Genomic DNA, 56254 nt, shown 5'->3' with positions numbered 1-56254 from the left:
ATTCTGAAGAGTAATCCTGATGACCAACCGTCTGGAGCTGTCCGGCATTATTTGCAGGACTCCACTTCGTAAGGTCAGCCCGTCAGGAATTCCTCACTGCCAGTTCGTGCTTGAGCATCGTTCAGTGCAGGAGGAAGCCGGTTTTCACCGGCAGGCATGGTGTCAAATGCCCGTTATTATTAGCGGTCACGAAAACCAGGCCATTACTCACAGTATAACGGTCGGTAGCGCAGTAACCGTTCGAGGGTTCATCTCTTGCCATAAGGCAAAGAACGGCTTGAGCAAAATGGTTCTGCATGCCGAGCAGATTGAATTGATAGATTCTGGAGACTAGCCATATGGCACGTTATTTCCGTCGTCGCAAGTTCTGCCGTTTCACCGCGGAAGGCGTTCAAGAGATCGACTATAAAGATATCGCTACGCTGAAAAACTACATCACCGAAAGCGGTAAGATTGTCCCGAGCCGTATCACCGGTACCCGTGCAAAATACCAGCGTCAGCTGGCTCGCGCTATCAAACGCGCTCGCTACCTGTCCCTGCTGCCGTACACTGATCGTCATCAGTAATCGGTCACGGTCCATTAATACGACTTTGAGAGGATAAGGTAATGCAAGTTATTCTGCTTGATAAAGTAGCAAACCTGGGTAGCCTGGGTGATCAGGTTAACGTTAAAGCGGGCTACGCTCGTAACTTCCTGGTCCCGCAGGGTAAAGCTGTTCCTGCTACCAAGAAAAACGTTGAATTCTTCGAAGCACGTCGTGCTGAACTGGAAGCCAAACTGGCTGACGTTCTGGCAGCAGCTGAAGCTCGTGCTGAGCAGATCAACGCCCTGGAATCCGTAACCATCGCGTCTAAAGCTGGCGACGAAGGTAAACTGTTCGGTTCCATCGGTACTCGCGACATCGCTGACGCTGTTACTGCAGCAGGCGTTAAAGTTGCTAAGAGCGAAGTTCGCCTGCCGAACGGCGTTCTGCGTAACGTTGGCGAGCACGAAGTGAACTTCCAGGTTCACAGCGAAGTATTCGCTAAAGTTATCATCAACGTGGTTGCTGAGTAATCGGCCTCTGACGTTCTGGTAACAACAAACCGCCGGCCTTGTGCCGGCGTTTTGCTTTTTAGCGCCTTTCATTTTGCGGCGGCGTAACGCTTGCTGTCGTCTTCTCTGCTATCGCGCACGCACAAAGCTGCCGTTCGACTGGCGGGTAAACAGCACCTGCTGGCCGTTGCCGGTATCGATAGTGAGCCCGGTGACCACGCCGTTGGCGTTCTGCCGAATCTGCACCGTCTGTCCGCTCTGCAAAGTACTTAGCGGCTTGCCAGCGCCTTCAACCTGCGCCATGGCGTAGACGTCAGTGGCCGGCAGCCCATGATCGCGGAACAGCTGCGCCAGGGTTTTGCCTGACTCGATGCGATAGGTCCGCCACTGCTGCTCAATGCCCGGTGCGGACTGCTGCTGCGAGGATTGATACGGTTGGGAAGCAGGCTGCTGCGTCTGCGCCTGATCTGGCTGCTCGTCCTGAATCGGCTCCGGGGCGACCGGCGCCATCTGATCGGCATCGCTCACGGTCGGCGTATTGGTGATCGGCGGGAGCGGAACGGCCTGATTGCCGCCAGCTTGCGGCTGGGACTGCGACTGAAGATTCAGGTTCGCTTCGCGGCTGTTTGTCGCCGGGCTTTGGCTATCGTCGGAAGGAAGAAGGATACCGATAATGACCAACAGGAAGCCTGCGATGATACCCCGGCGGTGCATCGGGGGCAGCGGGTCCAGGAGGCGAAAATCATCCGGAGCGTGCCAGATTTTCGCCAGAATAGATGTCAGTTCAACGCGCCCGGGCATGGCTTTCCTCCTGCTCCGCATATTTTTATCCTGCCTATGAGTATAGATGGCTAACGTCCTGATGACCGGAACAAAGTAAAGTTAACCTGCTGCCGCCTATTGTTTCTTTTTCGCTGAGATTTGTCATCATCCGCCGACAAAGTTTTACCCATTTCGCTATGGCTGTTATGCTTTCGCACGCTTTTATCTTGATGTTTATCACCCAAAAAGGAACAACGATGGCAACCCCAACTTTTGACACTATCGAAGCGCAGGCAAGTTACGGTATCGGCTTGCAGGTTGGACAACAGCTGAGCGAATCCGGCCTGCAGGGGCTGCTGCCGGAAGCGCTGGTGGCGGGTATCGCCGATGCGCTGGAAGGTAACCAGCCGCAGGTGCCGGTGGAAGCCGTTCACCGCGCGCTGCGTGAAATCCACGAGCGTGCTGACGCTGTGCGTCGCGAGCGTTTTCAGGCCATGGCCGCTGACGGCCAAAAATACCTTGATGAAAACCGCGAGAAAGAGGGTGTGAACAGCACCGAGTCTGGTCTGCAGTTCCGCGTACTGACCCAGGGCGAAGGCCCGATCCCGGCGCGTACTGACCGCGTTCGCGTGCACTACACTGGCAAACTGATCGACGGCACCGTCTTCGACAGCTCCGTTGCTCGCGGTGAACCGGCTGAATTCCCGGTGACCGGCGTGATCGGCGGCTGGATTGAAGCGCTGACTCTGATGCCGGTAGGTTCCAAATGGGAACTGACGATTCCGCACAACCTCGCCTACGGTGAGCGCGGCGCTGGCGCATCGATTCCTCCGTTCAGCACCCTGATCTTCGAAGTTGAACTGCTGGACATTATCTAAACAGCAGCGGCTTCCTCTTCCCCGCGGCAGGGGAAGCCATAAAAATAGCGTAAAATCCTTAAGTTAAAAATTAATTGGAATTATGTTTTGCATTCATCACGTATGGGTGTATTTTTGTGAGCTATTTCGCGTTAGATGAGTGATATAACACTCACTTTAAACATAAAATTAACATTATATCTAAATCATAGTATTCATCCCTCCGATTCTTACCTAATATCGACTAGCCCTTGCTGGGGTTAATGACAGACGACGGGCCATCAGAGCCTGAACAACACAGACAGGTACAACAGGAAGAAATCACATGGTAGATCAGGTTAAAGTCGCTGCTGTCGAGCAGGAGCCGACTGAACAATCGCTACGGCGAAATCTCACAAACCGACATATTCAGCTGATCGCGATTGGCGGAGCGATCGGCACCGGGTTATTTATGGGTTCTGGCAAAACCATCAGCCTTGCCGGACCATCCATTATCTTTGTTTATATGATTATCGGTTTTATGCTGTTTTTCGTGATGCGTGCCATGGGCGAATTACTGCTGTCGAACCTCGAATATAAATCCTTTAGCGACTTCGCGGCCGATCTGCTGGGGCCGTGGGCGGGCTACTTTACCGGCTGGACCTACTGGTTCTGCTGGGTAGTGACCGGGATGGCGGACGTTGTCGCCATCACCGCCTACGCGCAATTCTGGTTTCCCGGACTCTCCGACTGGGTCGCCTCGCTGGCGGTGATCCTGCTGCTGCTGGGCCTGAACCTGGCCACCGTCAAGATGTTTGGCGAAATGGAGTTCTGGTTCGCGATGATCAAAATTGTCGCCATCGTGGCGCTGATCGTGGTCGGCCTGGTAATGGTGATGATGCATTTCAAATCGCCGACCGGGGTCGAAGCCTCTTTCGCCCACCTGTGGAATGACGGCGGCTGGTTCCCGAAAGGGCTGAGCGGCTTCTTCGCCGGCTTCCAGATTGCGGTGTTTGCCTTCGTGGGGATTGAGCTGGTGGGTACCACCGCCGCCGAAACCAAAGACCCGGAAAAGTCCCTGCCGCGGGCGATTAACTCCATCCCGCTGCGTATCATTATGTTCTACGTCTTCGCGCTGATTGTGATTATGTCGGTGACGCCGTGGAGCTCCGTGGTGCCGAGCAAGAGCCCGTTCGTTGAGCTGTTCGTGCTGGTTGGTCTGCCGGCGGCGGCGAGCCTGATCAACTTCGTGGTGCTGACCTCCGCGGCCTCCTCGGCCAACAGCGGCGTGTTCTCTACCAGCCGTATGCTGTTCGGTCTGGCGCAGGATGGTCAGGCGCCGAAGATGTTCGCCAAGCTGTCGAAGCGTGCGGTGCCGGCGAAGGGCTTAACCTTCTCCTGCATGTGTCTGCTGGGCGGGGTGGTGATGCTGATGGTCAACCCGAGCGTGATTGCCGCCTTCACCATGATCACCACGGTGTCGGCGATCCTGTTTATGTTCGTCTGGACCATCATCCTTTGCTCTTACCTGGCGTATCGCAAAAACCGCCCTCAGCTGCATGAGAAGTCGAGCTACAAGATGCCGCTAGGTAAAGTCATGTGCTGGGTGTGCATGGCCTTCTTCGTCTTTGTGCTGGTGCTGTTGACCCTGGAAGACGATACCCGTGAAGCGCTGATGGTCACTCCGCTGTGGTTTGTGCTGCTGGGCGCGGGCTGGCTGTTTGCCGGCAAAAAACGGCTGGCGAAATAAACGAAAATTTTAACGTTGCTTGCAACGGCCCGTCATAAAAAAGGCCACCCAGAGTGGCCAAATAAGACGGACAATGTCGAGGGCGCCCGCGGGCGCCTTTTTCTTTACTTTCCGCCGAGGGCGCGCGGGAACAGCACATTATTTTCCAGGCTGATGTGTTCCATCAGATCGTCGATCATCTCGTTGATACCGTTATACATCGCCTTCCAGGTGGTACAGGCTTCCGGCGGCGGCGTCACGTTGTGGGTGATGTGCTTAATGACTTCCAGCAGTTCACCCGCTTCATCATGCTCGCTTTCCATCACGCTGATCGGCCCCCCGGCCTGGGCGCCCATTCCCTGTTTGATCATCGGGAACAGGATCTGTTCCTCTTTCATCATGTGGCTGGAAAGCTCCTGATGCAGCATGGTCAGGTACTTAGTCAGTCCTTTCGGCACGTTCGGTTTATCGGCATGGACGCGTTCAACCTTGGTGGCCTGCAGGATCAGCTCCGGCAGCTGTTCACGGTGCCGGTCGTGATAGCGAACGATGATATGGTCGATAATCTCCGCGAGGGGCGCCGCGCGCCAGTCGCGGGAGAGAGGCTGCTCGGCCAGTTTCGCCAGCTCGGCTTCAATCACCGCGACATCCAGCGCTTTGCGCGACGCGGCGCGCGCCAGGGTCTGTTTGCCGCCGCAGCAGTAATCCATATCGTATTGACGGAACAGGGCGGAGGCGCGCGGGATGGTCAACGCCAGCTCGCCTAAAGGTTGGTCACGGAAAGCCATAGCAGTTACCTCGTCATCAGGAATATAAGATGTATTTTAAATGCATCTTTTTGGCGAGGGAATACCCCTTAAGGAGGCGAGGCTACTTTTTTTCGTCCGCCAGCGGCTGCAGCATCGGTTTTTCCGGTCTGGCGCGTACGGCAGAGACCACGCCGAGCACCAGCAGCAGGATGCCGCTCAGGGTCAGCAGCGGCGGTAAGCTTTGCCGCAGCAGGAAGGTATACAGCAGTCCGGCCAGGGTTTCGAAGACGATAAGCGGGCCGAGGATCACCGTCGGCAGCCGCTGGCTGGCAATATTCCAGCATAGCGCGCCGACCCATGAGCAGAGCACCGCGATGGCCAGCATCAGCGTAATAAACACCGCCGGACGCGGGCCGAAGGGCAGGGGAAACCCGGCCTGCTGACCGTGCAGCCAGGCGCAGGCGGCGAGATAGCCGGCCAGCGAAACCGGAAGCGTCACCAGCGCCTGAGCGGTAGCCCACATCATTGGCGGTTGATGCGGGTTCTCCCGCAGCCAGCGGGCGTTGCGCAGGGCATACCAGGCCCAGCAGACCACCGATCCCAGCGCCAGCGCAATGCCGGAGCCGTAGCGCCACGGGCTAAAATTCGGCAGCCCCTGACGCAGCTCCGCGACGTTAACGCAGATCAGGCCCACGGCGATGCAGATCAGCGCCGGAAACAGGCGCCGCCACGGCAGCTTCCCGTCGCGCTGGCTGTAGAGCAGATTGGCGAACACCGGCAGTACCACCGGCAGCGTGCCGATAATCATTGTGGAAACCGGCGCCCCGGTGCGCTGAATGGCGCTGGCCAGGCAGACGTAATAGATAAGGTTCCCCATCATTGTCAGGCCCAGCGCGGTCCACCAGTCGTGCCGGCTCAACTGGCGCAGTCGCGCGCGCCCGAGCCACGCCAGCGGCAGAGCGATCAGGCCCAGCGCCAGATAGCGTCCCATCGACTGCAGCATCGCCGGATACTCTGGCACCAGCAAAGGCCCGACGAAAATTAAACCCCACATCAGCCCCGCCAGCAGGGCGTATAACACACCACTAATCATCATTGCATCCGTTGTCATTACCGTTGTCTGCAGTGTAGAAGGGGGCCGGGCAGGAATATTGTATGAGATTGCGCATTAGCGCCTGGCGACCTGCTTCTGATAGCGCACCGGCGTAATGCCGTAACGCTGGGTGAAGGCGCGGGTCAGGTGGGACTGGTCGGTGAGGCCGACGGCTATCGCCACTTCGGCGGCGGGCATGCCGTGGGTGAGGAACGCTTTGGCGCGCCACAGACGGATGGCCATCAGCATCTGATGGGGCGTTACGTGATAGTGGGCTTTAAACTGGCGCTGAAAGTGGTACGGGCTCAGCGCCGCCACCTGCGCCAGCTCGTCGAGGGTGATAGGGCGCATATAGTTATCGTGCAGGTAGTCGCGCACGCGGTCAAAGCGATGCCCGGCCTCACCTTGCGCAGAGGCATGGTGGGCCAGAGGGCGGAAGGCGTCGATGAGGTCGAGCAGCAGTCCCTGCTGGGCCAGCGGATCGTCGCTATGCCACAGGCCATAAATCAGCTGGCCAATCTGTCGGGAACGTAGAGGATCCTCGCGGACCACCTCGCTGAACCACCAGTCTCGCACCCCGGTGATGGCTTCCAGACGGTCCGGCTCCAGATAAATCATCCGGTAGCGCCAGCCGTCGGCGGTTTCCGCTTCGCCGGTGTGCAGCTCGTCGGGATTCATGGTGACAATTGAGTTTGCGGCGGCAATATGCTGACTGCCGCGGTAGCGAAAGCGCTCCGCGCCTTGCTCAATCACGCCGATGCCGAAGGCTTCGTGGGTATGGGGTTCAAAGGCGTAGCGGGATATATGGGCGTGGTAAAGCTCCACCCCGGGCAGCTGTTCGAGATGGCGAAAGCGCGCGCGGTCTTTTTCATCACTAAATTGGAGTGGTACGCCCTGCATGCCTGCCTCCCGACGGTTATCCCTTCAATATGAGAGAGGAACCGCCGGGACGCAACCGCAAAAGCTGAGAGGGGCGGTTACAGAATGCCTTTTACTCTCTCGGCAAGGGAGGTGGTTGGACGGCCGATCAGCGTACTCAGGGTGCGGCTGTCGTCAAACAGTCCGTCTTTCGACGCGCCGACGTCGGAATCCGCCAGCATATCGGCAAGCCCGGCCGGCAGGCCGACGCTTTTCAGCGCGGCGGCGAAATCGGCTTCGCTGAGGTTCTGGTAGACCACGTTTTTCCCGCTTTGCTTGCTCAGCTCGGCAGCCAGGTCGCTCAGCGTCCAGGCGTTATCACCCGCCAGTTCGTAAATTTTGCCTTCATGACCCTCACTGGCGATAACGCGGGCGGCAGCGGTGGCATAATCCGCGCGGGTGGCGGAGGCGATTTTACCCTCGCCGGCGGCGCCGATAAACACGCCATGCTCCAGCGCCGGCGGCGCGCTGGCCAGATAGTTTTCGGTATACCAGCCGTTACGCAGCAGGGCGTAAGCGATACCAGAGTCGGCCAGCATCTGCTCGGTTTCGATATGCTCTGTGGCCAGACCCAGCGGCGAAGTGTCGGCATGCAGCAGGCTGGTATACGCGATGAATTTCACTCCGGCGGCTTTGGCGGCGTTAATGACGTTGCGGTGCTGTACAGCACGCTGGCCGACTTCGCTGGAGGAGATTAACAGCAGTTTATCCACGCCCTGCAGCGCGGCGGTCAGCGCCGCTTCGTCGCTGTAGTCGGCCTGGCGGACAACCACGCCCTGCTGGCTGAGCGCCTGGGCTTTGGCCGGGTTGCGGACAATCGCCACAATCTGGCTGGCAGGGACGGTGTTAAGCAGGTCTTGCAGAACGTAGTGACCAAGCTGGCCGGTGGCACCGGTAAGAGCGATCATGGGTCTTCTCCTTCGTGTTTATTGGCAGTTGTGGTAAGCTACCACCTTAACTAACTTTTAGTAAGTACGTACAAAAAGGTAAGTGTGAAATGGCCGAACCGACGCTGAGCGAGAAACTGCGCACCGGCAATTTGTTTGCGGAACAGTGCCCGTCGCGCGATGTGCTTAAACATGTCACCAGCCGCTGGGGCGTGTTGATTCTGGTGGCGCTGCGCGAGGGAACCCACCGTTTCAGCGATCTGCGCCGTAAGATGGGCGGGGTCAGCGAAAAGATGCTGGCGCAGTCGCTGCAGGCGCTGGAGCAGGATGGTTTTATCGACCGCGTCTCTTATCCGGTGGTGCCCCCGCACGTTGAATATAGCCTGACGCCGCTCGGCCTGCAGGTGAGCGAGAAGGTGGCTGCCCTGGCGGACTGGATCGAGGTTAATCTGCCCTCGGTGCTGGCTAACCACGGGGAGTGAAAATGTATCACTCCCTGTAGCCCCGGTAAGCGCAACGCCACCGGGGAACAGGCATTACTTGCTCAAATCCAGCTGATAAATGGCGAAGCCGATATCATCGGTGGCCACCTGGCGCATTGGATACTGCGCTTTCTCTTTGATAAACGCCGCGGCTTTATCGCCAGGCGAGGTCTCAAAACGAATATCCAACGGCGTGTTGCTGTGGATCGGCGCCAGACGCCAGTTGTTATCCGCCGCCGGATGGATCGCGCCTTCCTTCTTCGATTGCGCGCCAATCCACGCCGCCAGCACCGAACGGTTTTCATCCGGTGAGGCGAAGGCGATATGGCTCTCACCGGTGCCGGCGAATTTGCCGCCGTAAGCGCGATAGTTATTGGTCGCGACCAGGAAAGTAGCCTGCGGATCAACCGGTTTTCCATTGAAGGTCAGGTGCTTAATACGCTCTGCCTGCGGATGGATCATCTGACATTCGCCGTCGTAGCGGGCCGGCTGAGTGACGTCGATCTGGTAGTTCACCCCGTCAATGACGTCGAAGTTGTAGGTGCGGAAGCCGTCCCAGTTGATCAGCGACTGCGGCTTGCTGCTGGCGGGATCGATCTGGTTAAACTGTCCGGCAGAGCATTCCAGCCACTCCTTAACCTCTTTCCCGCTGACCTTCATCACCACCAGGGTGTTGGGGTAGAGATAGAGGTCGGCGGCATTGCGGAAGGTGAGCTGGCCTTTCTCCACTTCGACAAAGCTCGCCGGATCGTTTTTACGCCCGCCGACTTTAAACGGCGCGGCGGCGGAGAGCACCGGCAGCTTCGCCAGATCCGGGTCGCCCTGAATATAGTGTTCGACGTAGGCTTTCTGCGCCATGTTGACCACCTGCACCGTCGGGTCGTCCTGCACCAGCGCCAGATAGCTGTACATGTTGTCGGCGGACTTGCCGATCGGCTTGCTGACGAATTCGCGAGTGGCGTCATGATCGGCTTTCAGCACCGCCACCAGCTTGCCATCTTCGGCCGCCAGTGATTTCTTCGCCACCGCGTCATAGATTGGCCGCGCTTCCGCTTTACTCTGAGTTACCTGCCATTTACCGCTGTCGTTATTTAGCACCAGATCGACCACCCCGAGATGATCGCCCCACATTCCCGGCATCACCGCCGGTACGCCGTTCAGCGTCCCTTTGGCGATATCCGCGCCTTTGATGTTGGCGAAGTCTTTACCCGGGAACACCGCGTGGGCATGGCCGAACATAATGGCGTCCACGCCGGGCACCTGGCTTAAGTAGTAAACCGAATTCTCGGCCATCGCCTGATACGGGTCGGCGGAGAGGCCGGAGTGAGCGACCACTACAACCACATCAGCCCCTTTCGCCCGCATCTCCGGGATATATTTGCGCGCGGTTTCGGTAATGTCATTGACCGTCACTTTGCCGTTAAGATTGGCTTTATCCCAGGTCATGATCTGCGGCGGCACAAAGCCGATATAGCCGATGCGCAGGGTGTGGATTTGACCGTCGCTGTCCACGACCCGGGTATCCTGGATCAGGTACGGCGTAAACATCGGTTTTCCGGTTTTGGCATCGATGATATTGGCGTTCACGTAGGGGAACTTCGCCCCGGCCAGCGCCTTGTGCAGGAAGTCGAGACCGTAATTGAACTCATGGTTGCCCAGATTGCCGACGGCGTAATTCAGGGTGTTCATCGCCTTATACACCGGATGTACATCGCCCTCTTTGAGCCCTTTTGCCGCCATATAGTCGCCTAACGGGCTCCCCTGGATCACATCCCCGTTATCCACCAGCACGCTGTTTTTAACTTCTGCCCGCGCCTGTTCGATCAGGCTGGCGGTACGCACCAGGCCGAATTTCTCCGTGGCGGCATCTTTGTAATAGTCGAAGTCCATCATATTGCTGTGCAGATCGGTGGTTTCCATGATCCGCAGGTCGACCGTCGCGGCGTTGACGCTGGCGGCGATCAGCGTGGCCAGGAGCGTTGCGCTAAACTTAATCATCAGAGGCGTCCTTTTTTATGAGCGATAGCACAGAAGAAAATGTATTTATATTCTGTTGCTTACAGAAATGTGAATCTTGCCAGAAAAGCGGGCAGAGAAACCGCCATCGTTATCACAGATAGCGGAACTCGCGGTGATGCGATATAAATAAAACAACGAGTTAACGCCACTGTAACCAGACGAGGTGGAGAATGTTAGAACAAGTATGTCAGCTTGCACGGAATGCGGGCGATGCCATCATGGAAGTCTACGATGGAAACCAGCCGATCAACGTCGCCAGCAAGAAAGATGATTCTCCGGTCACGGCGGCGGATATCGCAGCGCATAAAGTCATTGTCAGCGGCCTGCAGGCGCTGGATCCGGATACCCCGATCCTCTCCGAGGAGGACCCGCCGTCCTGGGAAGTGCGCCAGCACTGGCAGCGCTACTGGTTGGTCGACCCGCTGGACGGCACCAAAGAGTTTATTAAGCGTAACGGCGAATTCACCGTCAATATCGCGCTGATTGAAAACGGCAAGCCGACGCTGGGCGTTGTCTATGCGCCGGTGATGAAGGTGATGTACAGCGCGCAAAATGGCAAAGCCTGGAAAGAAGAGTGCGGCGTACGCAAGCAGATCCAGGTCCGCGATGCCCGTCCGCCGCTGGTGGTGATTAGCCGCTCCCATAGCAACGATCCGGAGCTGCAGGAGTATCTTGAGCAACTTGGCGAACACCAGACCACCTCAATCGGTTCGTCGCTGAAATTCTGCCTGGTGGCGGAAGGTCAGGCCCAGCTCTATCCGCGCTTCGGGCCGACCAGCACCTGGGACACCGCCGCCGGCCATGCGGTCGCGGTGGCCGCCGGGGCGCATGTTCACGACTGGCAGGGGAAAACCCTCGACTACACGCCGCGTGAATCCTTCCTTAACCCCGGCTTCCGGGTCTCTATTTATTAAGCAATTTATGCAGCAGGTCGATCACCTGCTGCACCTCTTGTTGGGTGAGGGCGCCGTCTTTAGCCCACTGCACACGCCCGTTCTTATCCAGCACCACGATCGCTGAGCTCTTCTCGTCCAGCTGCCAGGCTTTCCGCACCAGGCCATTGCTGTCGACGATAAATTGCGACCATGGGAAGAGCTTTTTATTACTTTCAATGCTGTTACGTACAAACATCCCGGTGCCCGGGATGGCGTCGTCAGTGTTTACAATGGTGGTGGTCTGATAGCGATCGTGCGGGAAGCCCGCCGCTTTAATCGCCTCGATCAGGTTGGCATTCTTCTCTTTTGCTGACGAGCGTCCGGCGATGTGCTGGACCACGCGCACTTTTCCCGCCAGCTGGGCGCTATTCCAGTTTTTATAGCTAAACTTATCCTTATCCAGAATAAGCTCTCCCCGATCCGCGACGCCAACGGGCGCCACGCGCTGGCCGTCGACGAAGTTATGCGCTGTGGCCAGCAGCGGGAGAAGCAGTAACGAGGCGGCCAGTATGCTACGTAGGGTCATGCGCAATCCTTAATCATTTTTATGCAGGTGATCCGACCACTTGGTCTCGTTTAATCATAAGTGCGATTGACGGTGATTACCCGCAATGAGGATGCCAGTTTGCGTGTTGACGCACAAATTAGTCGTAAAACGGCGACTTATACTTACTTCATCGTATGTCTGAAACGAAAATTCTGAATTATTGTCATCAAAGGGTAAATAAACTTATACATACTGGGTCCCTCTGAGATTCTGGACTATAGTTTTAGGGCATTAAAATTTGCGCTCCCAAGACGTGGGCTAACTGTGGCACCACAAGAGCGTAACCCTGGCAGGAGAGAAGAATGAAAATTTTCCAACGCTACAATCCGCTGCAAGTGGCGAAGTACGTGAAGATCCTGTTTCGTGGACGGTTGTACATCAAGGACGTTGGCGCATTTGAATTTGATAAGGGCAAAATCCTTATCCCGAAGGTCAAGGACAAGCTGCATCTGTCAGTGATGTCCGAAGTCAATCGTCAGGTGTTGCGTCTGCAAACTGAGATGGCATAGCCTGGCACGTAGCAGTACGTAGTAGGTAAAAGACGGCTCCCGATGGGAGCCGTTGATGTTTTTAGCCCTTCATTTCCGCATAGCGTTTGCGATATTCGCCCGGTGGGATGCCGTTATGTTTACGAAACAAGCGGGTGAAATAGACCGGATCGCTGTAGCCCACCGATAAAGCAATTTTGTTAAGTGGGAGCGAAGTGCTCTGAATAAGCCACCTGGCGCGGTTGATGCGCTGCGTTTCCCGCCACGCATAGACCGTTTGCCCCAGTTCATTTTTGAAAAGGTGCGCCAGACGTGAAGGGGAGATAAACACCATCGCCGCCAGAGTCTCGATTTTTACCTCCTGTGCAATGTGGGCGTTAAGATAGTCGCAGATGGCGTTAATCCGAGGGTCGTGGGCATGGCGGTTGCTAATGGGTTGCTGTTGAAAACAGCGGAGAATTAATCTCTCCAGCGCGTTCATTGCCAGCGCTTCTGACAGCGGTACGGACGCAGAGTGGTGGCGTATCACTTCGTAGAACAGATCGCGCAGTTGCTGGAGCTGGTCGGGATCGTTAATGGTTGTTTTGCCGATACCGTGGGTGGTTTGGTCCCACTTCAGCCAGTCTATCCAGTAGGGGCGGGGGATAAAGTAGATCCACAGATGGTCCCAGTACTCGCTGTGTTCGTCCCTGCCGTAATGATGGGGCACGCCGGGAGGAAACAGCAACAGATCGTTTTCCCGGCACAGCAGGAAGCCATCGCCCGCTTTCGCCCGCGCCTGGCCGCGCAGGGTCAGATTAATGATGTAACCTTTCATCCCCTGCGGGCGATTAATGTAGTAGTCCAGCGTGGAGCCGCGGGTAATCGGCGTGAAGCCTGCGACGACCCAGGCATTGAAGGTAAAGGTCTTCATCAATGGCGAGAAATTGAGTAGCTCATTGATATCCAGTTCCATTCTCTCTTCCACCTGAGCGCCGCCGCGTCGTTAGCTTTCGATGATAGTAAATTCCCAGGCCCTGAGGCGCAACGGCTGGCCGACGTATACTGTCTCCCCGCTCAGCAGCGCGGTACCCAGGGTCTCGCTGACAACATCCATCGCCTCGCCGGAGTAATTGAACAGGAAGTGGATATTATTTCCGGCGCGGTTACGCATCTTTTTAACCACTAACGGATAGCGATAGGCGGAAGTTCGCGAGTTCAGCGTGAGATCCGCCGTCAGGACATCAAACAGCTGGCTAATCAGGCCCTTCTGCGGCAGAAAGCCAACGTACAGGGCGCGACCCTGACCGTAATCCGCCTCCGTTGCGGCGGCGTATTCGCCCCATGCCGGGTGCTGATAGCGCAGCAGGGTGCGGGTCCCGTCATCGGGCGTCAGCAATTCTATCCACAGCTCAGCCTGATTGTCATTGCGGCAATCAATCTCTGCGCAGCAAGAGCTTACCGTCGTCTCTTCCGGCAGGGTGAACTGGCTGTAGCTGACGCCGCAGCTCTGGCGCAAAACCCCCGGCTGCGCGCTGCTGCGCACCTTGACGTTTTCATCGCTAAAGCCTGATTTAAAGCCGATCAGCGCTCTGCCGCCCCGGGCGATATAGTCGTTAATCCGCGTTAGCAGGCCCTCATCGGCGGCGTACAGACCAGGAACGATCAGCACCCGGTAGCGCGAGGTTTCCTCGTTCACATCGTGGATGATGTCGAGGCTGATATTGTGGTCATACAGCGCATCGTGGAAGCGGCGGAAGATATCGTTATAAATGTTGCCCCTGGCGTCGCCGGGAAGGAAGTGATTGAGAGCGTCCATCGCCTCATTACTTATTAGCAACGCGACGTCATTTTCGGCCTTCAGCTCCGCCAGCTGCGGGGACAGGCGGGCGAAATCGGCGCCGATGGTGGTAGCTTCCTGCCAGGTTGGGTTGCGCGAGAAGTCGTGGCTGAGCAGCCCCTTCCAGTAGGTTTCAAAGGCGTTATGAATCGAATGCCAGTGCCAGTAGGAGACCATGGCGGCGCCGGAGGCGATATGGCTGAATGCCTGCAGGCGTAGCTGGCCCGGGAAGGGGGTCCACTGGGCGAAGCCCTGAGCCTGGGTTTCCAGCACGAAGTAGTTCTGGCCCGGCTTAAGCGAGCGGGTGATGGCGCCGCCAAAGGCGATTTCCCGTCCGGTCAGGTGTGCCTGACTCGGGTGATAGATATCGACGCCGGCGATATCCAGCGCCTGCGCCGCCGCAAAATGGTCGACCCGCGGCTGCACGCCGTAAGAGTAACCGCGCCATTCGAAATCGAAGTTGTGGGTGACGAACTGGTGCGGCTGGGCGTATTCCCGAACGATGGCCGCCTGCCAGGCCAGATACTCGGTGACCTGCTGACGCTGATAGCGGGAGAAGGCGCAGGCGAGGCTGGCGTTGATGGTGTTTTCCACCGGCGGAAAATCCTGCCAGCGGTCAATGCGGTTGCTCCAGTAATCCAGGCCGAAATCGTGATTCAGCTGCCGGAGGTCAGGATATTTCTCCTGCAGGCTGCGCACGAAGCCCTCCTGCATATAGCGGCCAATATTGTCGTAATGCTTGGTTTCGTTATCCAGTTGCCAGCCGATAATCGCCGGATGGTGTTGCACATGGGCCATCAGCGTGCGGATAATTTTTTCGGCATAGCGGCGAAAGGTCGGGTTGACGATATCCATGATCTGCCGCGGACCATATTTTTGCTGCCCCGCGACGGTGGTGACCAGAATATCGGGATGTTTCGCCGCCAGCCAGGCCGGGACCGCGTAGGTGGGCGTCCCTACGATGACCGCAATGCCGGCCTCATGCATCGCCTCCAGCACCCGGTCGATATGGTAGAAATTATACTGGCCCTCTTCAGGCTCCAGCGTACTCCAGGTGGACTCGGCAATACGCACCACGTTAATGCCGGTTTCGCGCATTAAGGCGATATCCTTAGCCAGCCGATCTTCCGGCATATATTCATCGTAATACGCCACGCCATAAAATAAATGAGACATACACACTACCTCCTGACATTAATTCGCGGGCACCGGTTGTGAAGAGAAGACACGTGCTTTATCCAGCGTAATAAAAGAAATAAGCGTGAAGCACAGAGCGATACCGCCGAGTACGATATAGCTACTGGTAAAGCCCATGCTCTGGTACATATGGCCGATACCGGTCGAGAGAAAAATAGAGCTAAAGCTTTTCGAAAATTGGAAGCCAATTAAGTAAACGGTCGCTGACAGCAGAGGATTAAAGTTAGCCGTAATATATTTTAACGCCGCGACAAGTAGCACTGAGCTTTCAAAACCGTGGAGGAGTTTAATCAGACTGATGGAGACGGGGCCAATAGCCCACGCGGAGCCGATAATACGCAAGCTCATAATCAGCCCGCAGTATAACAGCGCATTTTTAGGGCCGATTTTATTCACAAACCATGGCGCAAAGAACATCACGATGGCATCAAGGAAAATTTGACCCGTGGTTAAATAACCGAAGACTTCTGCACCCCGGGCTTTACTCTCAAAGAAATGGCTGTAATAGATAGCGAACTGCTGGTCATAGGTTTCATAGACCGCCCCGACGCCAATGACATAGAGGGCGAAGAACCAGAATTTTTTAATTTTTAACAGCGAGACGGCATCGCGGAGGGTAACCGGCGAGGCTTTGCCAGGCAGCAATCCCTGCTGAGGGTGGGCGCTGATCTGCATTTTCCAGACAATGACCAGCAGGCAGACGCCTGCGCCGCTGGCCAACCAGAAAATCATATTCTGATCAATGCCGTAGAGTTTTCCTGCCGCAAAGGTGCCGATTGCGGCGCCGATGCCGCCGAACATCCGCGCCCGGCCAAATTCGAAACCGGAGGCGCGGCTGACTTTATCAATGTAGGCTTCGCAAACCCCGCAGCCTGCGCCGTAGGCCATGCCAATATAAAGGCCGCCAGCCAGCGCGCCGAGGAACACATTTATTTTTAACAGGGGAGCAAAGACATAAATCCAGTAAGGGGCGAATAACGTGATAATAATCGCCAGCATCCACATCAGATTCTTACGATACACCAGTTTATCGGAGATGAAGCCGAATAATGGCTGAACGCAGACGGCGACAATGGCGGTGAAAGAATAAACCAGGCCGACGTCTGTGTAGTTAATACCGATGGTTTCCGTCAACCACAGGGATAAATAAGGGTAGCAGCATCCCCAACCTATAAAGAAGAACAGGAAAAACAGACAGCTGATAAAGTAATTTTTATTTGACGTTATCATGGTAACCCTCGCTTCCTTTATTCAGGAATATGATCGTGTTGATGCGAGCAACGTTACCTTTTTGCGCGTCGGGGAGTCATGAACGTTTCGCTATCGAGCAGGAGTAATCTGCTATCGGCAGAGGGGCGTGAGCCGCTTCACATTCGAGCCATAAAAAAAGGGCGGATGGTCATCCGCCCTTAGGAGAGAGAAAAGATTACGCTCAGGCGTTCTGGCTTTCCGCCGTTTCCGCCTGCTTCGGCACCAGCACCGTTGGCTTGTTATCGATACGGGTCACCAGCAGCTGGTCGATACGGTAGTTATCGATATCCACGACCTCAAACTTATAGCCGGAGAACTTCACCGCGTCGGTGCGTTTGGGGATTTTACGCAGCATAAACATCATAAAGCCGCCGATGGTCTCGTAATTCCCGGACTGCGGGAACTCGTCGATATCCAGCACGCGCATCACGTCATCAATCGGCGTACCGCCATCGATCAGCCACGAGTTTTCATCGCGGGCGACAATCTGCTCTTCCAGCCCCTGGCCGACGAGGTCGCCCATCAGGGTGGTCATTACGTCGTTGAGAGTGATGATCCCGACCACCAGCGCGTATTCATTCATGATCACCGCGAAGTCTTCCCCGGCGGTTTTGAAGCTTTCCAGCGCTTCCGACAGGGTCAGGGTGTCCGGCACGATCAACGTGTTGCGGATCTGTACGCCGCCGGTCAGCACCAGGCTCTGGTTCGCCAGCACGCGGTTCAGCAGATCTTTTGAATCGACGTAACCGATAATGTGGTCGATATCTTCATTACAGACGAGGAACTTCGAGTGCGGATGTTCGGCCACTTTATTCTTCAGGCTCTGCTCGTCTTCGTGCAAATCAAACCAAATGACGCTTTCACGCGGGGTCATGGAGGAAGGAACGGTGCGGGACTCCAGCTCGAACACGTTCTCAATTAGCTCATGCTCCTGCTTGCGCAGCACCCCGGCCAGCGCGCCGGCCTCGACCACGGCATAGATATCATCGGAAGTGATATCGTCTTTCCGCACCATCGGCAGTTTGAAGATGCGGAAGATCATGTTGGCCATGCCGTTAAACAACCACACCAGCGGGCGGAAGACTAACAGGCAGAAGCGCATCGGGTTGATGATGCGCAGGGCCACTGTTTCGGGCGCAATCATACCGATGCGTTTCGGAGTCAGGTCAGCAAACAGGATGAACAAGCTGGTGACCAGGGTAAAAGAGATGATGAAGCTCAGCTGCTCGGAGAGCTCCGGCGACAAATACCCGCTGAGCAGGCTATGAAACGCCGGTGAGAAAGCCGCGTCGCCCACAATACCGCCAAGAATGGCGACGGCGTTGAGGCCAATCTGCACGACGGTAAAGAAGGTGCCCGGGTTCTCCTGCATCTTCAGCACCCGCTGTGCGTTGACGTTGCCTTCATCGGCCAGCAGTTTCAGTTTGATTTTACGTGAGGCGGCCAGTGAAATTTCCGATATCGAAAAAAACGCACTGACGGCTATCAGACAGAGTATTACTAAAATACTGTTTAACATATCTTTTCTGACCGTTGAGGCCAGATCCTCGGAAGGGAAGTTGATCGAACTATAAGGAAGCTACTTGAACACCCGCCCACAGACGCAGGCGGGCAATTTCAGAGGCTAGTATAGCGTAACAGTCAGCAAAATCGCCAGAGCATTGATTAATCATTGTTAATTACACGGTTATCTCACCACTAGAGGTCGTAGTAAAAGCGTACTTATGCGGACAGGGCGCACCTGGTTATTTTCACCGGAAAACGAGGTGCGGCCAGAGGAAAGTGCCGCCCGGCCGCGGTAATAACGGGCGCGGAGTGGATCACAAAAATACATACGCCAGAATAAAAACCGGGGGAAATGTGTGATGAGAATAGCATTGGTATTTTTAGCGGCTTGACCACCTCACTTCAGTAATAGAATGATAACCGCGTTTGAAAACGATACCGCGAACGATTTCACATTCATTTTTAAAATATTTAAATACCGTCATATTATTTTCCGTTTCATTTAAAAATGATTAATTTTAGGGATAAAATATGCATAAGAAAATAGCTTTGATAGTATGTGTCGCCCTGGGGATACCCGCCGCTGGTCACGCGCTGACTTTCGATGTCAGAGGAGGATATCGGGCGGGAAGTCACTCTTATGAATCTCGCTATAAGGTGAGTCAGGGGTGGCAGAATGGCTGGTGGGCGAGTATGGAGATGGATAATAAAAACAACAAAAATAACCACCAGGGAAAAAATGGCACAGATAAAACGGATGCGTCCCACTCCTTTGGCGACAGTACAGTCGATTATAATGAAATCGAGGTTAACTATAGCTGGCCATTCGCGGAAAAATGGGCCTTGCAGCCAGGCGGTATCTATCACTGGAGCAGTAAAGGCACCCAGCTACGGCCTTATTTTCGTATTAACTATAAAGCGACTCCCGATCTCACCTTTGGACTACGTTATCGCTATGACTACAACACTTACGAAACGGTTAATAGCGTCGGCGAGTCACATCGCGACAGCGTCAACCGCCTGGATTTATATGTTAATTATAAATTTAATGCCCAATGGAGTGCCCTGTATCAAGGCACGGTCTATCGACATGTCAACGATGACTATAAATATAATAATGATAAATCTTCGGCGACAGAAAACGCCGTAACGCTACGCTATAAATGGAATGACTGGTTTAGTCCCTATATCGAATATGATTACCTTGATAAACAGGGTTACCATGATGGCAAAAATAAAATTTCAGAATCACGATATCGTATCGGTATGACGTTTACGCTATAAAATCTCGCCCTGACGAGCAGGAAACAATATCTGCTGACATTTGCTGGAACCATATTGAATACGTTCCCGGCCCTGGCACGCCTTCGGGTCGGGAACGTGCGCCGCTTAGCGATAAGGCCGCGTGGAAGCGCGCGGAATCAGGGTGGGTAAAGAGTAGCGTTGGGGGTTTTCCACATGATGACCTAGCAGCAATTCAACGGCATGGCTGGCAAGCTGATCGAGCGGTGTCTTCACGGAGGTCAAAGGGATCGGCAGGCGACTGACTAACGGAATGTCGTTATAGCCTACCAGTGAAACGTCGCGGCCTATCTCCAGCCCGAGTCGGTGTGCAGCCGCCATCACGCCGATCGCCAGGTCATCATTGACGGCGAAAATGGCGCTGGGGCGCGCCGGACTATTCAGGATTTCATAACCGGCGTTTTCACCGGCCACAATGGTAAAGTCGGAATCTCGCCACCATTGCGGATTCACCTCGGCCTGCGCTTCCTGCATGGCACGCAAAAATCCTTTTTGCCGGTTTAAGGTGCTCGATGAAAAATTGGGGCCGGCAATAATACCGATTTCCCGATGACCGAGATCCAGTAAGTGGCGGGTTGCCAGATAGCCTCCCAGTTCGTCATCACCAATAGCGGATGGGCTGATACCGTCGGTACGCAGCGCCAGAACATGGTTGATCTGTTTCTCCCGCAATTGCTGAGGCAGGCGGTCATCCAGGCGACAGGTGGAGAGGATCAGGCCATCGACCCGGCGATCCAGCAAAGATTGTGTGGCGCGCTCTTCCGTGTCTGGATCGTTGCCGCAGGTTGCCACCACCGTGAAATAGCCCTGACGCGCGGCGGCCTGAGAGACCGCTTCATAGAACATCGCCGTGACGGTATCGGTCAATCTCGGGACCAGAACGCCTATCGTGCCCGTATCGCCACGGCGCAAACTGGACGCCACGTAGTCACGTCGGTAGCCCAACTGCTTCGCCGCTTCCCGTATTTTTTCAGCCGAAGGGCTGCGGGACGGGGGGAGACGTTCATCCAGCACGCGCGAAACAGTTGAAACACTCACGCCGGCGGCGCGAGCCACATCCTGCATCGTAATGGTTCTTCCATTGTGCTCTTGAGATGATTGATTTCCCATGACCGATTTCCTGTTTAAATTCAGTTGCGATTGTATTCGTAGTTATTTCTTCCACGCAACTTAAATGGCGTAGAGGAGCGCCAGACGCAATGTGGGAAATAGATCACGTAATGTAACTTGATAAATGTTTAACCCGCCCATTTTTGTGATTCCAATTGCATTTATTAGCGGAGTCCCCTTGATCTTGTGAAGTAAAGGGAAGACATTTCAATTCACTTGCAATCGTTCCTGCAATCGATTTCAAGAAAGAGAGTTTATCATCTTTATCTGTTGAAATTTGTAAGGAGTTAACATGAAAGCACTTGATTTGCGTGGAATTGTTCCAGCACCGGTTACCCCTTTCACCCGCGATGGACGTATCGATCATAAAGCCATCAAACGTTTAGGTTCCTGGCTGGGTAGCGTAAAAGGCGTGAAAGGCTTGGTGGTTCTGGGACATGCCGGGGAGGGCACCTTCCTGACTCAGCAGGAACAGGCTGACGTTATCCGTAGTTTTGTTGACTCAACCGACGGCCGTGTACCGGTCATCGCCGGGATTACTGGCGAAGGGACGGAAGTGGCGGCGCTGGAAGCGCAGCGCGCCGTGGAAGCCGGGGCCTCCGCAGGTCTGCTATATCCTTCACACGGTTGGCTGCGTTTTGGCTACCAAAAAGGGGCGCCTCAGGATCGTTATCGCGTGGTATATGAAGAGAGTGGATTGCCTCTTATTCTTTTCCAGTATCCGGATGTCACTAAAGCCACTTATAACCTTGAAACGATGCTGGATATTTCCGCGCAACCGGGGGTCTTTGCGATGAAAAATGGGGTGCGTAATATGCGCCGCTGGGATACGGAAATTCCGGTTATTCGTCGCGAACGCCCTGATTTACAGATCCTCAGCTGTCATGATGAATACCTGCTGCATACCGCCTTCGATATTGATGGTTTCCTGGTGGGATATGGCAATATTGCCCCTGAACTCCTGCTGGAACTGCTGGAGGCCGGTAAAGCGCAGGATTATGTGAAGGCCAAAGCGGTTCACGACCGTCTGCTGCCGGTTACTAAGGCCGTTTATCACCGCGGCTCGCATATGGAAGGTACCGTGGCGTTGAAACATGCTCTGGTTGAACGTGGCATTCTGGAACACGCTACCGTTCGGTCACCTCTGTTGCCGCTGGAACCGGGCGCAGAAGAAGAGATCAAAGCGGCTATCCGTGCCGCAGGCATTAAAAAAGCGGTTATTTAATTTATTATTTGAATACCAAGCCCGTATTCATTATGAATACGGGTTGGTTTTAATAAGGATAGTCAGGTTTTATTCAGTATATCAGTGTGGCCGTATAATATTTTATAAAGATACTATAATGAGGCTGTCATGAGTAATTTAGAAAAAACATCTACCGCTGTACCCGCACAAATAGAAAGACTTCCCTTCTCTCAATTAATTCGCCGCATCGGTCCGGGGATTGTGCTTACCGGAGTCGTGATTGGCCCCGGCGCTATTACCACCGCGTCGATGTTAGGGGCGGACTATGGCTATTCCCTACTATGGCTGCTGATCCCCATTGCCTTTATGGGGATCACGTTTATGTTGACGACCTATCGTATCTCCATGCTCACCGGGATGCCGTCAATAGAGGCGATACGTCACTATTACGGTAAAGTCGCCGCGGGGTTTGTAGGCGTGGCCACTTTTTTAGCCTGTCTTTTTTTTACCATGGGGAATATCTCGGGTACCGGGGCCGGCATGAACCTTGTTTTCGGCATTGACTGGAAGCTCGGTGCGTTAATTATGATTGCAGTGATGATCTATTGCTATTTCTCTAAAGGCGTTTATTCCAAAGTCGAAAAAGGGATCACTATTTGTATTGTGGCAATGATTATCGCCTTTTATATCACACTGGTGGGAACGGGGGGGCCAGACTGGAAAGCCAGCGGGGAAGGATTAACGCATTGGATCTTTCCTGCGGGGAGTTTAGTCACCGCGCTGGGCTTTATCAGTACCAATGCCTCCCTGACGACCGGGATCTACGGTACTTACCTTGGCAAAGAGAAAAAATGGAAAAAAGATGATCTCTTTAATGGCGTGATGGTGGCGGATACCGTAGCCCATATTATCGGTGTGCTGCTGATCAGTGGGGCTATTATTCTGGTAGGGGCGATTGTGCTTTTTCCTCAAGGAATATCAATCAATACGCCGACGCAGTTGGCTGATTTATTAACGCCAAGCATGGGACGCGCGGCAAAATACATTATGGGGATCGCATTATTGGGCGCGGGTTTCTCATCTTTACTGGGGAATACTCAGCGTGGGGTTGTCCTGCTTAACTCGGGGTTCAATAAATCTACTGCGCTGGAGAGTAAAGCGGTCCAGTGGGGATCCATGGTAGTGCTGGTGATTGCGGGGTTAATCTGTTTTAGCTTCGGCGGATCTCCGGTGCAGTTAATTTACTTAGCGAATGTCGCAACGGCGGTGTCGACGCCTGTCGCGGGTCTGTTTATCTGCCTGCTGCTGTGGCGAAAGGATATTAATAAAGGATATAAGACGCCAAGGTTATTACAAATATGTATGGCGGTCAGCTATCTCTTTTGTTTGTTACTCACTCTCGTCGCCCTGATTAACACCTTACCTAAATTTATGTCCTCTCTTTCTTCCATGTTTTGAGGTGGGGTATGACTAATGCCATCCTGTTAGGCGAAGGCTTCACCCTGATGTTTCTCGGCATGGGCTTTGTGCTGGTGTTCCTGCTGCTGCTCATCTTTGCCATCCGGGGAATGTCCCTCGCCGTCAACCGCCTGTTTCCCGAGCCGCCCGCCGCCCCCGCAGCGGCGCCGGCCGCCGTCGCGCCCGCCGACGATTTCGCCCGCCTGAAGCCGGCGATTGTCGCCGCCATTCACCACCATCGCCGTCTTCACCCTTAATTCACGGAGGAATTCATGACCGTTGCCATTACCGATGTCGTCCTGCGCGACGCCCACCAGTCCCTGTTCGCCACCCGTCTGCGTCTCGACGATATGCTGCCCGTTGCCGCTCAGCTGGACGACGTCGGCTACCGCTCCCTTGAGTGCTGGGGCGGCGCCACCTTTGATGCCTGCATCCGCTTTCTCGGCGAGGACCCGTGGGTCCGCCTGCGCGAGCTGAAAAAGACGATGCCCAAGACCCCGCTGCAGATGCTGCTCCGCGGCCAGAACCTGCTCGGCTACCGCCACTACGCCGACGACGTGGTGGAGCGCTTCGTGGAGCGCGCCGTCAAAAACGGCATGGACGTCTTCCGCGTCTTCGATGCCATGAACGACCCGCGCAACATGCAGGCCGCCCTGCAGGCGGTCCGCCGCCACGGCGCCCACGCCCAGGGTACGCTTTCGTACACCACCAGCCCGGCCCACACCCTGCAGACCTGGCTCGACCTCACCGAACAGCTGCTGGAGACCGGCGTTGACTCCGTCGCCATCAAGGACATGTCCGGCATCCTCACCCCGCATGCCGCCTTTGAGCTGGTCAGTGAAATCAAGAAGCGCTATGACGTCACCCTGCACCTGCACTGCCACGCCACCACCGGGATGGCGGAGATGGCCCTGCTGAAGGCCATTGAAGCCGGGGTCGACGGCGTCGATACCGCCATCTCCTCGATGAGCGCCACCTATGGCCACCCGGCCACCGAGGCGCTGGTCGCCACCCTCGCTGGCACGCCCTACGACACCGGCCTCAATATCCACAGGCTGGAGAGCATCGCGGCCTACTTCCGCGAGGTGCGTAAGAAGTACCACGCCTTCGAAGGCCAGCTGAAGGGCACCGACAGCCGTATCCTCGTCGCCCAGGTGCCGGGCGGGATGCTCACCAACCTCGAAAGCCAGCTGAAGCAGCAGAGCGCCGCCCACCGTCTGGATGAAGTGCTGGCGGAAATCCCCCGCGTGCGCGAGGACCTCGGCTTCATCCCGCTGGTGACCCCGACCTCGCAGATTGTCGGCACCCAGGCGGTGCTCAACGTGCTGGGCGGCGAGCGCTACAAAACCATCGCGAAGGAGACCGCCGGTATCCTGAAGGGCGAGTACGGCCGCACCCCGGCCCCGGTGAACGCCGCCCTGCAGGCGCGGGTGCTCGACGGCGCCGACCCGGTGACCTGCCGCCCGGCCGACCTGCTGAAGCCGGAGCTGGCGCAGCTGGAAGCCGACGTCAGACGCCAGGCGCAGGAGAAGGGCATCACGCTTGCCGAAAACGCCATCGACGACGTGCTCACCGTGGCACTGTTCCCGCAAATCGGCCTGAAGTTCCTCGAAAACCGCCACAACCCGGCGGCCTTTGAGCCGGTACCGCAGGCGGAAGCCGCGCAGCCAGTGGCAAAAGCAGAAAAACCTGCCGCCTCCGGCGTCTACACCGTGGAGGTGGAAGGCAAAGCCTTTGTGGTCAAGGTCAGCGACGGCGGCGACGTCAGCCAGCTGACGGCGGCCACCCCGTCTTCCGCACCGGTTCAGGCTGCCGCCCCGGCCGGCGCCGGCACCCCGGTGACCGCCCCGCTGGCGGGCACCATCTGGAAGGTGCTGGCCAGCGAAGGCCAGACGGTGGCCGCAGGCGAGGTGCTGCTGATTCTGGAAGCCATGAAGATGGAAACCGAAATCCGCGCCGCGCAGGCCGGGACCGTGCGCGGTATCGCGGTGAAAGCCGGCGACGCGGTGGCGGTCGGCGACACCCTGATGACTCTGGCGTAAGGACGAGGAGCGGAAATGGAAAGTCTGAACGCCCTGATTCAGGGCATGGGGCTGATGCACCTCGGCGCCGGCCAGGCCATCATGCTGCTGGTCAGCCTGCTGCTGCTCTGGCTGGCGATTGCGAAGAAGTTCGAGCCGTTACTGCTGCTGCCGATTGGCTTCGGCGGCCTGCTCTCCAATATCCCGGAGGCCGGGCTGGCGCTCACCGCCCTGGAGAGCCTGCTGGCTCACCACGACCCGGCGCAGCTGGCGGTGATTGCCGCGAAGCTCCACTGCGCGCCGGACGTCCACGCCATTAAGGCGGCGCTGGCCCTGGCCCTGCCGTCGGTACAGGGGCAGATGGAGAGCCTCGCGGTGGACATGAGCTACTCCGCCGGGGTGCTGGCCATCTTCTATAAGGTGGCGATTGGCTCGGGCATCGCGCCGCTGGTCATCTTTATGGGCGTCGGGGCGATGACCGATTTCGGCCCGCTGCTGGCTAACCCGCGCACCCTGCTGCTGGGGGCGGCGGCGCAGTTCGGGATCTTCGCCACCGTGCTCGGGGCGCTGACGCTGAACTACTTCGGCATCATCAGCTTCACCCTGCCGCAGGCGGCGGCCATCGGCATCATCGGCGGCGCCGACGGCCCGACGGCGATTTACCTGTCGGGCAAGCTGGCGCCGGAGCTGCTGGGGGCCATCGCGGTGGCGGCCTACTCCTATATGGCGCTGGTGCCGCTGATCCAGCCGCCGATCATGAAGGCGCTGACCACGGATAAGGAGCGGAAGATCCGCATGGTGCAGCTGCGCACGGTGAGTAAGCGGGAGAAGATCCTCTTCCCGGCGGTGCTGTTGCTGCTGGTGGCGCTCCTGCTGCCGGACGCCGCGCCGCTGCTTGGGATGTTCTGCTTCGGCAACCTGATGCGCGAGAGCGGCGTGGTGGAGCGGCTGAGCGATACGGTGCAGAACGCGCTGATCAACATCGTCACCATCTTCCTCGGGCTGTCGGTGGGGGCCAAGCTGGTGGCGGACAAGTTCCTGCAGCCGCAGACGCTGGGGATCCTGGTGCTGGGGGTGATCGCCTTCTGCGTGGGGACCGCCGCCGGGGTGCTGATGGCGAAGCTGATGAACGTGTTCAGCCGGCACAAAATCAACCCGCTAATCGGCTCGGCGGGGGTGTCGGCGGTGCCGATGGCGGCGCGGGTGTCGAACAAGGTGGGTCTGGAAGCGGACGGGCAGAACTTCCTGCTGATGCACGCCATGGGCCCGAACGTGGCGGGGGTGATCGGCTCGGCGATCGCCGCCGGGGTGATGCTCAAGTACGTGCTGGCGATGTAACAGAGGAATAAGACAATGGAAGAAACCGTATTACTGGATATCCAAAGAATACAGACCTCCGAACAGAGCAATATTATTCTCAGGTCGATACGGGCGATTGATTTAGTGAATCACCTGACACCGGCGCTAGGCATCATTGAGAGCCTCAGCGAACAGTACAATGTGCAGAAAATATTAGTGACTTGTCTTTATGCCGGACAGCAGCTTGCCATGGACCGGCGGATAGTATTGCCGCTATTACCCGAGTCGCTCTATTTGTTGGGTGGGGTGGTGATGGCCGCTGGAAAGGCAGTGGAAAAAAGAGAGACTCTTACTCACAACCGCCTGTGCGAAGAGGCGGGAAAGCTGCTTAAAGATGATGCGGCCTGGGAGAGCTTTGATGTGATAAGAAGCATTGCTCTGCCGGTTTACCGCCGGCTGGTTAAAGAGCAGCGTACCCACGTCGCCTCTTTATTACAGGCTCTGCTGCATATCCTTGCCTGGCGTAGTGAAAGCGCATGGGCGCGTGACCAGGCGCAAAGAATGCTCTGGGCAGGGGGCGTATTCGGGCGGGGTGGGATAGATTCGCTGATCGCCTTTGACCACGCGTTGGCAGAAAAAGAGATAACATTCCCGTCTCTGCGTGAGTTGTTAACCGTGACGGCATTTCTGGCCCACTTCCCTGCGGGCCCGGTCTTTTCTGATTAATACGCGCTCGCGGCCAGACGATGCGCGCTTACTGAGGCGGCAGGCAGACGCCAATGCCGCCGATGCCGCAATAGCCGTGCGGATTTTTATACAGATACTGCTGGTGATCGTCCTCGGCATAGTAGAACGGTTTGGCGGTGGCGATCTCGGTGGTGATGTGACGGGTATCGTGCGCGTCGTTCATCGCCGCCTGGAAGCGCGCGAGGCTGGCCTTTGCCGCCTCCGTCTGTTCCGGGGTCAGCGGGTAAATCGCCGAGCGGTACTGGGTGCCGTGGTCGTTACCCTGTCGCATACCCTGCGCCGGGTCGTGATTTTCCCAGAACACCTGCAATAACTGCTCATAGCTAATCACCTGCGGATCATAAACCACGCGTACCGCTTCCGCGTGACCGGTCTGGCCGCTGCATACTTCGCGATAGGTCGGATTGGGCGTATAGCCGCCAGTGTAACCTGCGGCGGTGCTGTAAACCCCCGGCAATTGCCAGAACAGGCGCTCAACTCCCCAGAAGCAGCCCATGGCGAACAGCGCCACTTCCATCCCCGCCGGGACGTTGGTCATCGAGTGGCCGTTAACTGCGTGGAGCGTCGCCACTGGCATGGGGGTATTGCGTCCAGGCAGCGCATCCGCCTGGGCGACAAGATGCGTTTTATCAAATAGACTCACGGTTGGCCTCTCAATACAGAAATCGTCGTTAAGGTTGTAACGAAGCGTGTCTTTTAACACAATAAATACGCGTAATACGTCTAGATTAATACATAAGAATTATTTGGGTTATTGCCACTTTTTCAACCCTATGTTGTTAGGGTTTTGTTAAGCCGTGGAGCGGCGCCAGTGTTTCCTGTAGAGGAAACAGGGATATTCAGGAGAAAATGTGCTAAAAATCCGCCAGTTATGTGTCACCAGCCTTTTGCTGGTCAGCGGGGTCGCCAGCGCAGCGAATGTGCGTTTGCAGGTTGAGGGATTATCCGGGGAGCTGGAGAAAAACGTTCGCGCCCAGCTTTCCACCATCCAGAGCGATGAAGTCACGCCGGATCGTCGCTTTCGCGCGCGCGTCGATGACGCCATTCGCGAAGGTCTGAAAGCGCTGGGTTATTACGAGCCGACGATTGAATTTGATTTGCGTCCGCCGCCGAAAAGGGGACGTCAGGTGCTGATCGCCAAAGTGACCCCGGGAGAACCGGTGCGCATTGGCGGAACCGAGGTGATTCTGCGCGGCGGCGCCCGCACCGATAGCGACTACCTGGCTCTGCTGAAAACGCGCCCGGCCATCGGGACGGTGCTCAACCACGGGGATTACGACGGCTTCAAGAGCTCGCTGACCCGCGTCGCCCTGCGCAAAGGCTACTTTGACAGCGAGTTTCTTAAGAGCCAGCTCGGGGTCTCCCTCGACCGTCATCAGGCGTTCTGGGATATCGATTACGACAGCGGCGAACGCTATCGCTTTGGCCACGTCACTTTCTCTGGCTCGCAAATCCGCGATGAATACCTGCAAAACCTCGTGCCGTTTAAAGAGGGCGACTACTACACCTCGCAGGACCTGGCCGAGCTAAACCGCCGCCTGGCGGCGACCGGCTGGTTCAGTTCGGTGGTGGTGGCGCCTGATTTTGCTAAGTCGCGGAAAACCAAGGTGCTGCCTCTGCAGGGCGTTGTCTCGCCTCGCAAAGAGAACACCGTGGAAACCGGGGTCGGCTATTCCACAGACGTCGGTCCGCGGGTGAAAGCCACGTGGAAAAAACCATGGGTCAACTCGTATGGTCACAGCCTGACCTCCAGCGTCAGCCTCTCCGCCCCGGAGCAGCAGTTCGACTTTACCTATAAAGTCCCACTGCTGAAGAGCCCCCTCGAACAGTATTATCTGATGCAGGGCGGTTTTAAGCGTACCGACCTCAATGATACCCAGGCCGACTCTACCACCCTGGGGGTCTCGCGTTTCTGGGAGATGTCGAGCGGCTGGCAGCGAGCGATTAACCTGCGCTGGAGCCTGGATCACTTTACCCAGGCGAACGTCACCAACACCACCATGCTGATTTATCCTGGGGTCTCGGTGAACCGCACTCGCTCCCGCGGCGGCCTGATGCCTACCTGGGGCGATTCCCAGCGCTACTCGGTGGATTACTCCAACACCATGTGGGGCTCGGACATCAACTTCATCGTGATGCAGGCCCAGGACGTCTGGATCCGTACCCTCTATGACCGCCACCGCTTTGTGGTGCGCGGCAACCTTGGCTGGATCGAAGCGGACAACTTTGACAAGGTGCCGCCAGATCTGCGTTTTTTCGCCGGGGGCGATCGCAGTATTCGCGGCTATAAATACAAATCTATCTCGCCGAAGGACGATGACGACAAGCTGATCGGGGCCTCGAAGCTGGCGACCGGCTCGCTGGAGTATCAGTACAACGTCAGTGGTAAATGGTGGGGCGCCGTGTTTGTCGATAGCGGCGAAGCGGTCAGCGATATTCGCGAGAGCGATTTCAAAACCGGCGCCGGGGTGGGCGTGCGCTGGCAGTCGCCGGTGGGGCCGATCAAGCTGGATATCGCCCGGCCGATCGGCGACAAAGAAGAGCATGGTTTACAGTTTTACATCGGTCTGGGGCCTGAATTATGAGTTTATGGAAGAAGATAAGCCTCGGCGTCTTAATCGTGTTGGTGCTCCTGCTGGGCACCGTCGGGTTCCTGGTGGGGACCACCACCGGCTTGCATCTGGTGTTCAAGGCGGCGGATCGCTGGGTACCGGGGCTGGAAATCGGCAAAGTGACCGGTGGCTGGCGTGATTTAACCCTCGATAATGTTCGCTACGAACAGCCCGGCGTGGCGGTGACCGCCGGTCAGTTTCACCTCAGCGTCAGGTTGCGCTGCCTGTGGGACAGCAGCCTGTGCGTAAACGACATCGCGCTGCGCGATATTTACGTCGCCGTCGATACCAAGAAGATGCCGCCCTCAGCGCCGGTCGAGGAAGAGGACAGCGGGCCGCTGAATCTCTCCACTCCTTATCCGATTACCCTCAGCCGCGTCGCGCTGCATAACGTCAACGTCAAAATCGATGATACCGCGGTCTCCGTACGCGACTTTTCCACCGGCCTGAACTGGCAGGAGAAAAATCTGACCCTGACGCCGACCTCGCTGCAGGGGCTGCTGATCGCCCTGCCTAAGGTGGCGAAAGTGGCGCAGGAGCAGGTGGTTGAGCCGAAAATTGACAACCCGCAGCCGCAGGAAAAACCGCTCGGCGAGACGATGACCGACCTCTTCTCGCAGCCGGTGCTGCCGGCAATGACCGATGTCCATCTGCCGCTGAACCTCAATATTCAGGCGTTCCGCGGCGAGCAGCTGCGCCTGACCGGCGATACCGATATCACCGTGTATAACCTGCTGCTGAAAGTCAGCAGTATCGACGGCCAGATGAAGCTCGACGCCCTTGATATCGACTCCGATCAGGGCAAGGTTAGCGCCTCGGGCAGCGCGCAGCTGCAGGATAACTGGCCGGTGGACATTACCCTCGCCGGAACCCTGAACGTCGACCCGATGAAAGGGGAGAAGGTGCAGCTGAAGGTGGGCGGCGAAGTGCGTAAAACGCTCAAAGTCGGAGTGGACTTAAGCGGGCCGGTCGCGGCCACGCTGCGCGCGGATGCGCAGCTGGCGGAGGCCGGGCTGCCGCTCAATATGGAGCTGAAGAGTAAGCAGCTCGCCTGGCCGTTCAGCGGCGAGAAGCAGTTCCAGGCCGACGATGTCCAGTTGAAGTTCAGCGGCAAAATGACCGACTATGCGCTGGCCTTCTCCACCGCGGTGAAAGGTCAATCGCTGCCGCCGGCGAAAATCGCCCTCAACGCCAAAGGTAATGAACGGCAGATCAATCTCGACAAGCTGACGGTCAACGCCCTGGAAGGGAAAACCGAGCTGAAGGCGCTGCTCGACTGGCAGCAGGCGATCAGCTGGCGCGGCGAGCTGACCCTCGACGGCATCAACACCGCCAAAGAGGTGCCGGACTGGCCGTCGAAGCTTAACGGCCGGATCAAGACCCAGGGCAGCCTGTACGGCGGCAGCTGGCAGATGTCGGTGCCGGAGCTGAAAATTACCGGCAACGTGAAGCAGAACAAAGTGGATGTGGCGGGCTCGCTGCAGGGTAACAGCTATCTGCAGTGGAAAATCCCGGGACTGCATCTGGCGTTAGGCCCGAACAGCGCTGATATCAAAGGCGAGCTGGGGGTGAAGGATCTTAATCTCGACGCCACCATCGATGCGCCGCACCTGGATAATGCGCTGCCGGGGCTCGGCGGGACGGCGAAGGGCTTGGTAAAAGTGCGCGGCACTGTCGATGCGCCGCAGCTGCTGGCCGACATCACCGCCCGGGCGCTGCGCTGGCAGGAGCTGACCATCGCCCAGGTCAACGTCAAAGGGGATGTGAAATCCACCGATCAGATTGGCGGTAACCTGGACGTGCGGGTGGATCGCATCAGCCAGCCGGGGGTCAATATCAGCCTGGTGCAGCTCAATGCCAAAGGTACAGAGAAACAGCATGAGCTGCGGCTACGCGTGCAGGGCGATCCGGTTTCCGGCCAGCTGGCGCTGGCAGGTAGCTTCGATCGTCAGGCCGAACGCTGGAAGGGCTCACTGAGCGATACCCGCTTCCAGACGCCGGTGGGGCCGGTAGCGCTGACGCGCAGCATTGCGCTGGACTATCGCAATCTGGAGCAGAAAATCAGCATCGGGCCACACTGCTGGACCAACCCGAACGCCGAGCTCTGCGTGCCTGAAACCATTGACGCGGGCGCCAGCGGACGGGCGCGGGTGAATCTCAACCGCTTCGATCTGGCGATGCTCAAGCCGTTTATGCCGGAGGCGACCCAGGCCAGCGGCGTGTTTACTGGTAATGCCGATGTGAGCTGGGACACCACCAAAGAGGGACTGCCGCAGGGCAAAGTGACCCTCAGCGGGCGCAACGTCAAGGTGACCCAGGTCGTCAACGACGCGCCGTTGCCGGTGGCGTTCGATACGCTGAACCTCAGCGCCGACCTGCACAACAATCGCGCCGAGCTGGGCTGGCTTATCCGCCTGACCAACAACGGTCAGCTGGATGGGCAGGTGCAGGTCACCGACCCGCAGGGGCGGCGTAACCTCGGCGGCAACGTCAATATCAGCAACTTCTCGCTGGCGATGATCAACCCGATTTTCGCTCGTGGTGAAAAGGCAGAGGGAAGGCTCAACGCCCGTCTGCGTCTGGGCGGCAATGTGAAAAGTCCGCAGCTGTTCGGCCAGATGCAGCTGAGCGGGGTGGATATCGACGGCAACTTTATGCCGTTTGATATGCAGCCGAGCCAGCTGGCGATGAACTTCAACGGCACGCGCTCGACCCTGCAGGGGACGGTGAACACCCGCCAGGGGCAAATCGCCCTCAGCGGTAACGCCGACTGGACGCAGATCGATAACTGGCGGGCGCAAATTGCGGCGAAAGGCAGCCGGGTGCGGATCACGGTGCCGCCGATGGTGCGTCTCGATGTATCGCCGGATGTGGTGTTTACCGCCACGCCAAGCCTGTTCAATCTCGACGGCAAAGTGGATGTGCCCTGGGCGCGGATCGTGGTCAACGAGGTGCCGGAGAGCGCGGTCGGCGTCTCCTCTGATGAAGTGATGCTGGATAAAAACCTCAAGCCGATTAAGCAGCAGAGCGCCAGCATCCCGATCAACAGCAACCTGACCATTCACGTCGGCAACAACGTTCGTCTGGAAGCCTTCGGCCTGAAAGCGCGTCTGACCGGTGATTTGAAAGTGGCGCAGGACAAGCAGGGGCTGGGCCTCAACGGGCAGATTAATATTCCGGACGGCCGTTTCCACGCCTATGGTCAGGACTTGATTGTCCGCAAAGGGGAGCTGCTGTTCTCCGGTCCGCCGGATCAGCCGTTGCTGAATATCGAAGCGATTCGTAACCCGGATGCCACCGAAGACGATGTGATCGCCGGCGTTCGCGTCACCGGCTCCGCCGATCAGCCGAAAGCGGAGATCTTCTCTGATCCGGTTATGTCCCAGCAGGAAGCGCTGTCTTATCTGCTGCGCGGCCAGGGTTTGAGTAGTGGTCAGAGCGATAGCGCCGCGATGACCTCAATGCTTATTGGTATGGGGGTTGCACAAAGTGGTCAGGTTGTGGGTAAAATCGGCGAGACGTTTGGCGTAAGCAACTTGGCGTTGGACACCGAAGGGGTAGGCGATTCTTCCCAGGTGGTGGTCAGCGGCTATGTACTGCCGGGTCTACAGGTAAAATACGGGGTCGGTATCTTCGATTCCCTGGCGACGCTGACTTTACGTTATCGCCTGATGCCTAAGCTATATGTGGAAGCGGTGTCTGGCATCGACCAGGCGCTCGATTTGCTCTATCAGTTTGAGTTTTAGCAATGCGAATATTTGTTTACGGCAGTTTACGACGCAAACAAGGCAACAGCCACTGGATGACCAACGCCCAGTGGCTGGGCGCTCATAGTGTCGACGATTATCAGCTGTACAGCCTGGGCCACTATCCAGGCGCGGTGCCCGGCGAAGGCACAGTACATGGTGAAGTTTATCGTATTGATGCATCGACGCTGGCCGAACTGGATGCGCTGCGCACCAAGGGGGGCGAGTATGCGCGCCACCTGATTCAGACGCCTTACGGCAGCGCATGGATGTATGTCTATCAACGTTCCGTTGAGGGTTGTACGTTGATAGCGAACGGCAACTGGTTGGATCGCGACCAGTATTAACCACGACAGCGCCACCTTCGGGTGGCGTTGTTTTTTCCTGCGCCCACCTTCTTACCAGAGCGGAAGATAATCCTTCACCATCCACTTCACGGAAGCCAGCATCGTCAGCGCGAGCAATAGCTACGGGCGCCAGGATGCAAAGGCTGATTGATCGTCAGGTGGTCAAAAAGCGAGGGGTCGTTAAAATAGCGTTTATCGGTATAAAAGACATGGTCGCCGGCGATAAGACGCAGATACCCCTGTTTTTCACAGGCGGCGGTCGTGAAGCCAGAAAAGTTAAGGGTGAAATAGCGAATGCTTTTCACGGGACACCCTCCATGGTGTTATCGCGGCTATCCGTGCCGCAATCAGGCAGGGGATGACCCTGCCTGAGACAGAATTACTTCTGCTTAGCGCGCTCGAAAGAGGCAACGATTTCGGCTTTCGCCGCTTCCGCGTTGTCCCAACCGTCGACTTTAACCCACTTGCCTTTTTCCAGATCTTTGTAGTGCTCAAAGAAATGAGTGATCTGGGCTTTCAGCAGTTCCGGCAGGTCGTTCACATCGTTGATGTGATCGTATTCTTTGCTCAGCTTGGTGTGCGGTACGGCAACCAGTTTCGCATCTTCACCAGATTCGTCGGTCATCTTCAGAACGCCAACCGGACGGCAGCGGACCACGGAGCCCGGCTGCAGCGGGTACGGAGTCGGGACCAGCACGTCAACCGGGTCGCCGTCCAGGGACAGGGTGTGGTTGATGTAGCCGTAGTTGCACGGATAGAACATTGCCGTGGACATGAAACGGTCAACGAACAGTGCACCGCTCTCTTTGTCGACTTCGTATTTGATAGGATCTGCGTTCGCCGGGATTTCGATCACGACGTAGATGTCTTCCGGCAGATCTTTGCCCGCAGGTACGTTGAGTAAGCTCATGTCTGTTTCCTTTAAAATGTATGGCAAACAAGTGCTCGGTATTATAGCCAACTCACATCGAAAGTCTTCGCTTCTTTTTCCCGATATCGCCGCAGAGTGCTCCGAATTTTTCGCGTAATAATGACATGAAAATCCATAAACATAGCCACATCATGAATAAATTTATGTAACCGTTTTCATTGCATGTGATTGATTTATCATACTGCTTAAAAAAACGTCATAAACCGCAACAGCCGCGCTCCCTGCGAAGCCTTATCGGCTCTCCGCTGGGCAGTAGGGCCATCATTAACATCTCATTTACTTTTTTGAAGTGTGATGTAACGCATTCAGTTACATCACCGATTGTCTATAGTTTGTCCGCAGGTGAGACTTTAACCAACAATAACCCTACGAGGATACCCTTATGTGGAAGCGCTTACTTCTTGTCACAGCAGTTTCCGCAGCTATGTCGTCTATGGCGATAGCTGCCCCGCTAACCGTAGGTTTTTCGCAGGTCGGTTCTGAATCCGGCTGGCGTGCGGCGGAAACCAGCGTCGCGAAAGAGGAGGCCGCCAAGCGCGGTATCACCCTGAAGATCGCTGATGGTCAGCAAAAACAGGAAAACCAGATCAAAGCAGTGCGTTCCTTTATTGCTCAAGGGGTCGACGCGATCTTCATTGCGCCGGTGGTGGCCACCGGCTGGGAACCGGTGCTGAAAGAGGCGAAAGAGGCCAAGATCCCGGTTTTCCTCCTCGACCGTTCCATTGATGTTAAAGATAAAGATCTCTACATGACCACCGTGACCGCCAACAACGTGCTGGAAGGCCAGCTGATTGGCGACTGGCTGGTGAAAACCGTCGACGGTAAGCCGTGTAACGTCGTTGAACTGCAGGGCACCGTTGGGGCCAGCGTGGCCATCGATCGTAAGAAAGGGTTCGCCGACGCGATTGCCAAAGCGTCGAATATCAAAATTATCCGCTCCCAGTCCGGCGACTTCACCCGCAGTAAAGGGAAAGAGGTCATGGAGAGCTTTATCAAAGCTGAGAATAACGGCAAAAACATCTGCATGGTGTTTGCTCATAACGACGATATGGCCATCGGCGCCATCCAGGCCATTAAAGAAGCTGGTCTGAAGCCGGGCAAAGATATTCTGACCGGCTCCATCGACGGCGTGCCGGATATCTATAAAGCGATGATCGCCGGAGAAGCCAACGCCAGCGTCGAGCTGACGCCAAATATGGCCGGCCCGGCGTTCGATGCGCTGGAGAAATATAAAAAAGACGGCACCCTGCCGGAGAAGCTGACCATCACCAAATCGACGCTGTATCTGCCGGATACGGCGAAAGAAGAGTTAGAGAAGAAGAAAAATATGGGCTACTGAGTGGGGAGCCCCTCATTCCATCCCTCTCCCCGGTGGGAGAGGGTAAAAAGCAGCGTTCCAGAAACCCCGGGAAGCCCAGCGCGACCCGGGGTAACCTGACATCATTTGAAGGTGACATCGATTATGAGCGCCGAGGCACACCAGGAGATCCTTCGCACCGAAGGACTTAGTAAATTCTTCCCCGGCGTTAAGGCGCTGGATAACGTCAACTTTAGCCTGCGGCGCGGCGAAATCATGGCCCTGTTGGGCGAAAACGGCGCCGGAAAATCGACGCTGATCAAAGCGCTGACCGGCGTTTACCATGCCGATCGCGGCACTATCTGGCTGGAAGGCCAGGCTATTTCGCCCAAAAATACCGCCCATGCCCAGCAGCTGGGGATCGGCACCGTCTACCAGGAAGTGAACCTGCTGCCTAATATGTCGGTGGCGGATAACCTGTTCATCGGCCGTGAGCCGCGGCGGTTTGGTCTGCTGCGACGTAAAGAGATGGAGGCCAGGGCGACGGCGCTGATGGCCTCCTACGGCTTTTCCCTCGACGTGCGCGAGCCGCTGAACCGCTTTTCGGTGGCGATGCAGCAGATCGTCGCTATCTGTCGGGCCATCGACCTGTCGGCCAAGGTGCTGATCCTCGACGAGCCCACCGCCAGCCTCGATACCCAGGAGGTGGAGATGCTGTTCACCCTGATGCGCCAGCTCAGGGATAACGGCGTCAGCCTGATCTTCGTCACCCATTTTCTCGACCAGGTCTATGCGGTCAGCGACCGCATCACCGTGCTGCGTAACGGCAGCTTCGTCGGCTGCCGTGAGACCCGCGAGCTGCCGCAGATTGAGCTGGTGAAAATGATGCTGGGTCGCGAACTGGACCACAATGCCCTGCAGCGGGCGGGCCGTACCCTGCTGAGCGATAAACCGGTAGCGGCGTTTGAAGGCTACGGTAAAAAAGGAACCATCGCCCCGTTCGACCTGCAGGTCCGCCCGGGCGAAATTGTAGGCCTCGCCGGCCTGCTGGGTTCCGGACGCACGGAAACCGCCGAGGTGATCTTCGGCATTAAAACGGCGGACAGCGGGAAGGCGTGGATCAAAGGCAAACCTCAGACCTTGCGCTCCCCGCATCAGGCGTCCTGCCTCGGGATCGGCTTCTGTCCGGAGGATCGCAAAACCGACGGCATTATCGCCGCTGCCTCGGTGCGGGAAAATATCGTTCTCGCCCTGCAGGCGCAGCGCGGCTGGCTGAGGCCGATCCCCCGCCGGGAGCAGAATGAGATCGCCGAGCGCTTTATTCGCCAGCTGGGGATCCGTACCCCGAGCGCCGAGCAGCCGATCGAGTTTCTCTCCGGCGGCAACCAGCAGAAGGTGCTGCTCTCCCGCTGGCTGCTGACCAAACCGCAGTTCCTGATCCTCGATGAGCCGACCCGCGGCATCGACGTCGGCGCCCATGCGGAAATTATTCGCCTGATTGAAACCCTCTGCGCCGATGGCCTGGCGCTGCTGGTTATCTCTTCTGAACTGGAGGAGCTGGTGGGTTACGCCGATCGGGTCATTATCCTGCGCGATCGCCGACAAGTGGCGGAGATCCCGCTCGCCGAGCTCTCTGTTCCGGCGATCATGAACGCTATTGCGGCATAAGGAGTAACCCATGATGCCTCGATCTCTTTCGCAAACCGGCCCGGAGAAGCGACGCTTCACCTGGCCGAAGGGCACCCCGCAGATTATTGCCCTGCTGCTGGTTCTGCTGGTAGACAGCCTGGTGGCGCCCCATTTTTATCAGGTGGTGCTCCAGGATGGCCGCCTGTTTGGCAGCCCGATCGATATTCTCAACCGCGCCGCGCCGGTGGCGCTGCTGGCGATTGGCATGACGCTGGTGATCGCCACCGGCGGCATCGACCTGTCGGTAGGGGCGGTGATGGCGATTGCCGGCGCGACGGCCGCCTCGATGACCGTCGCCGGGCACAGCCTGCCGGTGGTGCTGTTGGCCGCGCTGGCCGCGGGCGCGCTGGCCGGATTGTGGAACGGCATCCTCGTGGCGGTCCTTAAGATCCAGCCCTTTGTGGCGACGCTGATCCTGATGGTGGCCGGGCGCGGGGTGGCGCAGTTGATCACCGCCGGGCAGATCGTCACCTTTGATTCCCCGGCCCTGGCGTGGCTCGGCAGCGGATCGTTTCTGCTGTTTCCGACGCCGGTGATCGTCGCCGCCGCTACGCTGCTGCTGTTCTGGCTGTTTACCCGTAAAACGGCGCTGGGCATGTTTATTGAGGCGGTAGGGATCAACATCCGCGCGGCGAAAAACGCCGGCGTCAATACCCGCATCGTGGTGATGCTGGCCTATGTCCTGAGCGGCGTCTGCGCGGCGATCGCCGGGATCATCGTGGCGGCGGACATCCGCGGCGCGGATGCCAATAACGCCGGGCTATGGCTTGAGCTGGACGCCATTCTGGCGGTGGTCATCGGCGGCGCCTCGCTGATGGGCGGGCGCTTTAACCTGCTGCTCTCGGTGGTGGGGGCGCTGATTATCCAGGGAATGAACACCGGGATTTTGCTCTCCGGCTTCCCGCCGGAGCTCAACCAGGTGGTGAAAGCGGTGGTGGTGCTGTGCGTACTGATTGTCCAGTCGCCGCGCTTTATCGGTTTACTGAAAGGGGTACGCGGCCATGATAAAACGTAATTTACCATTGATGATCACCCTTGCGGTGTTTGTGCTGGGCTACCTCTACTGCCTGACTCAGTTCCCCGGTTTTGCCTCAACGCGGGTGATCTGCAATATCCTGACGGATAACGCCTTCCTCGGGATCATCGCCGTGGGCATGACCTTCGTGATCCTCTCCGGCGGGATCGATCTGTCGGTGGGGTCGGTGATCGCCTTTACCGGCGTCTTCCTCGCCAAAGCGATTGGCTTTTGGGGAATCTCGCCGCTGGTGGCCTTTCCGCTGGTGCTGGTGATGGGCTGCGCCTTCGGCGCGTTTATGGGGCTGCTGATTGACGCCCTGAAGATCCCGGCCTTTATCATCACCCTCGCCGGCATGTTCTTCCTGCGCGGCGTGAGCTATCTGGTGTCAGAGGAGTCGATTCCGATTAACCACCCAGTGTACGACACCCTGTCCGGGCTGGCATGGACCATTCCCGGCGGCGGTCGTCTCAGCGCCATGGGACTGCTGATGCTGCTGGTGGTGGTGGCCGGTATTTTTGTCGCCCATCGCACCCGCTTTGGCAACCAGGTGTATGCCATCGGCGGCAACGCCATGTCGGCGAATCTGATGGGGATTTCGACTCGCAGCGCCACGATCCGTATCTATATGCTCTCCACCGGACTGGCGACGCTGGCCGGGATCGTCTTTTCCATTTATACCCAGGCGGGCTATGCGCTGGCGGGCGTCGGCGTCGAGCTGGATGCGATTGCCTCGGTGGTGATCGGCGGTACGCTGCTAAGCGGTGGCGTCGGTACCGTGCTGGGAACGCTGTTCGGGGTGGCGATCCAGGGGCTGATTCAGACCTACATCAACTTCGACGGCACCCTCAGCTCATGGTGGACGAAAATCGCCATCGGCATTTTGCTGTTTATCTTTATCGCGCTGCAGCGTGGGCTGACCGTGCTGTGGGAAAATCGGCAGAATGCGGCGGTGACGCGGGTGAGCGGGGCGGGGAGTCGCTAAGAAATGCTCCTCCCGCAGGCGCGGGAGGAGCGGGCAGGGCGCTTAGGCGTCCGGGAACGCTTTAATAAAGTTCTCGACGTCTTCTACCATGTGGTTGTTGCCGACGAAGAAGGAGCGACGCTGATGCAGGCTTTCCGGGATAATATCCAGAATACGCTCTTTACCGTCGCTGGCCTTACCGCCCGCCTGTTCGGCGAGGAAGGCCATCGGGTTGCATTCATACAGTAGGCGCAGCTTGCCTTCCGGGTGGCTGGCGGTGCTCGGATAGAGATAGATGCCGCCTTTCAGCAGGTTGCGGTGGAAGTCCGCCACCAGCGAGCCGATATAGCGAGAGGTATAAGGACGCTGAGTCGCTTTGTCCTCTTCCTGACAGTACTTAATGTACTTCTTCACGCCCTGCGGGAATTTGATGTAGTTGCCTTCGTTGATGGAGTAGGTATTGCCCTTCTCCGGGAAGCGCATACGCTCCTGGCATAGACAGAAGACGCCAAGGGACGGGTCGTAGGTGAAGGCATGAACGCCGCAGCCGGTGGTATACACCAGCATCGTCGACGATCCGTAGACCACATAGCCCGCGGCCACCTGCTTGTTGCCCGGCTGCAGGAAGTCTTCTTCTGTCACCGGCGTGCCGACAGGCGTCACGCGACGGTAGATAGAGAAGATCGTACCGACAGAGACGTTAACGTCGATGTTAGAGGAGCCATCCAGAGGGTCCATCAGCACCACGTATTTGGCGTGTTCACACCCTTCGAAGACGACAATCTCATCTTCTTCTTCAGAGGCGATCCCGGCAACAATATCGCGTGCTCGCAGTGCGGCTTTTAATTTTTCATTAGCGAACAGATCGAGTTTTTGCTGAACCTCGCCCTGAACGTTTTCAGCACCGCTGGCACCCAGGATATCGACCAGACCGGCCTTGTTGATATCGCGGTGGATGATCTTGGCGCCCAACTTTATTGCTGACAACAAAGCAGTCAGCTCACCGGTGGCGTGGGAGAACTCGTGCTGCTTTTCAACAATAAACTCACCTAACGTTTTCATAACTCGTTCCCTGCATTTTTATGTTGAGTAAAACGAACGCAACAATCTTAACAAAGAATCAAAAAAGTGCGCACAGGTGAATCGCGCCAGCAAAATACAGATTCGCCTGAAATGCATTTCGCCAGGGCCCGGGATATGGGTAAAATGTGCCCCGGATAAGAAAAGGAAATGACGAATGCGCATTCATATTTTAGGAATCTGTGGCACGTTTATGGGGGGGCTGGCCATGCTGGCGCGCTCCCTCGGTCATGAGGTAACGGGGTCGGATGCTAACGTCTATCCGCCGATGAGCACCCTGCTGGAAAACCAGGGGATTGATTTAATTCAGGGCTATGACCCCAGCCAGCTGGAGCCCCGGCCGGACCTGGTGATCATCGGTAACGCCATGACTCGCGGCAACCCGTGCGTTGAAGCGGTGCTGGAAAATAATATTCCCTATATGTCCGGCCCGCAGTGGCTACACGACTTCGTGCTGCGCGATCGCTGGGTGCTGGCCGTCGCCGGGACCCACGGCAAAACCACCACTGCCGGCATGGCGACCTGGATCCTTGAAGCCTGCGGCTATAAACCGGGGTTCGTGATTGGCGGCGTTCCGGGCAATTTCGACGTCTCCGCGCGCCTGGGCGACAGCCCGTTCTTCGTCATTGAAGCCGACGAATATGACTGCGCCTTCTTCGACAAGCGCTCCAAGTTTGTTCACTACTGCCCGCGGACGCTGATCCTCAACAACCTTGAGTTCGACCACGCGGACATCTTTGATGACCTGAAGGCGATTCAGAAACAATTCCACCATCTGGTGCGCATCGTGCCGGGCAAAGGCAAAATTATCCTGCCGGAGAACGACATCAACCTGAAGCAGGTGATGGCGATGGGCTGCTGGAGCGAGCAGGAGCTGGTGGGCGAGCAGGGCCACTGGCAGGCGAAAAAACTGAACGCCGACGCCTCGCAGTGGGAAGTCTTACTCGACGGCGAAAAGGTCGGCGAAGTGAAGTGGGCGCTGGTCGGCGAGCATAATATGCATAACGGCCTGATGGCGATTGCCGCGGCGCGTCACGTCGGCGTGCTGCCGGCGGATGCCGCGAACGCGCTGGGCAGCTTTATCAACGCCCGCCGTCGCCTGGAGCTGCGGGGCGAAGCCAACGGCGTCACCGTGTATGACGATTTCGCCCATCATCCGACGGCAATCCTCGCCACGCTGCAGGCGCTGCGCGGTAAAGTAGGCGGTACCGCGCGCATTCTCGCCGTGCTGGAGCCGCGCTCTAACACCATGAAAATGGGCGTCTGCAAGGACGATCTGGCGCCGTCTCTCGGCCGCGCCGATGAAGTGTTCCTCCTGCAGCCGCAGCATATTCCGTGGCAGGTGGCGGAAGTGGCGGAAGCCTGCGTCCAGCCGGCCCACTGGAGCGCCGACGTCGATACCCTGGCGGAGATGGTGGTCAAAACCGCCCACCCGGGCGACCATATCCTGGTGATGAGCAACGGCGGCTTCGGCGGTATTCATCAGAAGCTGCTGGATAAGCTGGCGCAAAAAGCGGCCGCGGCTGAATAAGCGCGTACGCCTCCGGTAACTGCCCTCCGCGTGAGGGCAGTTTTATTTTAGCTACCAGGAATTGTGTGATGCTGACCTGCGAAAGCGTACGTTCTACCGACTCGCCCCATTTCGCCATGCTGGACGCGCTTTACGCGCGCGCCTTTCCGTGGCACGAGCAGCGCGAAAGCGAGGCCAAACGTCAGGCGCTGAGCCACCCGCGCTACGCGCTGGAAGCATGGTTCGATGAAGGCGTCTTTGTCGGCCTCAGCGGCTGCTGGCAGTTTGCCGGCTACGGTTATATCGAACATCTGGCGATCGACGACACGCTGCGCTCCCGCGGCTATGGTAAACAGCTGCTGGCGCAGATCCTGACGCGCGCCCCGCTGACCATTCTGGAAATCGATCCGCTAACCACGGCCATCGCCCATAAACGGCTGCGCTTTTATCAGTCGATGGGGTTCCATGCTAATCCCTGGGCGCATCATCACCCGAGCTATCATCAGGGCATTGCGGATCATGAGCTGCTGGTGCTGAGCTACCCGCAGCCGATCGATGAGCGGCAGTATCAGCAGTTTGCCCGGGATCTCGGGCACGAGGTGATGGGGCGGGAGTAGCCCGGCTCGGCGTACCGCTCCGGGCATTCGACTGGCGGCGCTGTTACTCTTTGGCGATCGGCGTCTCGTTCTCCGCGACTTTGTTATCGCCCTGAATCTTAGCGATTTTCTGCTCAACGGCGGCTACCTGGGCGCTGTCGTGCAGCAGGGTGTAGGTTAGATCAAACTGCGCGCTGGCGCCCGGCTGCAGCTGCTTCACGCGTTTTTGTTCGCGTTCAATGGTGACTGGATAGGCGTAGCTGGTCCCCGGTTCGATACCGGTGACATAGCCCTGCTTGACGGTATCGGTGTTTTTCCATAGCGTCAGGACCGGCAGCTGACGGGTATCAAACTGAATAGAGGCCCCTTTATCGCCCGCTTTGTTGACCACCGCGGCCAGGGTCTGGTGATTTTCATCGGCCAGCGGCTGAATATTAAATACCATCTCGTCAAAATCTTTGGTCGGTCCCTGATAGGTTTGCCAGGTTTTTAACCCACTCTTAGCGTAATCATTGAACGGGCTGATGCTGGAGATCGGGGCGAGGAAACGCGCGCCTTCTTCGAGGATCGGGGTGCCGAAGTTGCTGTGGTAGATGATCTGATAATCATGCGGATAGTCGGCATGGTTGGTTAAGACGTCATGTAAGCTGAAGCTGTTGCTGCCCGGGACGTAGCGCAGTTCGGTCAGGGTCTGCAGATCGGCTTTTTTAAAGGTGCTCTCTTTCACCAGCCCGCGGATGCGGATTTCATACGGCGCGCTGTCGGCCACCTCCACCTCCACCAGAGAGGCCGGAGTGTTGCCCGCCTTGCCGTGTAGGGTATAAATTTGCCCGTCCGCGGTCACCGGATGGCCGGTCCATTCATAGCCGCAGCGGACCATCATCTCGTTGAATCCTTCCAGCCAGCCGAGGCCATTGCGGCTTTCCAGGTTGATAAACGCCGGGTTGACGACCTCTTTAACCGGCGAATCCCAGCCCATCCGGCTGCCGAAACCCTCAATACGCAGTAAGTTCATGCCGCGTGTCGGGCTCAAGGTAATGGTCAGGCCGTCTTTACTGTGAATGGTAAGGATTTTGCTGCCTTCCTGCTTACCGCCGTGCAGGACTTTCTGCTCAATGCTGAACGCATGATCTTTCACCTTCAGCTGATCGCTGTTGATCTGCCAGTTTCCTTTATCCATCCCCTCTTCAGCGTTCGTCAGCACCCATGTTTTTGCCGCGGCCGAGCCGGAAACCAGCAGGGCGATCGTCGTCAGAACCAATGTCTTTTTCATTTTTATCCCCTTTTTGCTGAATCGATTGTGTCATTGACGTGTGAAATCTACCGGCATGGGGGTGATTAAAATGTGAAGCGCCTCACCTGGTGAGAAAGTGGCCGTTTTTATGATGTTAAATGAGATGAAAGTCGTATTATTTTGCTGAGTAATACGTATTTATCACCAGGATATGTGATCTATATTGTTTTTAGCTTTAACGATTCAGCTTGATAAGTCAGGCTATAAACAAACGCATCGTTGTGCGGATGAGGGGACTCAGGCGATGCGACGGGAATCCCCCTGCTGGCGCAAGCCTTAGAGCTGGGGTGAAGGTAGGCCGGATAAGGCGTAGCCGCCATCCGGCATAACGACGGGAACGGGGTTTGGTACAGCTTGCCCGGCGGCGCTGCGCTTGCGCCGGCCTACGGTGTGAGTAACCGTTTGATATACAGGGCTCTGTAGGCCGGATAAGGCGTAGCCGCCATCCGGCACAATGACGGGAACGGAGTCTGGTACAGCTTGCCCGGCGGCGCTGCGCTTGCGCGGGCCTACGGTGTTGGATAACCGTTTGATATACAGGGATCCGTAGGCCGGATAAGGCGTAGCCGCCATCCGGCACGACGACGGGAACGGGGTCTGGTACAGCTTGCCCGGCGGCGCTGCGCTTGCGCGGGCCTACGGTGTTGAGTAACCGTTTGATATAGGGAACCGTAGCCCGGATAAGGCGCAGCGCGCCGCCATCCGGGAGACTATTGCGGGCAAAAACAGCGGGACTTAGCCTTCGTTTTCCGCCAGTTCACGCAGATACTGGAAGATCAGGCGCGCCGATTTCGGCGGCTTGTTGCCTTCTTTCTCTTTCTTCGCATTGCGGATCAGCGAACGCAGCTGCTGACGGTCAGCATCTGGCCACAGGTTCAGCACTTCAGCGACGGCGTCATCCCCGTCGTCAATCAGTCGGTCGCGGATCTGCTCCAGCTTGTGGAACAGCGCAACCTGCTGGTTGTGACGGTTTTTCAGCTTGTCCAGCGCCTGACGAATCGGATCGACATCGCGGTTGCGCAGCATCTTGCCGATAAGCTGTAGCTGGCGGCGGCGACCCTCTTTTTTGATTCGCTGGGCGAGTTCGATGGCGTCGCGCAGGTCGGTATCCAGCGGAATTTTATCCAGCGCGTTTTTCCCCAGGTCAACGAGTTCCGCGCCAAGACGCTTCAGTTCTTCCGCGTCGCGCTTAATTTCACTCTTACTGACCCAGATGATTTCATCATCTTCATCTTCAACGTCATCACCGGGCACGTCGTCGAGCCAGTCTTCGGGCTGCTTTGTCATCTCAGGCTCCTTAAAAAAAGAGGCTAATGTTACCAGTTAAGGCGCGCACTGAAAAACGGTTCTCTGTTAGACTTCAGTTAACTCCTTCTTACATTATGGCATTAGCAATGAAAGTCATCTCTCAAGTTGCACAGCAGCGTAAGACGCTGGAAGAAGCCGTTACCACGGCACTGGAACTGGCGGCAGGTAAATCTGATGGTGCGGAAGTTTCCGTCAGCAAAACCACGGGCATCGGCGTCAGCACCCGCTATGGCGAAGTGGAGAATGTAGAATTCAACAGCGATGGGGCATTAGGCATCACGGTTTACCATCAGAACCGCAAGGGCAGCGCCTCCTCCACCGATCTTAGCCCGGACGCTATCGCCCGCACCGTGCAGGCGGCGCTGGATATCGCCCGCTATACCTCCCCGGACCCGTTTGCCGGCGTAGCCGATAAAGATCTGCTGGCCTTTGACGCCCCGGATCTGGACCTGTTCCACCCGGCGGAGGTCTCCCCGGACGACGCTATCGAACTGGCCGCCCGCGCGGAGCAAGCGGCCCTGAAGGCCGATAAACGCATCACCAACACCGAAGGCGGCAGCTTTAACAGCCACTACGGCATCAAAGTGTTCGGCAACAGCCATGGCATGCTGCAAAGTTACTGCTCGACTCGCCACTCCCTCTCCAGCTGTGTCATTGCGGAAGATGACGGCGATATGGAGCGCGACTACGCCTACACCATTGGCCGGGCGATCGAGGATCTGCAGTCCCCGGAATGGGTCGGGGAAGAGTGCGCCCGCCGCACCCTGTCACGCCTGGCGCCGCGTAAGCTGTCGACCATGAAGGCGCCGGTTATTTTCGCCAACGAAGTGGCGACCGGGTTGTTTGGCCACCTGGTCGGAGCGATTGCCGGCGGCGCGGTCTACCGTAAATCGACCTTCCTGCTCGATTCGCTGGGCAAACAAATTTTGCCGGAGTGGCTGACCATTGAAGAGCATCCGCACCTGCTGAAAGGGCTGGCCTCCACGCCGTTCGACAGCGAAGGCGTGCGCACCGAACGTCGCGATATCGTCAAAGACGGCGTGCTGACCCAGTGGCTGCTGACCAATTACTCAGCGCGCAAGCTGGGGATGAAAAGCACCGGCCACGCCGGGGGCATCCACAACTGGCGCATTAACGGCCGCGGCCTGAGTTTTGCAAAGATGCTTAAAGAGATGGGCACCGGCCTTGTGGTTACCGAACTGATGGGGCAGGGTGTCAGTGGCGTCACCGGCGACTACTCACGCGGCGCATCCGGCTTCTGGGTAGAAAACGGCGAAATTCAATATCCTGTCAGTGAGATCACCATTGCAGGAAATCTGAAAGAAATGTGGCGTAATATCGTGACCATTGGCGATGATATTGAAACGCGCAGCAACATTCAGTGCGGTTCTGTGCTGCTGCCGGAGATGAAAATCGCCGGGCAATAACACCTGTTTGCTTAAATAATAAAAAGGAAGTGAGCAATGCGTAAAAAACTGTTAGCGATGCTGGCTGTCTCTGCTTTTGCGCTCGGTTCAGCGTCGGCCTTCGCCGACCTGGGCGAAGACATGGACACTCTGGCAGAAAACCTGCAAGTGGTACAGAAGACCTCCGACGCCGGCGAGCTGAAAGCGGCGCTGAATAAGATGCGTACCGCCGCGGTCGATGCTCAGAAAGAGACCCCGCCGAAGCTGGAAGGCAAAGCGGCCGACAGCGCTGAGATGAAAGATTACCGTCACGGTCTGGATATTCTGATCGGCCAGATCGACGGTGCGCTGAAGCTGGCGAACGAAGGCAAGGTGAAAGAGGCGCAGGCCGCCGCGGAGGAGTTTAAAACCACCCGCAATACCTATCATAAGAAGTACCGCTAACCGTTCTTTTCGGGAGGCATCAGCCGATGCCTCCCACCTGAAAGCCTACCGATATCACATTTTTCCACTCTCTTTTTCCGGCCTTTCCGCTGCCGCGGGCGCCTTGTCCACGCTCATTGTTGTGATACATCTCACGCCATAGCCGTCGTTTTTACCTTTTCCCTGTGAATATGTGGGGTCGATCACCCCTGCCGCCTCCCTTTCCACTTCGAAGTGGAAAACAACTCGCTACAAACTCCTGTCCCCCGGCGCTACCTTGATTTCCAGAGACATCAGCGGGGTAACACAAGTGAATAACGGAGCGGTAATAAACGACGTAGGGGAGCAGGCGGCGCAGACCGAACGCCTGGCTGACAAGATGTTACAGCAGGTATTCGCCCTGTTAAGCCGTCACGACATCGTCCCTAACGACGTTCAGGAGCAAATGCTGACTTCCCACGTGCGGGCCATGGCCCACCGGTCAATCAGCGGCGAACCGCTACCGGAAGTGGATGCCAGTCTGTTCGAAGAAATTTCTGAAGATTCAATGATGCTGGCCCGCGAAGTGGTCGCACAGTTCGGCAACCTGCCTGATGAAGAGGCCTGGCTGCTCTCCGTCCACTTCGAAGTCGCGAAAGATAACCTGTAAGGAGCAAAACATGGAACAAATCACTGTAGTCATTGGCGACCGTCTGGGTAAAGGCCAAAAAGTCGCCGCAGGCGCTGAAAAAGCGGGCGCACGTGCTGTGGTCGTCCCTGGCGTTGCGGCCGACATGAAGCTTGGCGACATAATGAAAGCGGAAAACGCCACCTTCGGCATCTCCTTCTGCGGCAGCGGCGGCGCCGGCGCCATCACCGCCCAGACCAAATACGGCTACAAAGCAAAATACGGTATGCGCTCTATTGATGAGGGCGTCACCGCTATCAACGAAGGCTGCAACGTGCTGGGCTTCGGCTTTATGGATAAAGAAGAGCTGGGCGAGCGGCTGGTAGAAGCCTGGAAAAAGAAATACGGCGCATAAGTATGAAAGAGCAATTCACCACCACGGTGAGGGTTGCCGGCAAAGGCGAAAGCAAATCACGGGCCTTCGCCGATGCCCTGAACCATGTGCAGGCTGCGGTGATGAAATCATCCTCGCGCATCCTACTGCGTATTGAGCCACAGGACGTGACGGTTGTTCATGCGCGCGAAGCGGTACGAAAAGAGGCGTTTCTGTTCTTCTTTTTGCGCCGTGAACGACGGACCTAAAGCGTGGAGCTGGACGTCACCGTCAACGTGACCGCCATCGATCTCGATAAAGTGGATTTCGTCACGCAAACCTGATTGTTAGCAAAAGGTCTGACTATGTTCCTGATAATTTTAATAAAATCGCTTATCATCGGCGGCCTGGTCGGCGTCGGCGTGGGCGCCGGAGCGGCACGCATGTTTCATGCCCCCACCACGCAGGGGATGGGGGCGTTTCGAACCCTGGGCGAGCTGAATTCCTGTGAGGGCGATCCGGCCTCCCACTTCTCCTTTGGCCTTGGCTTCTTCTTTAACGCCTGGGCCTCTTCCGTTGCAGCAGGCTCCTTCACCCAGGATGTTGACCACCGCATTATACCCAACTGGGGCGCGGCGGCGCTGATGCTGAAAAATCGTAACGTCGGCGAAACGCTGCACGATCCGAAAAAAATGGCCATCTCCTGCGGCATCATCGGCATGATTGTCGTCGCCTTCCTCAACCTGACCGCCTCGTCCGTACCGGAAGCGCTGCAGGTGACCGCCGTTAAGGTACTGGTGCCGGCGGCAAACCTGCTGGTGAACACCGTGATGCCGGTGATCTTCTGGCTGGCGGCGATCGATGCCGGTAAAAAATCAGGCTTCTGGGCGACGATTTTCGGCGGCGCCGCGCAGCTGATTATGGGTAACGCCGTACCGGGTCTGGTGCTGGGGATCCTGATCGGTAAAGGCGTCGAAGAGAGCGGCTGGAACCGGGTGACTAAAGTGATGATGGTGGCCATCGTCGCGCTGTTTGTCCTCAGCGGCTTCTTCCGTGGCTTCGACATGAAGATGATCGAATCCTTCCATCTGACCGTGCCGAACTGGCTGGACATGATCCACAACTCACTCAGCGGCAAGTAACGGGAGCCGGATAATGGAACAGAATAAAGGTTTTTGGTATGCCGACTGGTCGTTCCCGATCTTTGTTGGCCTGCTCTCCTCCGGCGTCTTCGCCGGGACCCACATGTACTACCTGTACGGCATCGGCGCCTTTAACGAAGTGGCCTTCGTGGCGATGCTGAAGTCGGGGATTGATACCGGCGTTTACGGCGCGGTGGCGGCGTTTGGCGCTAGCTTCCTTTTCGCCCGCATCATCGAAGGGTCGCTGGTAGGGATCCTCGATATCGGCGGCGCGATACAGACCGGTATCGGTCTTGGCGTGCCGGCGCTGCTGCTCGGCGCGGGCTTTGTCTTCCCGGTGGCGAACTTCGCCGCGTCGCTGGTCACCGGCCTGGTCCTCGGCCTGGCGGTGGGCTACATCATCATTCTGGCGCGTAAGTTCACCATCAACCAGAGCGATTCCACCTACGGCGCCGACGTGATGATGGGGGCCGGTAACGCCTCCGGCCGCTTCCTCGGTCCCTTGATCATCCTCAGCGCAATGACCGCCTCGATTCCTATCGGGATTGGCTCGCTGGTTGGCGCACTGCTGTTCTACATCTGGCAGAAACCGATCACCGGCGGCGCCATCCTCGGGGCGATGATCCTCGGTTCCATCTTCCCGGTGGCGATTAGCTAAGCGCCCGATGGCGCTGCGCTTATCGGGCCTACAAGCCAGCGCGGTTTGTAGGCCGGATAAGGCGGTACGCCGCCATCCGTACACTCTTTTCATCAGGAGATAGCTATGTTTGATTTACTCCTGCGCCGCGCGCGCCTCGTCGACGATACCCTGACTGATATCGCCATTCAGGACGGGAAAATCGCGGCGCTGGGCGAGATTAGCGCGCCCTCCCGTAAAACCATTGAGCTGAACGGCAAGGTTTACGTCAGCGCTGGCTGGATTGACTCTCACGTTCACTGCTACCCGAATTCACCGATTTATCACGATGAGCCGGATAGCGTCGGCATCGCCACCGGCGTCACCACCGTGATCGATGCCGGCAGCACCGGCGCCGACGACGTCGATGACTTCTATCAACTGACCCGTAAAGCGGCGACGGAAGTTTATGCGCTGCTCAACATCTCCCGCGTCGGGCTGATTGCGCAGAATGAGCTGGCCAATATGGCCAATATCGACGCCGCCGCGGTGAAGCAGGCGGTGCAGCGTTATCCCGACTTTATCGTCGGCCTGAAGGCGCGGATGAGCAGCAGCGTCGTTGGCGAAAACGGCATTACGCCGCTGGCGCGCGCCAAGGCCATTCAGCAGGAAAACGACGATCTGCCGCTGATGGTGCACATCGGCAATAACCCGCCGAACCTCGATGAAATCGCCGATCTGCTGAGCAGCGGCGACATCATTACCCACTGCTATAACGGCAAGCCGAACCGCATTCTGAATCCTGCCGGCGAGCTGCGCAGCTCTATTACTCGCGCTCTGCAGCGCGGCGTGCGTCTCGATGTCGGCCATGGCACCGCCAGCTTCAGCTTTGAGGTGGCGCGGCGGGCGATTGCGCTGGGCATTCTGCCGCACACCATTAGCTCCGATATTTACTGCCGCAACCGGATCGACGGCCCGGTGCGCTCGCTGGCGCTGGTGATGTCGAAATTCCTCGCCATCGGCATGACGCTGCCGCAGGTGATTGACTGCGTGACCGTCAGCGCCGCAGAAGGGCTGCGCCTGTCGCGTAAAGGGCGGCTGGAAGTGGGCTTCGACGCCGATTTAACGCTATTTCGCCTGGAGCACCGGCCCTCGCTGCTGGTGGATGCCGAAAAAGAGAGCCTGCAGGCTGACAACATTCTGGTGCCGCTGGCCGCGATCCGCGCGGGCAAAGGCTATCTGACCGAACAAGGGAGCGCGGAACATGCCTTCGATTTTTGAGAAATACCATTTAAAACAGGTGATTAATACTTCTGGCCGCATGACGGCGCTGGGCGTTTCCACACCGCGCCCGGAAGTGGTTGAAGCCGCGATGGCCGGTATGAACCAGTACTTTGAAATGAAAGACCTGGTGAATAAAACCGGCGAGTACATCGCCAAACTATTGGATGTGGAAGGGGCGACCGTTGTCTCCTGCGCATCGGCGGGGATTGCCCAGTCGGTAGCGGCGGTGCTGGTGAAAGACAGCGACTGGCTGCTGGAGAACCTGCACGTTACGCCGATTGAAAATAACGAAATCGTGTTGCCGAAGGGCCACAACGTCAACTTCGGCGCGCCGGTTGGCACGATGGTGGCGTTGGGCGGCGGTAAGCTGGTGGAAGCGGGCTACGCCAACGAATGTTCTGCCCAACAGCTGGCGGCGGCGATCACTCCGCGCACCGCGGCAATTCTGTATATCAAATCCCACCACTGCGTGCAGAAAAGCATGCTCAACGTGGCGCAGGCCGCGGAAGTGGCGCACCAGCATAACTTGCCGCTGATCGTCGATGCGGCGGCGGAAGAAGATCTGCAGTGCTACTACCGCATGGGCGCCGACCTGGTTATCTACAGCGGCGCGAAAGCGATTGAAGGGCCGACCAGCGGGCTGGTGATCGGCAAAACGCAGTACGTCGAGTGGGTTAAGCGCTGTCGATGGGGATTGGCCGGGCGATGAAAGTGGGTAAAGAGGGCATTCTCGGCCTGACCTGCGCCATTGAACACTACCTGACGGCGAGCAAAGAGAGCGGCGAGCAGATGGTGGCGAAGATGACGCCGTTTATCGAACAGCTCAACGCGCTTAACGGCGTGACCGCGCGGGTGGTGTGGGACAGCGCGGGCCGCGATATCGCCCGCGCCGAAATTAAATTTGATGAAGTCACGACCGGCGTGAAGACCGGCGATCTGGTTAACGCGCTGAAGCAGGGCGAATACGCCATCTACTTCCGCGGCTATAAAGCGAATGAAGGCATTATCGAAGCCGATGTCCGCAGCGTAAACGCGGAGCAGCTGGCGGTGGTCGCTCGCCGCATCGCAGAAGTTCTGAATAAGGAGAAACAAGCATGAAACTGACCCCAAACTTTTACCGTGACCGCGTGTGCCTGAACGTCCTGGCGGGCAGCAAAGACAACGCCCGTGAAATTTACGACGCGGCGGAAGGTCACGTCCTGGTCGGCGTGCTCTCCAAAAACTATCCGGACGTCGCCAGCGCGGTGGCCGATATGCGCGACTACGCGAAGCTTATTGATAACGCGCTCTCCGTCGGGCTGGGGGCAGGCGATCCAAACCAGTCGGCGATGGTGAGCGAGATTTCTCGCCAGGTGCAGCCGCAGCACGTCAACCAGGTCTTCACCGGCGTGGCCACCAGCCGCGCGCTGCTCGGGCAGAACGAGACGGTGGTCAACGGCCTGGTCTCTCCCACCGGTACGCCGGGAATGGTGAAGATCTCCACCGGCCCGCTGAGCAGCGGCGCGGCGGATGGCATTGTGCCGCTGGAAACCGCCATCGCGCTGCTGAAAGACATGGGCGGCAGCTCCATCAAATACTTCCCGATGGGCGGCCTGAAGCACCGCGCCGAGTTTGAAGCCGTCGCTAAAGCCTGCGCCGCGCACGATTTCTGGCTCGAGCCGACCGGCGGTATCGATCTGGAAAACTACAGCGAGATCCTGAAAATCGCCCTCGATGCCGGGGTAAGCAAAATCATCCCGCATATTTACAGCTCGATTATCGATAAAGCCAGCGGCAACACCCGCCCGGCCGATGTTCGCCAGCTGCTGGAGATGACCAAACAGTTAGTGAAGTAGTGCCCTTGTCCCTCACCCTCAAAGGGTGAGGAGCAGCTTATCCCACTGAACCATCAAGGAGTTGCTATGCCTGTCGCTCGTCATCTGCTTGTCGCTTCACTGTCCCTGTTTGCCGCCGCCGCGGGCGCCGCGCAAACCCACTATGCCTGGGTAGGCACCTATAACCCCAATGGCGAAGGTCTGTATCGCTTTACCGTCGATGCCAAAACCGGCGCCCTGCGCGATAAGACGCTGGTGAGCTCGTTGCCGAACGTCGCGCAGTTAACCGTGTCGCGCGATGGCAAAACGCTGTATGCCGCCAGTGAAGTCGAAAAAGGCGTGGTGCAGGCGTGGCGCATTGAAAAGAACGGCGAGCTGACCGCGCTCAACCAGGTCGCCTCCGGCGGCGCCGGGCCGGTGTATCTCTCCCTGACGCCGGACGGTAAGCATCTGCTGGTGGCTAACTATGTCAGCGGCAGTATCGCCGTGCTACCGGTGCAAGAAGATGGTAGCCTGGCTGAGGCGGTGGACAGGCATCAGGATGAAGGCCCGGCAGGCGCCGAACGCCCGGCGGCGGCCGTCGAGGGCAGCTTCGCCATCAGCGATCACAACGGCCCGCATGCCCATATGATCGCCGCCGATCCCAGCGGGAAATACGTTTACTCTACCGATCTGGGGCTGGATCGGATCTATCAGTACCGGCTGGATAGCGCCAGCGGCAAGCTGACGCCGAACGATCCGCCGTTTATCGCCGCCTCGTCGCCGGGAGCCGGCCCGCGCCACTTCGTCTTTACGCCACAGGGCGACGGCCTGTGGCTGATTAATGAGGAAGCGTCGACGCTGACCTTCTATCATCTGGATAAGCAAAGCGGCCTGCTGCGTGAAGGCAAAACTGTCTCCGCGCTGCCGGAAGGGTATAAAGGCACCAGCTTTGCCGCCGGACTTGTGTTGAGCAACGATGGCAAACAGCTATATGTCGCCAACCGCCTGCATAACAGCATTGCCCACTTCACAGTGCTGGCCGACGGCAGCCTGAGTCACCAGGAAGATATCTGGACGCGTGGCGATTATCCCCGCACCCTGACGCTGGATAATCAGGGGCAGTGGCTGTACGTCATGAACCAGCGTAGCGATAATATTACCCGCTTCAGCGTGGCGCCGAAGGATGGCAAATTAACCTTTGCCTCCGACTATACGCCGGTCGGTAGCCCATCGCAGATGGTGATATCCGCCCAACCCTGAGCCGTAATTACAAGGAACTGACATGCGATTTCCCAACCAACGCTTAGCGCAACTCTTCACCCTGCTGCGAAATGAAACGCTGCCGCAGGATGAGCTGGCGCAACGCCTGTCGGTTTCCACCCGTACCGTGCGCGCCGATATTACCGCCCTGAATACGCTGCTGGCGCAATACGGCGCGCAGTTTATCCTTAACCGCGGCAGCGGTTATCAGCTGAAGATAGATAATCCGACGAGTTTCCAGGCGCTGGAGGAGACCGCGCCGAAGGCGCAGCACGTGCCGCGTACCGCCCAGGATCGCATCACGTTTCTGCTGGTGCGTTTCCTGACCTCGGCGTTCTCTATCAAGCTGGAAGATCTGGCGGATGAGTGGTTCGTCAGCCGCGCCACGCTGCAAAATGACATGGTTGAGGTGCGCGAGCGCTTCCAGCGCTATCAGCTGACTCTTGAAACCCGCCCGCGCCACGGTATGAAGCTGTTCGGCAGCGAGGTGTCAATTCGCGCCTGCCTGACCGACCTGCTGTGGGAGCTGACCCAGCAAGGCGATATCGCGCCGCCGATCGGCGCCGAGGCCTTTGCGGCGGAGGTGCCAGCGCTGCTGGAGCCGGTGCTGCAGGAGACGCTCACGCGGCATCATATTCGCCTCACCGACGCCGGCGAGCGCTTTGTCTGCCTGTATGGCGCGGTGGTGGTGCGCCGCGTCAGCGAAGGCTACCCGCTGGCCGATTTCAGCGCTGAAGATGTGGCGCAGAACGTCCGCGACGCCGCGCGCGAGCTGACGGGCGAGCTGCAGCGGCTGGCCGGGAAACCTTTATCGCCCGCCGAAGAAGAGTGGCTATGCGTGCATATCGCGGCCCGTCAGGTGCAGGATGTCGATCCGGAAACTATCAGCGCCGACGATGATGAAGCGCTGGTCAATTACATCCTGCGCTACATTAACAGCCAGTATAATTACAACCTGCTGGACGACGCCCAGCTGCATGCCGATCTGCTGACCCACATTAAAACCATGATCACCCGGGTGCGCTACCAGATCATGATCCCCAATCCGCTGCTGGATAACATCAAACAGCACTACCCGATGGCCTGGGATATGACCCTGGCCGCGGTCTCCAGCTGGGGGAAATATACTCCGTACACCATCAGCGAAAACGAAATCGGCTTTCTGGTGCTGCATATCGGCGTCGGGCTGGAGCGCCACTACAACATCGGCTACCAGCGTCAGCCGCAGGTGCTGCTGGTGTGCGATACCAGCAATGCGATGGTACGGATGATCGAGGCGATCCTTCAGCGTAAATATCCGCAGCTGGAGATCGCCGCTACCATCTCCCAGCGCGAGTACGAACAGCGGGACGCGATCGAGGCGGATTTCGTTATCTCAACGGTGCGGATTGGCGAAAAAGACAAGCCGGTGGTGACCATCGCGCCGTTCCCCACCGACTATCAGCTGGATCAAATCGGCAAGCTGGTGCTGGTGGACCGTACCCGTCCGTGGATGCTGAATAAGTACTTCGATGCCACCCACTTCCGGGTGGTCGATAAGCCGATGGATCAGCAAACGCTGTTCGCCGAGCTGTGCCAGCA

General features: G+C 57.4%; 54 protein-coding genes and 3 pseudogenes (2 of these 57 only partly in view). 38 read left to right on the top strand and 19 right to left on the bottom strand.

The annotated features are described in order from the left end of the window. The 4 genes in view from rpsF to rplI are tightly spaced (at most 41 nt apart) and all read left to right on the top strand, a layout consistent with a single transcriptional unit that may run on beyond the window. Positions 1–14 carry the 3' end of a 30S ribosomal protein S6 gene (gene rpsF / locus ACR809_RS23080; protein ID WP_002885691.1) on the top strand. 382 nt of this gene lie to the left of the window's left edge, so 14 of the gene's 396 nt are visible here — the last part of the coding sequence; its start codon lies off the left edge, out of view; it ends in the stop codon at positions 12–14. Positions 15–19: 5 nt separating this feature from the next. Then, positions 20–334 carry a primosomal replication protein N gene (gene priB, locus ACR809_RS23075; RefSeq protein ID WP_002885722.1) on the top strand — a complete coding sequence of 105 codons (315 nt, stop codon included), beginning with the start codon at positions 20–22 and terminating at the stop codon, positions 332–334. A gap of 4 nt (positions 335–338) precedes the next feature. Next, on the top strand, positions 339–566 hold the full coding sequence (gene rpsR / locus ACR809_RS23070) for a 30S ribosomal protein S18 (protein ID WP_000135199.1): 228 nt from the start codon (positions 339–341) through the stop codon (positions 564–566). Between the two features lie 41 nt (positions 567–607). After that, positions 608–1057 (top strand): 50S ribosomal protein L9, encoded by a 450-nt coding sequence (gene rplI / locus ACR809_RS23065; RefSeq protein WP_002886682.1) that lies wholly within the window; start codon positions 608–610, stop codon positions 1055–1057. Between the two features lie 108 nt (positions 1058–1165). On the opposite strand, the gene ACR809_RS23060 is transcribed toward rplI, so the two are convergent. Next, positions 1166–1837, bottom strand: a complete 672-nt coding sequence (locus ACR809_RS23060) for a LysM-like peptidoglycan-binding domain-containing protein (RefSeq protein WP_032412832.1) — start codon at positions 1835–1837, stop codon at positions 1166–1168. Between the two features lie 218 nt (positions 1838–2055). Here ACR809_RS23060 and fklB point away from each other — a divergent pair, with 218 nt between their 5' ends. Both fklB and cycA read left to right on the top strand, forming a co-directional pair. After that, a complete protein-coding gene (fklB, locus tag ACR809_RS23055; RefSeq protein WP_002886687.1) occupies positions 2056–2676 on the top strand; it encodes an FKBP-type peptidyl-prolyl cis-trans isomerase in 621 nt (206 codons plus the stop codon). A 304-nt stretch (positions 2677–2980) separates the two neighbouring features. Further along, positions 2981–4384, top strand: coding sequence for a D-serine/D-alanine/glycine transporter (gene cycA, locus ACR809_RS23050; protein WP_002886688.1), 1404 nt, complete (start codon positions 2981–2983; stop codon positions 4382–4384). A 104-nt stretch (positions 4385–4488) separates the two neighbouring features. Here cycA and ytfE read toward each other — a convergent pair whose 3' ends face one another. The 4 genes from ytfE to ACR809_RS23030 all read right to left on the bottom strand — a co-directional run bounded on the left by ytfE (position 4489) and on the right by ACR809_RS23030 (position 8031). After that, positions 4489–5151 (bottom strand): iron-sulfur cluster repair protein YtfE, encoded by a 663-nt coding sequence (gene ytfE, locus ACR809_RS23045; RefSeq protein ID WP_004152016.1) that lies wholly within the window; start codon positions 5149–5151, stop codon positions 4489–4491. A gap of 82 nt (positions 5152–5233) precedes the next feature. After that, a complete protein-coding gene (locus ACR809_RS23040; RefSeq protein WP_002886691.1) occupies positions 5234–6205 on the bottom strand; it encodes a DMT family transporter in 972 nt (323 codons plus the stop codon). A 75-nt stretch (positions 6206–6280) separates the two neighbouring features. Then, positions 6281–7105 carry an AraC family transcriptional regulator gene (locus ACR809_RS23035; RefSeq protein WP_002886699.1) on the bottom strand — a complete coding sequence of 275 codons (825 nt, stop codon included), beginning with the start codon at positions 7103–7105 and terminating at the stop codon, positions 6281–6283. A gap of 77 nt (positions 7106–7182) precedes the next feature. Continuing rightward, positions 7183–8031, bottom strand: coding sequence for an SDR family oxidoreductase (locus tag ACR809_RS23030; RefSeq protein ID WP_122051600.1), 849 nt, complete (start codon positions 8029–8031; stop codon positions 7183–7185). 89 nt (positions 8032–8120) lie between these two features. Between ACR809_RS23030 and ACR809_RS23025 the strand changes: the two genes are divergently transcribed. Next, on the top strand, positions 8121–8492 hold the full coding sequence (locus ACR809_RS23025) for a winged helix-turn-helix transcriptional regulator (protein WP_004152015.1): 372 nt from the start codon (positions 8121–8123) through the stop codon (positions 8490–8492). A 54-nt stretch (positions 8493–8546) separates the two neighbouring features. On the opposite strand, the gene cpdB is transcribed toward ACR809_RS23025, so the two are convergent. Further along, entirely contained in the window at positions 8547–10490 is a 1944-nt protein-coding gene (cpdB, locus tag ACR809_RS23020; protein WP_004222096.1) for a 2',3'-cyclic-nucleotide 2'-phosphodiesterase, read from the bottom strand. 191 nt (positions 10491–10681) lie between these two features. Here cpdB and cysQ point away from each other — a divergent pair, with 191 nt between their 5' ends. Continuing rightward, positions 10682–11425 carry a 3'(2'),5'-bisphosphate nucleotidase CysQ gene (cysQ, locus tag ACR809_RS23015; RefSeq protein WP_002886705.1) on the top strand — a complete coding sequence of 248 codons (744 nt, stop codon included), beginning with the start codon at positions 10682–10684 and terminating at the stop codon, positions 11423–11425. Here cysQ and ACR809_RS23010 read toward each other — a convergent pair. Continuing rightward, positions 11415–11972: a YtfJ family protein gene (locus ACR809_RS23010; protein WP_002886706.1), complete on the bottom strand. Its 558-nt coding sequence runs from the start codon at positions 11970–11972 to the stop codon at positions 11415–11417. The genes cysQ and ACR809_RS23010 overlap by 11 nt on opposite strands. A gap of 323 nt (positions 11973–12295) precedes the next feature. On the opposite strand from ACR809_RS23010, the gene ACR809_RS23005 reads away from it, so the two are divergent. After that, a complete protein-coding gene (locus tag ACR809_RS23005; RefSeq protein ID WP_002886707.1) occupies positions 12296–12502 on the top strand; it encodes a DUF1107 domain-containing protein in 207 nt (68 codons plus the stop codon). 61 nt (positions 12503–12563) lie between these two features. Here the strand turns inward: ACR809_RS23005 and araC are convergent, their stop codons facing one another. The 4 genes from araC to ACR809_RS22985 form a co-directional block, all read right to left on the bottom strand. After that, entirely contained in the window at positions 12564–13436 is an 873-nt protein-coding gene (gene araC, locus ACR809_RS23000) for an arabinose operon transcriptional regulator AraC (RefSeq protein ID WP_004178353.1), read from the bottom strand. A 30-nt stretch (positions 13437–13466) separates the two neighbouring features. Continuing rightward, the gene (locus tag ACR809_RS22995) at positions 13467–15476 is read right to left on the bottom strand and encodes a beta-galactosidase (protein ID WP_122051599.1); all 2010 of its coding nucleotides are present in this window, start codon (positions 15474–15476) and stop codon (positions 13467–13469) included. A gap of 18 nt (positions 15477–15494) precedes the next feature. Beyond that, entirely contained in the window at positions 15495–16727 is a 1233-nt protein-coding gene (locus ACR809_RS22990; RefSeq protein ID WP_020324899.1) for an oligosaccharide MFS transporter, read from the bottom strand. A 202-nt stretch (positions 16728–16929) separates the two neighbouring features. Further along, positions 16930–18267 carry a hemolysin family protein gene (locus tag ACR809_RS22985; protein WP_002886718.1) on the bottom strand — a complete coding sequence of 446 codons (1338 nt, stop codon included), beginning with the start codon at positions 18265–18267 and terminating at the stop codon, positions 16930–16932. 518 nt (positions 18268–18785) lie between these two features. Here ACR809_RS22985 and ACR809_RS22980 point away from each other — a divergent pair. Then, positions 18786–19538: an oligogalacturonate-specific porin KdgM family protein gene (locus tag ACR809_RS22980; protein ID WP_023158563.1), complete on the top strand. Its 753-nt coding sequence runs from the start codon at positions 18786–18788 to the stop codon at positions 19536–19538. A 105-nt stretch (positions 19539–19643) separates the two neighbouring features. Here ACR809_RS22980 and ACR809_RS22975 read toward each other — a convergent pair whose 3' ends face one another. After that, positions 19644–20666, bottom strand: a complete 1023-nt coding sequence (locus ACR809_RS22975; protein WP_032418155.1) for a LacI family DNA-binding transcriptional regulator — start codon at positions 20664–20666, stop codon at positions 19644–19646. A 292-nt stretch (positions 20667–20958) separates the two neighbouring features. On the opposite strand from ACR809_RS22975, the gene ACR809_RS22970 reads away from it, so the two are divergent. The 6 genes from ACR809_RS22970 to ACR809_RS22945 all read left to right on the top strand — a co-directional run bounded on the left by ACR809_RS22970 (position 20959) and on the right by ACR809_RS22945 (position 27356). Continuing rightward, the gene (locus ACR809_RS22970) at positions 20959–21891 is read left to right on the top strand and encodes a dihydrodipicolinate synthase family protein (protein ID WP_032418154.1); all 933 of its coding nucleotides are present in this window, start codon (positions 20959–20961) and stop codon (positions 21889–21891) included. 129 nt (positions 21892–22020) lie between these two features. Further along, entirely contained in the window at positions 22021–23310 is a 1290-nt protein-coding gene (locus ACR809_RS22965; protein ID WP_032418153.1) for an Nramp family divalent metal transporter, read from the top strand. Positions 23311–23318: 8 nt separating this feature from the next. Then, positions 23319–23567, top strand: a complete 249-nt coding sequence (locus ACR809_RS22960; RefSeq protein ID WP_032418152.1) for an oxaloacetate decarboxylase subunit gamma — start codon at positions 23319–23321, stop codon at positions 23565–23567. Positions 23568–23582: 15 nt separating this feature from the next. Continuing rightward, complete coding sequence (gene oadA, locus ACR809_RS22955) at positions 23583–25352, top strand: sodium-extruding oxaloacetate decarboxylase subunit alpha (RefSeq protein WP_032418151.1); 1770 nt, start codon at positions 23583–23585, stop codon at positions 25350–25352. Between the two features lie 15 nt (positions 25353–25367). Then, positions 25368–26669 (top strand): oxaloacetate decarboxylase subunit beta, encoded by a 1302-nt coding sequence (locus ACR809_RS22950; protein WP_032418150.1) that lies wholly within the window; start codon positions 25368–25370, stop codon positions 26667–26669. A 15-nt stretch (positions 26670–26684) separates the two neighbouring features. After that, positions 26685–27356, top strand: coding sequence for a hypothetical protein (locus ACR809_RS22945; protein ID WP_023159538.1), 672 nt, complete (start codon positions 26685–26687; stop codon positions 27354–27356). Positions 27357–27384: 28 nt separating this feature from the next. Here the strand turns inward: ACR809_RS22945 and msrA are convergent, their stop codons facing one another. Beyond that, positions 27385–28020, bottom strand: a complete 636-nt coding sequence (gene msrA, locus ACR809_RS22940; RefSeq protein WP_025712326.1) for a peptide-methionine (S)-S-oxide reductase MsrA — start codon at positions 28018–28020, stop codon at positions 27385–27387. Between the two features lie 208 nt (positions 28021–28228). Between msrA and tamA the strand changes: the two genes are divergently transcribed. From tamA to ACR809_RS22925, 3 genes are read left to right on the top strand one after another with little or no spacing between them, the layout of a single operon-like run. Then, the gene (gene tamA, locus ACR809_RS22935; RefSeq protein ID WP_040216093.1) at positions 28229–29962 is read left to right on the top strand and encodes an autotransporter assembly complex protein TamA; all 1734 of its coding nucleotides are present in this window, start codon (positions 28229–28231) and stop codon (positions 29960–29962) included. Then, complete coding sequence (tamB, locus tag ACR809_RS22930; protein ID WP_012737220.1) at positions 29959–33735, top strand: autotransporter assembly complex protein TamB; 3777 nt, start codon at positions 29959–29961, stop codon at positions 33733–33735. The genes tamA and tamB overlap by 4 nt, the downstream gene beginning before the upstream one ends. 2 nt (positions 33736–33737) lie before the next feature. Further along, positions 33738–34082 carry a gamma-glutamylcyclotransferase family protein gene (locus ACR809_RS22925; RefSeq protein ID WP_002886724.1) on the top strand — a complete coding sequence of 115 codons (345 nt, stop codon included), beginning with the start codon at positions 33738–33740 and terminating at the stop codon, positions 34080–34082. A gap of 122 nt (positions 34083–34204) precedes the next feature. Here ACR809_RS22925 and ACR809_RS22920 read toward each other — a convergent pair. Together ACR809_RS22920 and ppa are read right to left on the bottom strand one after the other, a co-directional pair. Beyond that, positions 34205–34387: pseudogene (locus ACR809_RS22920) on the bottom strand (hypothetical protein); the annotation flags it as partial. A gap of 74 nt (positions 34388–34461) precedes the next feature. Then, complete coding sequence (ppa, locus tag ACR809_RS22915; protein ID WP_015959301.1) at positions 34462–34992, bottom strand: inorganic diphosphatase; 531 nt, start codon at positions 34990–34992, stop codon at positions 34462–34464. Between the two features lie 403 nt (positions 34993–35395). Here ppa and ytfQ point away from each other — a divergent pair, with 403 nt between their 5' ends. The 4 genes from ytfQ to yjfF all read left to right on the top strand — a co-directional run bounded on the left by ytfQ (position 35396) and on the right by yjfF (position 39999). Then, positions 35396–36352, top strand: coding sequence for a galactofuranose ABC transporter, galactofuranose-binding protein YtfQ (ytfQ, locus tag ACR809_RS22910; RefSeq protein WP_002886769.1), 957 nt, complete (start codon positions 35396–35398; stop codon positions 36350–36352). A 123-nt stretch (positions 36353–36475) separates the two neighbouring features. Further along, on the top strand, positions 36476–37978 hold the full coding sequence (ytfR, locus tag ACR809_RS22905; RefSeq protein WP_002886772.1) for a galactofuranose ABC transporter, ATP-binding protein YtfR: 1503 nt from the start codon (positions 36476–36478) through the stop codon (positions 37976–37978). 10 nt (positions 37979–37988) lie between these two features. After that, positions 37989–39014, top strand: a complete 1026-nt coding sequence (gene ytfT / locus ACR809_RS22900; protein ID WP_004152011.1) for a galactofuranose ABC transporter, ATP-binding protein YtfT — start codon at positions 37989–37991, stop codon at positions 39012–39014. Beyond that, on the top strand, positions 39001–39999 hold the full coding sequence (gene yjfF, locus ACR809_RS22895) for a galactofuranose ABC transporter, permease protein YjfF (protein ID WP_004178367.1): 999 nt from the start codon (positions 39001–39003) through the stop codon (positions 39997–39999). The genes ytfT and yjfF overlap by 14 nt, the downstream gene beginning before the upstream one ends. A 42-nt stretch (positions 40000–40041) precedes the next feature. Here yjfF and fbp read toward each other — a convergent pair whose 3' ends face one another. Then, positions 40042–41040, bottom strand: a complete 999-nt coding sequence (gene fbp, locus ACR809_RS22890; RefSeq protein WP_002886827.1) for a class 1 fructose-bisphosphatase — start codon at positions 41038–41040, stop codon at positions 40042–40044. Between the two features lie 175 nt (positions 41041–41215). Here fbp and mpl point away from each other — a divergent pair, with 175 nt between their 5' ends. Both mpl and ACR809_RS22880 read left to right on the top strand, forming a co-directional pair. Then, positions 41216–42589: a UDP-N-acetylmuramate:L-alanyl-gamma-D-glutamyl-meso-diaminopimelate ligase gene (mpl, locus tag ACR809_RS22885; protein WP_002886886.1), complete on the top strand. Its 1374-nt coding sequence runs from the start codon at positions 41216–41218 to the stop codon at positions 42587–42589. Between the two features lie 68 nt (positions 42590–42657). Then, complete coding sequence (locus ACR809_RS22880) at positions 42658–43185, top strand: GNAT family N-acetyltransferase (protein WP_002886889.1); 528 nt, start codon at positions 42658–42660, stop codon at positions 43183–43185. Between the two features lie 43 nt (positions 43186–43228). Here the strand turns inward: ACR809_RS22880 and ACR809_RS22875 are convergent, their stop codons facing one another. After that, on the bottom strand, positions 43229–44437 hold the full coding sequence (locus tag ACR809_RS22875; RefSeq protein ID WP_019704693.1) for an aldose 1-epimerase family protein: 1209 nt from the start codon (positions 44435–44437) through the stop codon (positions 43229–43231). A gap of 184 nt (positions 44438–44621) precedes the next feature. Here ACR809_RS22875 and ACR809_RS22870 point away from each other — a divergent pair, with 184 nt between their 5' ends. After that, positions 44622–44738, top strand: a complete 117-nt coding sequence (locus ACR809_RS22870) for a hypothetical protein (protein WP_032413232.1) — start codon at positions 44622–44624, stop codon at positions 44736–44738. 455 nt (positions 44739–45193) lie between these two features. Here ACR809_RS22870 and yjgA read toward each other — a convergent pair whose 3' ends face one another. Continuing rightward, positions 45194–45745 carry a ribosome biogenesis factor YjgA gene (gene yjgA, locus ACR809_RS22865; RefSeq protein ID WP_004177664.1) on the bottom strand — a complete coding sequence of 184 codons (552 nt, stop codon included), beginning with the start codon at positions 45743–45745 and terminating at the stop codon, positions 45194–45196. 95 nt (positions 45746–45840) lie between these two features. Here yjgA and pmbA point away from each other — a divergent pair, with 95 nt between their 5' ends. Both pmbA and cybC read left to right on the top strand, forming a co-directional pair. Next, positions 45841–47193 (top strand): metalloprotease PmbA, encoded by a 1353-nt coding sequence (pmbA, locus tag ACR809_RS22860; protein ID WP_004152265.1) that lies wholly within the window; start codon positions 45841–45843, stop codon positions 47191–47193. Positions 47194–47229: 36 nt separating this feature from the next. Next, positions 47230–47616 carry a cytochrome b562 gene (gene cybC, locus ACR809_RS22855; protein ID WP_002886893.1) on the top strand — a complete coding sequence of 129 codons (387 nt, stop codon included), beginning with the start codon at positions 47230–47232 and terminating at the stop codon, positions 47614–47616. Positions 47617–47670: 54 nt separating this feature from the next. Here the strand turns inward: cybC and ACR809_RS22850 are convergent, their stop codons facing one another. Next, positions 47671–47802 (bottom strand): hypothetical protein, encoded by a 132-nt coding sequence (locus tag ACR809_RS22850; protein ID WP_014908079.1) that lies wholly within the window; start codon positions 47800–47802, stop codon positions 47671–47673. 103 nt (positions 47803–47905) lie between these two features. Between ACR809_RS22850 and ACR809_RS22845 the strand changes: the two genes are divergently transcribed. The 10 genes and pseudogenes from ACR809_RS22845 to ACR809_RS22800 all read left to right on the top strand — a co-directional run. Then, on the top strand, positions 47906–48244 hold the full coding sequence (locus ACR809_RS22845) for a PRD domain-containing protein (RefSeq protein WP_002886894.1): 339 nt from the start codon (positions 47906–47908) through the stop codon (positions 48242–48244). A gap of 10 nt (positions 48245–48254) precedes the next feature. Then, a complete protein-coding gene (locus ACR809_RS22840) occupies positions 48255–48617 on the top strand; it encodes an SFCGS family glycine-rich protein (RefSeq protein WP_002886895.1) in 363 nt (120 codons plus the stop codon). 2 nt (positions 48618–48619) lie between these two features. After that, a pseudogene (locus ACR809_RS22835) lies at positions 48620–48919 on the top strand (DUF4312 family protein). 21 nt (positions 48920–48940) lie between these two features. After that, positions 48941–49717, top strand: coding sequence for a DUF4311 domain-containing protein (locus tag ACR809_RS22830; RefSeq protein WP_002886897.1), 777 nt, complete (start codon positions 48941–48943; stop codon positions 49715–49717). Between the two features lie 13 nt (positions 49718–49730). Further along, on the top strand, positions 49731–50375 hold the full coding sequence (locus ACR809_RS22825) for a DUF4310 family protein (RefSeq protein WP_004152267.1): 645 nt from the start codon (positions 49731–49733) through the stop codon (positions 50373–50375). Between the two features lie 105 nt (positions 50376–50480). Continuing rightward, entirely contained in the window at positions 50481–51614 is a 1134-nt protein-coding gene (locus tag ACR809_RS22820) for an amidohydrolase/deacetylase family metallohydrolase (protein ID WP_122051598.1), read from the top strand. After that, a pseudogene (locus ACR809_RS22815) lies at positions 51598–52715 on the top strand (DgaE family pyridoxal phosphate-dependent ammonia lyase). Before ACR809_RS22820 ends, ACR809_RS22815 begins: the two are co-directional and overlap by 17 nt. Continuing rightward, the gene (gene dagF, locus ACR809_RS22810; protein ID WP_002886899.1) at positions 52712–53452 is read left to right on the top strand and encodes a 2-dehydro-3-deoxy-phosphogluconate aldolase; all 741 of its coding nucleotides are present in this window, start codon (positions 52712–52714) and stop codon (positions 53450–53452) included. The pseudogene ACR809_RS22815 and the gene dagF overlap by 4 nt, the downstream one beginning before the upstream one ends. A gap of 66 nt (positions 53453–53518) precedes the next feature. Further along, complete coding sequence (locus ACR809_RS22805; protein WP_004178372.1) at positions 53519–54673, top strand: lactonase family protein; 1155 nt, start codon at positions 53519–53521, stop codon at positions 54671–54673. A 22-nt stretch (positions 54674–54695) separates the two neighbouring features. Continuing rightward, positions 54696–56254: the 5' portion of a BglG family transcription antiterminator gene (locus tag ACR809_RS22800; protein WP_032412857.1), read on the top strand. It continues 352 nt past the right edge of the window; 1559 of the gene's 1911 nt are visible here — the first part of the coding sequence; the start codon lies at positions 54696–54698; the stop codon falls past the right edge of the window.

Source organism: Klebsiella sp. CD33 (genome assembly GCF_051992865.1).
GTDB lineage: Bacteria > Pseudomonadota > Gammaproteobacteria > Enterobacterales > Enterobacteriaceae > Klebsiella > Klebsiella pneumoniae.
This window is presented reverse-complemented; position numbering and strand designations above follow the sequence as displayed.

Bases quoted from the DNA above. Each gene is read 5' to 3' on its own strand.
- ACR809_RS23030 (WP_122051600.1), bottom strand. From the start codon at position 8,031: ATGATCGCTCTTACCGGTGCCACCGGCCAGCTTGGTCACTACGTTCTG.
- fbp (WP_002886827.1), bottom strand. From the start codon at position 41,040: ATGAAAACGTTAGGTGAGTTTATTGTTGAAAAGCAGCACGAGTTCTCC.
- ACR809_RS22825 (WP_004152267.1), top strand. From the start codon at position 49,731: ATGGAACAGAATAAAGGTTTTTGGTATGCCGACTGGTCGTTCCCGATC.
- fklB (WP_002886687.1), top strand. From the start codon at position 2,056: ATGGCAACCCCAACTTTTGACACTATCGAAGCGCAGGCAAGTTACGGT.
- ytfQ (WP_002886769.1), top strand. From the start codon at position 35,396: ATGTGGAAGCGCTTACTTCTTGTCACAGCAGTTTCCGCAGCTATGTCG.
- ACR809_RS22945 (WP_023159538.1), top strand. From the start codon at position 26,685: ATGGAAGAAACCGTATTACTGGATATCCAAAGAATACAGACCTCCGAA.
- priB (WP_002885722.1), top strand. From the start codon at position 20: ATGACCAACCGTCTGGAGCTGTCCGGCATTATTTGCAGGACTCCACTT.
- ACR809_RS22985 (WP_002886718.1), bottom strand. From the start codon at position 18,267: ATGTTAAACAGTATTTTAGTAATACTCTGTCTGATAGCCGTCAGTGCG.
- ACR809_RS22950 (WP_032418150.1), top strand. From the start codon at position 25,368: ATGGAAAGTCTGAACGCCCTGATTCAGGGCATGGGGCTGATGCACCTC.
- ACR809_RS22965 (WP_032418153.1), top strand. From the start codon at position 22,021: ATGAGTAATTTAGAAAAAACATCTACCGCTGTACCCGCACAAATAGAA.
- cysQ (WP_002886705.1), top strand. From the start codon at position 10,682: ATGTTAGAACAAGTATGTCAGCTTGCACGGAATGCGGGCGATGCCATC.
- cybC (WP_002886893.1), top strand. From the start codon at position 47,230: ATGCGTAAAAAACTGTTAGCGATGCTGGCTGTCTCTGCTTTTGCGCTC.
- ACR809_RS23035 (WP_002886699.1), bottom strand. From the start codon at position 7,105: ATGCAGGGCGTACCACTCCAATTTAGTGATGAAAAAGACCGCGCGCGC.
- ACR809_RS22820 (WP_122051598.1), top strand. From the start codon at position 50,481: ATGTTTGATTTACTCCTGCGCCGCGCGCGCCTCGTCGACGATACCCTG.
- cpdB (WP_004222096.1), bottom strand. From the start codon at position 10,490: ATGATTAAGTTTAGCGCAACGCTCCTGGCCACGCTGATCGCCGCCAGC.
- araC (WP_004178353.1), bottom strand. From the start codon at position 13,436: ATGGAACTGGATATCAATGAGCTACTCAATTTCTCGCCATTGATGAAG.
- yjfF (WP_004178367.1), top strand. From the start codon at position 39,001: ATGATAAAACGTAATTTACCATTGATGATCACCCTTGCGGTGTTTGTG.
- ACR809_RS23010 (WP_002886706.1), bottom strand. From the start codon at position 11,972: ATGACCCTACGTAGCATACTGGCCGCCTCGTTACTGCTTCTCCCGCTG.
- ACR809_RS22840 (WP_002886895.1), top strand. From the start codon at position 48,255: ATGGAACAAATCACTGTAGTCATTGGCGACCGTCTGGGTAAAGGCCAA.
- ytfR (WP_002886772.1), top strand. From the start codon at position 36,476: ATGAGCGCCGAGGCACACCAGGAGATCCTTCGCACCGAAGGACTTAGT.
- ACR809_RS23005 (WP_002886707.1), top strand. From the start codon at position 12,296: ATGAAAATTTTCCAACGCTACAATCCGCTGCAAGTGGCGAAGTACGTG.
- ACR809_RS22875 (WP_019704693.1), bottom strand. From the start codon at position 44,437: ATGAAAAAGACATTGGTTCTGACGACGATCGCCCTGCTGGTTTCCGGC.
- yjgA (WP_004177664.1), bottom strand. From the start codon at position 45,745: ATGACAAAGCAGCCCGAAGACTGGCTCGACGACGTGCCCGGTGATGAC.
- ACR809_RS22925 (WP_002886724.1), top strand. From the start codon at position 33,738: ATGCGAATATTTGTTTACGGCAGTTTACGACGCAAACAAGGCAACAGC.
- ytfT (WP_004152011.1), top strand. From the start codon at position 37,989: ATGATGCCTCGATCTCTTTCGCAAACCGGCCCGGAGAAGCGACGCTTC.
- ACR809_RS22960 (WP_032418152.1), top strand. From the start codon at position 23,319: ATGACTAATGCCATCCTGTTAGGCGAAGGCTTCACCCTGATGTTTCTC.
- ACR809_RS23040 (WP_002886691.1), bottom strand. From the start codon at position 6,205: ATGATTAGTGGTGTGTTATACGCCCTGCTGGCGGGGCTGATGTGGGGT.
- pmbA (WP_004152265.1), top strand. From the start codon at position 45,841: ATGGCATTAGCAATGAAAGTCATCTCTCAAGTTGCACAGCAGCGTAAG.
- ACR809_RS22995 (WP_122051599.1), bottom strand. From the start codon at position 15,476: ATGTCTCATTTATTTTATGGCGTGGCGTATTACGATGAATATATGCCG.
- ACR809_RS22880 (WP_002886889.1), top strand. From the start codon at position 42,658: ATGCTGACCTGCGAAAGCGTACGTTCTACCGACTCGCCCCATTTCGCC.
- ACR809_RS22805 (WP_004178372.1), top strand. From the start codon at position 53,519: ATGCCTGTCGCTCGTCATCTGCTTGTCGCTTCACTGTCCCTGTTTGCC.
- ACR809_RS22970 (WP_032418154.1), top strand. From the start codon at position 20,959: ATGAAAGCACTTGATTTGCGTGGAATTGTTCCAGCACCGGTTACCCCT.
- rpsR (WP_000135199.1), top strand. From the start codon at position 339: ATGGCACGTTATTTCCGTCGTCGCAAGTTCTGCCGTTTCACCGCGGAA.
- ACR809_RS22980 (WP_023158563.1), top strand. From the start codon at position 18,786: ATGCATAAGAAAATAGCTTTGATAGTATGTGTCGCCCTGGGGATACCC.
- mpl (WP_002886886.1), top strand. From the start codon at position 41,216: ATGCGCATTCATATTTTAGGAATCTGTGGCACGTTTATGGGGGGGCTG.
- ACR809_RS22830 (WP_002886897.1), top strand. From the start codon at position 48,941: ATGTTCCTGATAATTTTAATAAAATCGCTTATCATCGGCGGCCTGGTC.
- tamB (WP_012737220.1), top strand. From the start codon at position 29,959: ATGAGTTTATGGAAGAAGATAAGCCTCGGCGTCTTAATCGTGTTGGTG.
- dagF (WP_002886899.1), top strand. From the start codon at position 52,712: ATGAAACTGACCCCAAACTTTTACCGTGACCGCGTGTGCCTGAACGTC.
- cycA (WP_002886688.1), top strand. From the start codon at position 2,981: ATGGTAGATCAGGTTAAAGTCGCTGCTGTCGAGCAGGAGCCGACTGAA.
- ACR809_RS22990 (WP_020324899.1), bottom strand. From the start codon at position 16,727: ATGATAACGTCAAATAAAAATTACTTTATCAGCTGTCTGTTTTTCCTG.
- ytfE (WP_004152016.1), bottom strand. From the start codon at position 5,151: ATGGCTTTCCGTGACCAACCTTTAGGCGAGCTGGCGTTGACCATCCCG.
- ACR809_RS23025 (WP_004152015.1), top strand. From the start codon at position 8,121: ATGGCCGAACCGACGCTGAGCGAGAAACTGCGCACCGGCAATTTGTTT.
- ppa (WP_015959301.1), bottom strand. From the start codon at position 34,992: ATGAGCTTACTCAACGTACCTGCGGGCAAAGATCTGCCGGAAGACATC.
- ACR809_RS22975 (WP_032418155.1), bottom strand. From the start codon at position 20,666: ATGGGAAATCAATCATCTCAAGAGCACAATGGAAGAACCATTACGATG.
- rplI (WP_002886682.1), top strand. From the start codon at position 608: ATGCAAGTTATTCTGCTTGATAAAGTAGCAAACCTGGGTAGCCTGGGT.
- ACR809_RS23060 (WP_032412832.1), bottom strand. From the start codon at position 1,837: ATGCCCGGGCGCGTTGAACTGACATCTATTCTGGCGAAAATCTGGCAC.
- oadA (WP_032418151.1), top strand. From the start codon at position 23,583: ATGACCGTTGCCATTACCGATGTCGTCCTGCGCGACGCCCACCAGTCC.